Origin of the sequence: Peterkaempfera bronchialis, from assembly GCF_003258605.2 — a bacterium.
Classification (GTDB): Bacteria; Actinomycetota; Actinomycetes; order Streptomycetales; family Streptomycetaceae; genus Peterkaempfera; species Peterkaempfera bronchialis.
Genome location: NZ_CP031264.1, coordinates 3126743 through 3181644 on the forward strand (window position 1 = coordinate 3126743; position 54902 = coordinate 3181644).

Sequence of the window (54902 nt, forward strand, 5' to 3'; positions counted from 1 at the left end):
AGTCCGGCGGAGTCCATGAAGGGGACGCCGCGCATGTCCACCCGGATCCGGCCGGGCGGGTCGGGGAGGCGGGTGAGCAGGCCGTCCAGCAGCGGGCGGGTGTCGTGGTCGATGTCACCGACCAGGGTCAGGACGGTGAGGCCGCCGCGCTGGTCGAGGGTGACGGCGAGGGTCTGCTCCATGCGGTGGCCGCCCGCCTTCGAGGGTCGGGAGCCCTGCGGTGGGCACCGTACGACAGCGCCGACCGGCCGGACTCGTGTCCCTCCACCGTGCCACCGCCGCCCCGGCCCGCGCCAGCCGGATGCCCGCCGACGGCGTGAACGCCGGGGCGGCGCGTGGGCCGGTAGCCGCTACCGTACGGGGATGGACGCGCTGGCTCTCGCTCTCACCCCGCACACCCGTACCGACGATCTGCTGGAGTGGTGCGCCGCCCAGGGCCGCGAGGTGGCGGAGCGGCCACTGCGCACCGTACTCACCCTGCTGGAGCTGTCCGGTACACCGGTGCACGACGGCTTCCCCGAGCCGACCGCCGCCGACCTCGACCAGCTGCTCCACGAGCAGCTGCCGATGACCGCCGACACCGAGCCGGACGGGGACCAGGCGTACCTGGACGCGGTGGCCGCGATCATCGACCACCAGCGGGCGGCCAAGCGCCTCAACGCCAAGCGGCAGGCCCGGCTCCACGAGGAGCTGGCCGGGTTCGGCGACGGCTTCCGGCTGGCGATGCGGATGCCGGGTCGGCTGACCTGGCCCCGGCTGTACGCGATGCTGCTCCGCCGGGACGGCGTCGACGGCTCCGACCAGGCCGCTGTGCGGGCCTGGCTGGACGCCTTCCGGCAGCGCGACGCGGACCAGCGGGCGGCGGCCTGGGCGGACCTCCCGCAGCTGATCACGCCGGAGGAGGAGCACGGCCGCCCGGAGGCGTGGGGCCACACCCGGCTGCTCACCCTCGGCATGGCGACGGAGAACGCCCGGCTCTTCCTCGGCAACCGCCTGCTGGAGCGGGTCTACCGTTCGCTCACCGCCATGGTCGCCGAGGGCCGGGGGCTGCCTCCGGAGCTCGGCCGCGATGTGGAGGGCTATGGGCGCCTGGTCGCCGAGGAGGCCGCGCGGCTGCTGGGCGAATGGACCGTCCCGGGCCTGCCCGCCCTGCTGCGCGCCGACTACCCGGACCTGGCACCCGAGCCGGACCCCGCCGAGATCCCGCGCTGAACGCGGTCTGCTGACTGGGCATCAGGCGGAGTGGCGGGGCGGTCCCCGTGTGCGCACAGAATCGGGCCGCTTCGCGGAGGATGCGCGGCCGGATGGACCTGTGTGCGCGCAGTGCCCGGCCGTGTCGCGGAGGATGTGTGGCGGGGTGGGTCCGCGTACGCGCGGTGCCGGGCCGCTTCGCGGAGGATGCGCGGCGGGATGTGAACACAGGGGTCACCCCCGTACCCACAGCGCCCAACCGCGTTCCGGAGGATGCGCCGCCGGATGGGCCCGTGTGCACGAAGTGCCGGGCAGCGTCGCGGAGGATGCGCCGCAGGGTGGGTCACCGTGCCCGCAGTGCCGGGCCGCTTCGCGGAGGATGCGCGGCGGGATGTGAACACAGGGGTCACCCCCGTACCCACAGCGCCCAACCGCGTTCCGGAGGATGCGCCGCTGGATGGGTCCGCGTGCACGAAGTGCCCGGCCGCATCGCCGAGGATGCGCCGCCGGATGGGTCTGCGTGCGCGCAGTGCCAGGCCGCGTCGCGGAGGATGCGTGGCGGGATGGGTCTGAGCGCGCGGTGCACGGCGGGGTCGCGGAGGATGCGCCGCCGGATGGGTCCGCGTGCGCGCAGTGCCCGGCCGCGTTGCGGAGGGTGTGCGGCGGGGTGGGTCCGTATTGCACCGGAACCCGGGGGAATGCGCGGCCGTTTGCAGAGTCGGAGAAGCAGCAGTGCCGAGATGGAGGAGGAGCGCGATGGCGAAGGTTCCGACGGCCGTGGTGGCGGCGGGCGGGCTGGTCGGCGGGTATGGCGTGGCCCGGTGGACCAGGAAGCGGCCGCTGGGCGGGGTCGCGCTGGCCGCGGCCGGTGCGGTGGCGGCCCGGCAGTGGCAGCGGCAGGCGGGTACGGCCGGTGCGGTGGCGCTGACCGGGCTCTATGCGGCGGCGTTCGCCGGCTCGCATCCGCTGGCGAAGCGGCTCGGCGCGTGGCCCTCGGTCTTCGCCGTCTCCGGTGCGGTGGCGCTGGCCTCGTATGTCGTGGCGGACCGCCGCGCCTGAGCCGGTCCTGATCCGGTGCGATCCGGGCAGGCCGACGGCCCCGGTGTCGGGGGGATGATCACCGGGGCCGTCGGAGTCGGGAGGGGCAGCGCGGACGCGCGGGTCTCAGACGTCCAGGCCGTGCGACTGGAGCCACGGCCGGGGGTCGATCGGCGCACCGCCGCCGGGCCGGACCTCCAGGTGCAGGTGCGGGCCGGTGACATTGCCGGTGGCGCCGGAGCGGGCGATGACGTCGCCGGGCTTCACGCCGCCGGAGCCCTGGACGATCGACGACAGGTGGCAGTACCAGATCTCGGTGCCGTCCGGCAGGGTCTCGATGATGCGGTAGCCGTACGCCCCCGACCAGCCGGCCGAGGTGATCTCACCCATGCCCAGCGCCTTGACGGGGGTTCCGGTGGGGACGGCGAAGTCCAGGCCGGTGTGCAGGTGCGACCAGTAGGAGCCGGCCTGCCCGAACCCGGCCGTGAGGGTGTAGCCGGAGACCGGGATCGCAAAGGTGCCGAGCAGCTTGCGCTCCGCCTCGCGGGCGGCGCGCTCCTCGGCCTCCTTCTTCTCCCGGGCCTCCTGGGCCCGCTTGGCGACCAGGTCCTTGGCGGCGGCCTCGGCGGCGGCCTGCTCCTGGACGGCGCGCTTGGCCTCGGCCTCCCGGGCGGCCTGGAGGCGGGCCGACTCGTCGGCGGCGGTGCGCTGGCTGTCGGCCTGCGCCTGGATGCGGGCGGCGAGGGCCAGGCCCGGGTCGGTGGCCTCGGCGAAGGCGGTCTCATGGGCCTCGTCGGCGTGCTCGGCCGAGGTGGTGGCGGCGTAGCTGGTGAAGCCCGTGGTGCCCAGGGTGGCGGCCATCGCGGCGACGCCTATCACCGCCGAGGAGCCCATGTTCCCGCTGCGCTGCTTGGGCAGCCGGTGGCGGCCACGGTCCGGGTCGCCGCCGAAGGCGGGGACGGGCTCGTGGACGGCGCCCCAGGGCTGCTCGGCGGGCGCGGACAGGGTCGAGGGCATGCCCTCGGTACGGTACGACGACGCCACGGTAGGCGTACTCCTTTCCTTCCCTCTCGCCTACCGGGTTAGCTGACGGGTTCGGAGCAGGAAGGTCTCCTACGGCCTTCGGGGCCTGGAGTCGTGCCCGGGCGGAAGCGCGCATGGTCACGCTCCGTCAGGGCGCGGGCAGGTCCGTTCGGCCGATTCACCCCAAGGAACGGTGGTTCCCCGGCTCCCGGGCGCCGCGAGGACGACGCCCTGAGGATTAGGCGATGGCGCACGGTGCCGTCCTGGTACGGCGTTTGCAACCGCGCTGCGTTATCAAACGTTAATCCCAGGACGCCGCGATTCCAAGCCACTTGGAAGATGCGAAAGGAGACGACAGCGGCACGAGGGGTGATTTGTCGTAGATGAAAGGACCTGCGGCTTCCCTCCCCTTCCGCCCCGTCAGGAGTCGGTCACCGAGCGTCAGGTGTGCCGCCGGGCGTGTCGTCAGGCCGGTGCCGTACCCGACACCTCCGGCTCCTCTGCGGTCAGCGGCATGGCGATCGACTCCAGACCGCGCCGCTCCGCCTTCACCCCGAGGAAGAGCTCCACCACCCCCGCCGCGATCATCAGCGCCGCGCCGAGCGAGAACGCCAGCGCCGTGTCGGCGGTCTTCCCGGTGGAGACCAGGTCGGCGAAGATCAGCGGGCCGGAGATGCCGCCGACGGCCGTACCCACCGCGTAGAAGAAGGCAATCGCCAGCGCCCGGGTCTCCATCGGGAAGACCTCGCTCACCGTGAGGTACGCCGAGCTGGCGCCCGCCGAGGCGAAGAAGAGCACCACGGTCCAGCAGAGCGTCAGCGTGACCGCCGACAGCGCGCCGCTGCGGAAGAGCGCCGCCGTCCCCAGCAGCAGCACCCCGGAGAGGAGGTAGGTGCCGGAGATCATCGGCTTGCGGCCGACCGAGTCGAAGAGCGGGCCGAGGAGGAGCGGGCCCATGAAGTTGCCGACGCAGATCACCGCGAAGTAGTAGCCGGTGAAGCCGTTGGGCACGGCGAAGAAGGTGGTGAGGATGGTCGCGTACCCGAAGGTCACCGCGTTGTAGAGGAACGCCTGGCCGATGAAGAGCGAGAGGCCCAGCACCGTGCGGCCCGGGTAGAGCCGCACCATGGTGCGGGCGATGGTGACAAAGCCGATGGAGCGCCGCTGCCGGATGGTGATCGACTGGTCGGGTTCGTCCAGCACCACCTGCTTCTCGTCCTGGACGATCCGCTCGGCCTCCGCCACGACCTCCTCCGCCTCGCGGTTGCGCCCGTGGATGAAGAGCCACCGCGGGCTCTCCGGTACATGGCGGCGGACCAGCAGGATCACCAGCCCCAGCACCACGCCCAGGCCGAAGGCGAGCCGCCAGCCGACGTTCACGGGCAGCAGGGAGGTGTTCAGCAGCGGCACCGAGACCAGCGCCCCGGCGCCGGCCCCGATCCAGAAGGAGCCGTTGATGATGATGTCGATCCGGCCACGGTGGCGGCTCGGGATCAGTTCGTCGATGGCCGAGTTGATCGCCGCGTACTCACCGCCGATGCCGAAGCCGGTGAAGAAGCGGCAGAGGAAGAAGAACCAGGCCGTCCAGGAGACGGCGGTCAGCGCGGTCGCCGCCAGGTAGACGCAGAGAGTGAGCATGAAGAGCTTCTTGCGGCCGTGCCGGTCGGTGAGCCAGCCGAAGAAGAGCGCCCCGGTGCAGGCGCCCGCCACATAGAGGGCGGCGGCCAGGCCGGAGACCTGCGCGGCGGAGATCGCCAGGCCGCTGCCCTTCTGGGAGAGCCGGCCGGCGATATTGCCGACGATGGTGACCTCAAGGCCGTCCAGGATCCAGACCGTGCCCAGGCCGATGACGATCCGCCAGTGCCACCCCGACCAGGGCAGCCGGTCCAGCCGGGCGGGGACCTTGGTGCTGATGGTGCCGGTCTGCACCCCGCCCCGGCTCACCGTCTCCCCCGGCGCGTGATCGTCCCCGGTGCCACCCGGTCCCGTCCCCTGCCCTGCCGTGGAACTCATGCGCGGTCCTCCACAGTCGCCAGCCGGACCGCCGGTCCGGCCGGCGGCAGCGCTCTGGCGTGCGTCTGCCCAGCGCCGCGGGGGCTAACGCACCAGGCAGAACTCGTTGCCCTCGGGGTCTTGCATCACCTGGAAAGCCCCCTGGTCGTCCATCCGCACCCCGCCGACCGCCCGGGCGCCGCGCGCCAGCAGCTCGTCCCGGGCCTGCTCGATGTCCTCGACGCAGATGTCCAGATGGAGGCGGTTCTTACCGGTGGGCCTGGGCTCCGGCACCCGCTGGAAGGCCAGTCTGGGCTGCCCGTCCGGCGGGTCCACATACGACCAGTCGGGCTCCCGGTCCACCGGCCGGCCGCCGAGCACCGCAGCCCAGAAGCGCACCAGTGCGGCCGGCTCGGCGCAGTCGATGACGAGTTCGTCGATTCGTCCCACCACAGGGCCAACCTAGCCCGGAAATGAGTAGCCGTACTCATGTGGCACGCACCACCCCCGGCCAGGATGCAGCCATGAGTGCATCGATGCAGCCGCGCACCACTGCCGCCTACTACCTGCAGGCGGTCATCTCCTTCGCGCTCTCCGGCACCGCGCTGGCCGTGGGGATCGCCTATCTGCCGGTGGACGCCTGGATGCGGGCCTTCCTCGCCGTCGGCCTGCTCTATGTGATCACCTCGGCGTTCACCCTGGCCAAGTGCGTACGGGACCGGCAGGAGAGCGCGGACATGGTCAGCCGGGTCGACCAGGCGCGGCTGGAGAAGCTGCTTGCCGAGCACGACCCGTTCAAGACCGACCTCTGAGGGTCAGGCGGTGCGGTCGGCAATCGGGGTGCCGCCGGTGGCCCAGTTCTCCGCCGGGATCTCGTCGATGGTCACCCAGATGTTCTCCGGCTTGACGCCGGTGGCCCGTACATAGGCTTCGGTGAGCTCGCGGACGATCTCGCGCTTCTGCTCGGCGGTACGGCCGGCGATCTGCTTGACCTGGATCAGGGGCACGGCTGGCTCCTCGTCGGTTGCGGTGGGGCTGCTGCGCCCTCTGTCGCGGGCCACTCCATCACCGGGCGCCGCCATGCGACAAGCGGCACCTCAGGCGGTGGCGGTTCGACGGTGATCGCGGTGGACCGGCCGGAGGCGGCCGGGGCGGCGGACTCCGGCGACCGGGCCCGACAGATTCGCCGTCCGGGTGATACTTCAGAAGGGGCCCGGGCACCGGCCCGGCCCACGAGATGCAGAAAGGGGTGAGACGACCGTGTGGTTGAGGAATGGACTGGAACCGTGGCACCTGATCCTGGTGCTGGTCGTGGTCGTCCTGCTGTTCGGCTCCAAGAAGCTTCCGGAGATCGCGCGCGGGCTGGGCAAATCGATGCGCATCCTCAAGGCCGAGACCAAGGCCATGCGCGACGAAGCCCCGACGGTGGAGCGCGTGACCGCCTCCGAGCAGCCGTCGGCCATGCCCACGGCCGCCACCCCTGCGGCCGAGGCCGAGGCTGAGGAGCAGCCGCAGCGCAAGGCGTCCTGACCCCGGGCCCCGGCCGCACGGGCATCCGTCCCGTACGGCCGGGAACCCGGTGCGTCAGGTGGGTCCGGTCGGCCCGGCGGGTCAGGCCGGGCCGCTCCAGTCCAGGGTGGGCGCCAGTACCCCCTCCAGGGTCAGCAGCCAGCGTTTGACCTCCACCCCGCCGTAGCCGCCGCCGTAGCCGCCCAGCCCGTCCGAGGCGACCACCCGGTGGCACGGCACGATCAGCGCGACCGGGTTGGACCCCATGATCTGGCCCACCTCGCGGGCCGCCGCCCACCGCTCCCCGGTCGGCACGGCGTCGTACACCCCGCTGCCCGCCGCCAGTTCCCCGTAGGTCACCGTGCGGCCGTAGCCGACGGCGCGGTGCAGCGCCTGGAGCACCGTGCGCTGCGGGCCCGAGGTGAGGCTCCAGTCGACCGGGAAGTCGAAGACCCGCCGCCGCCCCGCCAGATACTCGCCGACCTGGCGTGCCACCAGCGCGGTCCGCTGGGCATCGGCGGGCGGCGCCGTCGCCAGCCGGGCCGGTACCTCGTCCGGCGGCTGCGCCGAGAACGCCACCGCGGCGGCCCCGGCGGCGGTCACGGCCACGCTCACCCCGCCCAGCGGCTCCGGCGCTGCCACGCTCGCCCAGCTGACGGCCATCTCCCGCGCTCCCCTTCCGTCGGCTCCGTCGGCCCGTACCGAACCAGTGTCCCGCCCGCCGACGTCTGCCCGGGCGGCCGGGGAACGGTGAGGTCCGAAATCCGCCGGACCCGGGCGGCGGAACCTGCTGGAGTGGTGCCATGACCAGCTCACTCCACGACAGTGCCGTGCTCCTCCGCTCCCTCCATGTCCCCGGTCGGCCGCTGATCCTGCCCAACGCCTGGGATGTGGCCACCGCCCGCCTGGCCGAGGACGCCGGGGCGTCCGCCATCGCCACCACCAGCGCCGGTGCCGCCTGGGCGCTGGGCGCCGCCGACGGCGACCGGCTGGACCGCGACCGCGCCCTGGACCTGGTCGCCCGGATCGCCGCCGCCGTCGAGGTACCCGTCACGGCCGACATCGAGAGCGGCTATGCCGACGAGCCGGACGGCGTCGGGGAGACCGTACGTGGGGTGCTCGCCGCCGGGGCCGTGGGCATCAATCTGGAGGACGCCCGCTACGACGACGACGCACCGCTGCGGGCCCCGGCGAAGCAGGCCGAGCGGATCGCCGCCGCCCGCGCCGCCGCCGACGCGGCCGGAGTCCCGCTCTACCTCAACGCCCGGATCGACACCTATCTGCGGCAGGTCGGCGACCCCGCCACCCGGCTGCGGGACACCCTGGACCGGGCCGCCGTCTATCTGGCGGCGGGCGCCGACGGGGTGTTCGTCCCCGGCGTCCTCGACCCGGAGGTCCTCTCCGCCCTGGTGGCCGGGGTGGACGCCCCGCTCAATGTGCTGGTCGGGCCGGGCGCCCCAGCCGTTCCCGCGCTGGCCGCCCTCGGCGTGGCCCGGGTCAGCGCCGGGTCCTCCATCGCGGTGGCCGCCTATGCGCTGGCCGCCCGCAGCGCCCGTGAACTCCTCACGGACGGCACCACCACCTCCCTCACCGGCGACCTCGGCTACGCCGACCTCAACGCCCTGCTCGCCCGCCCCTGACCACTGCGGTCGGGCGGAGGGCCAGCGGCCCGGCCCTGGCGCCGCCGCCCACGCCGGGGCAGCCGTGCCACCCGTACGGGTGAACTCCCCGGGGCGGGGCCGTGCGGCTGCGGCGGACGGCCGACGGCCGCGCGGACAGGGCGGTCACGGGGTGCCACGATGGCCGCACTGTGACGACCTGGCCGCTGCCCCGTGCCGTGCGCGCCACCGTGTTCGGAGCCGTCTGCACGGCGCTGGCCGGGGCCGCGCACCTCGGCATGTCGCCGACGGCGGAACTGCCGGTGCGGGCGCTGCTGGTCGGCTTCGCGGGGACGGCCCTGCTGAGCGGGCTGTTGAGCGGGCTGCTGGGGAGGGTGCGGGGCGGCCACTGCGGGGGTCCGACGGCCGCCGGTGCCTGGACGGTCACCGTGCAGGCCGCGCTGCATCTGCTGCTGGAGCACGCCGGGTCGGCCCAGTCCACCGGCCCGGGGTGCGCGCACGCCATGGCGGATATGCCCGCCGCCTCCCCGCACGGCGGGCCGCCCGCCGAAATGGCCGCCGGGATGCCCGTCGGTATGCCCGTCGGTATGGCCGCCGCCCATCTGCTGGCGGCCGTCGGCTGCGCGCTAGTGATGCGGCGCGGTGAAGCGGCCCTGGGCCGCGTCTTCGAGGCCCTGTGCGCGCTGGCGTTCGCCCCGTTGCTGCTGCTGCGGTCGGTACGGCCCGCCACGGCGGGCCCGGTCCGCCGCCGGACACCCCGGCGGGCGCGCTCGCCCCGGCTGCTGCTGCTCTCGTACGCGCTGGTCACTCGCGGTCCGCCGCAGGCCGCCCGGCCGATCTGACCCACTCGTCGCCCGCGCGGCGGGTGCTCCGCCCGGAGCACCCGCCGCGCCGGGCCCGCATGCCTGGCGACCGCGTACGCCCCACCGCACCTCCGGAGCCCCACCCATGACCACGTTCCGCCCCCGTATCCGCCCGCGTCTCGGCCCCCGTCTGGGCCCGCTCGCCTTCGGCCTGCTGCTGGCGGTGCTCTTCATCTGCGCCTTCGCGGCGGGCCGCGCCGCCGCCCCGGCCGCGCCCGGCCTCCGCCCCTCCCCCGACGGCCCGCACGGCAGCGGCATGCCCGGAATGGGGGCGATGCGATGAGCGACCTCACGGCCGAGGCCGGGTCGGTCGCCACCGGCCTGCTGGTCACCGATCTGGCGGTCGGCGGGATGACCTGCGCCGCCTGCGCCTCCCGGGTGGAGCGGCGGCTGGGCCGCCTGGAGGGCGTCACCGCCGGGGTCAATCTGGCCACCGGCCGGGCCAGGGTGGTGCATCCGGCGGGGGTGCCGGTGGCGGAGCTGCTGGCCGCCGTGGAGCGGGCCGGGTACACCGCCGAGCCCGTGGCCGCCGGGGCGCCCCCGACCGCGTCCGCGGACGGGCCCGACGGCGATGGCGACGGCGGGGCGGGCGAGTTGCGGCGGCTGTCGGTGCTCGCGGCGTTCGCGCTGCCGGTGATCGCGCTGTCGATGGTGCCCGCGCTGCAATTCCGGTACTGGCAGTGGGTCTGCTTCCTGCTGGCCGGGCCGGTGGTGTGCTGGGGCGCCGCCGGAATCCACCGGCGGGCGCTGCGCGGGCTGCGGCACTCCACCGCCACCATGGACACCCTGGTCAGCCTGGGGGTGCTGGCCTCATACGGCTGGTCGGCGTATGCGCTGCTGCTCGGCGGCGCGGGCCGGCCCGGGATGCGGATGCCGTTCTCGCTGACCGCCGGGGCCGCCGGCGGGGCGCACCTCTATCTGGAGGCGGCGGTCGGGGTGCCGCTCTTTGTGCTCTGCGGGCGCTTTCTGGAGGGGCGGGTGCGGCGACGCACCGGTTCGGCGCTGCGGGCGCTGGCCGGGCTGGCCGCCAAGGACGTCTGGGTGCGCGAGAACGGCGAGGAGCGCCGGATCCCCGTCGCCGAGCTGCTGCCGGGCCGGGAGTTCGTGGTGCGGCCGGGCGAGAAGGTGGCCACCGACGGGGTGGTCGTGGACGGCCGGTCGGCGCTGGACCTGAGCCTGCTCACCGGGGAGAGCACACCGGTGGAGGCCGGGCCCGGCGACCCGGTCGCGGGCGCCACCCTCAATGTCGGCGGCACGCTGGTGGTACGGGCCACGGCGGTGGGCGCGGACACCCGGCTGGCCCGGATCACGGCGCTGGTCACCGAGGCGCAGGCGGGCAAGGCCCGGGCGCAGCGGCTGGCCGACCGGGTGGCGGGGGTGCTGGTGCCGGGGGTGCTGGCGGTCGCGGTAGGTGTGCTGGGGTTCTGGCTGGGGGCGGGGGTCCGGCCGCAGGCGGCGGTCACGGCGGCGGTGGCGGTGCTGGTGGTGGCGTGCCCGTGTGCGCTGGGGCTGGCGACGCCCACCGCGCTGCTGGCCGCCACCGGGCGCGGCGCCGAACTGGGCATCCTGGTACGCGGCCCGGAGGTGCTGGAGTCGCTGCGCCGGATCGACACGGTGGTGCTGGACAAGACCGGCACCCTGACCAGCGGCCGGATGCAGCTGGCGGAGACCACCGCCGCCCCCGGGCAGGACGCCGCACAGGTGCTGCGGCTGGCGGGCGCGGTGGAGCACCACTCCGAACATCCCGTCGGCCGCGCCCTGGCCGCCGCCGCCCGGCAGTCCACCGGCGGGGAGCTGCCGCCCGCCACCGGCTTCGCCGCGACGCCCGGCCTCGGGGTGGCGGGCGAGGTCGAGGGGCGGCGGGTACGGGTGGTGCGGCCCGGGGAGGCGGGCGGTGCGCTGCCCGGGGTGCTGCGGGAGGCCCTGGCGCGGGCGGAGGCGGACGGCCGTACGGCGGTGCTGGCGGAGCTGGACGGCCGCCCGGCGGCGGTCTTCGCGGTCGGCGACACCCTGCGGCCGGGCAGCTACCGCGCCGTGCACCGGCTGCGCGGCCTGGGGCTGGAGACGGTGCTGCTCACCGGCGACCGGCAGGGGGCGGCCCGCGCGGTCGCCGAGCAGCTGGGCATCAGCGAGGTCCACTCCGGCGCCTCACCCGAGCGCAAGGCCGAGCTGGTGGCCGAGTTGCGGGCGGCGGGCCGCCGTACCGCCGTGGTCGGCGATGGGGTGAATGACGCGGTCGCGCTGGCCGCCGCCGATCTGGGCATCGCGATGGGGTCCGGCACCGACGCGGCGATCGGCGCGGCCGGGTTGACCCTGGTGCGCAGCGACCCCGAGGCCGTGGTGGACGCCGTACTGCTGGCCCGGCGCACCCTGGGCACCGTACGGGCCAACCTGGCCTGGGCGTTCGGCTACAATGCGGTGCTCGTCCCACCGGCCGCGCTGGGGCTGCTCAACCCGATGCTCGCCGCCGCCGCGATGTCGGCCAGCTCGGTGCTGGTGGTCGGCAACAGCCTGCGGCTGCGGGCCTGGCGTCCGCCGGGGCGGGGGCCGGGGCGCGGGCGCGGTGCGGGGCGCGGGCGCGGGCGCGGTGCGGGTCAGCAGGGGGCGGCGTCGACCACGGCGTAGCCCGCCTCGGCGAGGGCCGCGCGGATCTGCTGCCCCTCGACGTCGCTCCCTCGGACGGTGACCGTGCGGGCTCCCGGGTCGACGGTGACCTCATGCACCCCGTCCACCCGGGCGAGGGACCGGCGGATGCCGCCGGCCCCGCCCGCCCGGTCGCCGCCCTGCACGGTGTAGCGGATCTCGTCCATGGTGTCGGCCTCCCGGTCGTGCAGCAGCGCTGCTCACCAGCAGTACGTGCGGGCGGCCCCGGGGGTTCGGTCGGCGGCCGTCACCTACCCGGACGGCCCAGCGCCGCCCGCCGTCGGGGGCAAGGCTGCCGAGCTGCGCGGGTGGTCCGACCGCAGGGAAGGCGCCCGTCTCGGCTGGGAGGATGAGCCCATGCATCTGGTCCCTGCGGAACGCGCCGCCCACCGCACCATCGACGGACACCGGGTGTGCGAGGCGATCGAGGCGATCGGCGACCCGGGCGAGGTACGGGCCTGGGCCGACCGGTTCGCGCTGCTGGCCGATCCGGGGCGGCTGGCCCTGCTGCTGGCGCTGCACCGCGTCGGGCCCGTCGCCGTCTCCGACCTGGCCGTGGCCACCGGGATGAAGGACACCGCCGTCTCCCAGGCGCTGCGGCTGCTGCGGGCGGCGGGGGTGGCCGCCGGTGAGAAGGACGGCCGGGTGGTGCGCTACCGGCTGGTCGACCCGCAGGTGGCCGCGCTGCTGGAGCATGCCGCCCGGGGGTGACGCCCGGGGTTCATGGGAGGCGGGGCCGGCCAGGGGCCCGGCGGGCGCCGGGTGGGAAGACGATCACCTGTCGGAAGGCCCGCGCCCGGAGCAGGGAGCGGTCACCCGAAAGCTGACGGGCCGACCCCGCCTGTCCTCATGCTGATGCAGAGAAGTGGTTATTGCAAGTAAGTCGCAATAGGGTTGGTCCCGGCTCGACCACGATCAACGAGAGGGGCTGTGCCTGATGGGCACGTACTCGCTTCCCGACCTGCCCTACGACTACGCCGCGCTGGAGCCGGCGATCACCGGGCAGATCCTGGAGCTGCACCACGCCAAGCACCACGCCGCCTACGTCAAGGGCGCCAACGACACCCTGGAGCAGATCGCCGAGGCCCGGGACAAGGACCAGCTCACCCCCACCGGGCTGGTGGGCCTGGAGAAGACCTACGCCTTCAACCTCTCCGGCCACGTCCTGCACTCCATCTTCTGGGAGAACCTCTCCCCGGACGGCGGGGACCGCCCCGACGGCGCACTCGCCGACGCCATCGACGAGCACCTGGGCGGCTTCGAGGCGTTCAAGAAGCAGCTCAGCGTCGCCACCGCCTCCGTGCAGGGCTCCGGCTGGGGCGTCCTGGCCTGGGAGCCGCTGGGCAAGCGGCTGATCGTGGAGCAGGTCTACGACCACCACGGCAACGTCGGCCAGGGCACCACCCCGCTGCTGGTCTTCGACGCCTGGGAGCACGCCTACTACCTCCAGTACAAGAACGTCCGCCCCGACTACGTCAGCAAGCTCTGGGACCTCGTCAACTGGAATGACGTCAAGGCCCGCTTCGCCGCCGCCACCGGCGCCTGAGCGCCTGAGTGCCTCCGCGCGGCCCGGGTGCACCGAGCCGGTCCCGGGCCGCGCCACTCACCGGTACGGGGGGATGTCCACCTCGGCGGTCACCGTGTCCTCGTCGATGTCGGAGGTCCGCACCACCGCCGTCACGGTCCAGCGGCCCGCCATCGGCACCCGCAGGTCGTCGGCCTGCCATGCGGCGCCACGGCGCTGGAGCCGCACCTCCAGCGGCCCCACCCCCCGCTCGGGCAGCGCCATCCGGATCCGCAGCTCGGGCACCACCGCGATGGCCCCGCCACGGGTGAGCACCACCGCCTGTACGGAGTTGTCGCCGACCCGGCCCGGGTCCATCACCACGGAGACGCTGCCCCGGCCGCGACCGCCGGCCGCCCCGGTGTCAAAGGGCAGCTCCAGGTAGACGGTGGGCGCCGGAACAGCCACCGCCACCGTGCCGAACTCCTCCTGTGTACGGCCAGGCTCCGTGGTCGTCAGCAGCGCGGTGAGCGCCAGCACCACGGCGCCGATCCCCACCTCGGCCGCCACCGACCGCCGCAGCCGCCGCCGCTCCGGGCCCTCCTCCCGCTGTGCCCCGGCCACCGGTACCGCAGGCCCGTCCACCGGCGCCGAGGCCGCCCGCAGCCGCGCCGTCCAGCGCCGCGAGTACCCGGCGGCGGCCAGCAGCACCGCCACCCCGCCCAGCTTGGCCAGCAGCAGCCGGCCGTACCCGGTGCCGCCCAGGGCGTGCCATGACCCCACCTGCCGCCAGGACTGGTACGCCCCCGTCAGCGCCAGCACCACGACCGCGCCCTGCGCCAGCCGCGAGAAGCGGGCCGCCGCCGACGCCAGCTCCGGCAGCGGGTCCGCCACCCGGTACAGGGTGACCAGCAGCGCCGCCAGCCCGCCCAGCCAGACCGCCATCGCCAGCAGGTGCAGCAGATCCAGCGGCACGGCCAGCGGGACCTGGAGACCCGCCGAGGCATGCTCGGCCGCCGCCCAGGTGGCCGCCGTGCCGCAGGCCGCCGCCCCCGGCAGCAGACTCCCGGACCAGCCCCTCCGGCTCGTCCGCGTACCGACCCGCCGGGCCGCCGCCCGCCGCAGCGCCACGCCCAGCAGCACCACCAGTACCAGCCGCAGCAGCAGCGCCACGGCGGGCCGCCCACCCGCCGTCTCCCGCACCGAGGCCAGGTCGAACACCGCGCCCAGGCCGCCCCCCGACTCGTACGGGGCGCGCAGCACCAGCAGCGCGGCCGTCGCGGAGAGCAGCATCAGCCACCCGGCCAGCACCAGCCGTCTCAGCGGCCCCGGCACCGCCGCCCTCCGGCACCACCCCGCGAAGGCCGCACCCCCGACCAGCAGGCAGAACCCCGTGTACGCCAGATACCGGCCGAGGTCGTAGAGGACACCCACCGCCCCGCCGCCCGCGTCCTCGACCGGGACCGCCGGGGCGCCCGAGGACGCGCGGCCGAAGGAGAAGGTGAAACCACCCGAGACGGGGTGGCTGTCGGCGGAGACCACCCGCCAGGAGACGACATAGGTGCCCTCGGCCAGGGGGCCGGGCAGCGCCACCCGGGCGGTGCGGCCGTCGCCGCCCGCATGCCCGGGCCGCCGGTCGTCCACCCGCAGCCCGTCCGGGCCCAGCACCCGCACCGCCTCCGAGGGCACCGACACATCCTCGCTGAAGCTGAGGACGACCTCCTTGGGGGCGGACGCGGTGACCGCGTCCTGCGCCGGGGAGGTGGACACCAGGGCGGCGTGCGCGGCGGCCCGCCCCGCGCCGACCAGCAGCAGGGCGGGCACCGTGCACAGCAGCACCAGTACGGCCGCGAACGCCCGCGACAGCCGCAACCGCAACCGCAACCGCAACCGGAGCCGGAGCCGGAGCCGGAGTCCGCCGACCGCCATGGACCACTCCCCGGAACCGAGGGGCCGCCCGTCGGCCCCCCTCGGCAGCGGCTACGCACACCGGCCGCGCCCGGTTCAGCCGTGCGCCTCGGTCAGGGCTTCCGGGCGACCCCGGACCAGTAGTAGGCAGCGGCGGGGTCGGCCGGCGCCTCCCCGTCCGGGCGCCACCCCATCACCGGCACCACGCCCGGCTCCACCAGCTCCCAGTCGCCGAAGAACCGCGCCACCTGCTCCCGGGTACGCGGCACCAGCGTCATCCCGCCCTGCCCGGCCGCCTCCGCGATCCGGGCCATCGCCGCCGGGTCGAAGTCGGCCCCCGGGTGGGTCACGGCCACGCAACTCCCCGACGGCAGGGCGTCCATCAACTCCCCGGCCAGCGACCAGGGGTCGTCCGCGTCGGCGATCAGCATCAGCACCGCGACCAGGGTGAGGCCCACCGGCTGGTCCAGGTCCAGGGTGGCGGCCAGCACCGGGTCGGCGAGGATCTTCCCCGGCTCGCACAGGTCCGCGTGGATGTACGCGGTGCGGCCGTGCTCGCCGCCCGCCATCAGCGCACGGGCATGGGCAAGCACGATCGGGTCGTTGTCCACATAGACGACCCGGCTCTCCGGGGCGACGGCCTGCGCCACCTCATGGGTGTTCCCCTCGGTGGGGATGCCGGTGCCGATGTCCAGGAACTGCCGGATGCCGACCTCCCCGGCCAGGTACCGCACCGCCCGGCCCAGGAAGCGGCGGTTCTCCCGCGCCATGGTGCGGATGGACGGGATCTGCTGCTCGAACATCTCCCCCAGCGTCCGGTCGGGGGCGAAGTTGGTCTTGCCGCCCAACCAGTAGTCGTACATCCGGGCCGAGTGCGGCAGATCGGTGCGCAGATCGACCGGCTCCGCCTCCGGCCCCCGCGCGTCCAACCGCATCCAGTCCGTCGTGTCCGCCATCGTTCCCCACCCCTGCCTTCGGCTCCCCGACTGTCCGTCAGTTCGCCATGCTAGACCGGTACAGCAACACCCCACACTCCACTTCACCCATCCCATCCACCACCTGCCACCACTGGCCACCACCGGCCACCGGTCAGACCACGACCACCGATCGATCAGGTCCAGGTCGATGTACGCGCAGGTGTCGAGCAACCCGGCCCAGTAGCGGTCAGCCACGGTCGCGCGGCCAGGGGTCCTCGTCGCCGACGCCGGGTCTACAGTGTCCACTCTTACGGTCCCGGGGATCGTCCATCGGCGCCCTCAGCCCTGCAACGGCCACCCCTGGGAGCCGAGCCGGGCCCGCAGGGGCGGACGCCCAGGAGGCACTGTGCACATCGAGGCCGAGACCATCCACACCACCCGACTCACCCTGCTCCCACTCCACGCGGACCACGCCGAAGAGATGGCCGCCGTACTCTCCGACCCGGCCCTGCACACCTTCATCGGCGGTGCGCCCGCCACCCCGCAGGCCCTGCGCTCCCGCTATGAACGCCTGGCCGCCGGTTCACCCGACCCCGCCGTCTCCTGGTGCAACTGGGTGGTCCGACTCCGCGACCAGGCATGCCTGACCGGCACGGTCCAGGCGACCATCGACGGAGGCATCGCCGAAATCGCCTGGGTGGTGGGAACCCCCTGGCAGGGACGCGGCATCGCCACCGAAGCAGCCCAAGCCCTCGTCGCCTGGCTCGCCAACCAACCCGTCCACACCGTGATCGCCCACATCCACCCCGACCACCAAGCATCCGCCGCCGTCGCCACCGCCGCCGGCCTCACCCCCACCACCCACCGCCACGAAGGCGAAATCAGGTGGCAACTCACCATGCGGCAGCCACCCCTCCACACCCCCTGACGACACCCCTCGGCCACCAGCCCCAAAACAGAGGCCGCGGCACCCAAGCGACCCGCCCCGAGGCTCAGCGAAGGTAGGTCCGCTGCCACTCCGCGATGGGCATGGACTGCGCGGCCTCGGCCAAGGCGAGAGCGGAGGCCGTCTTCAGCTTGGCCCGGGTGGAGTCCACCCACTCCTGGGCTGCGGCGTAGCCCTGCTGCAAGTACTCCAATCCCTGGATCACGCATTCCAGCTTGTCCGCGTCATGAGCGACCAGGACCTCCAAGGAGTCGCCGTTCTCGTACTCGTGGACAACAGCCTTGACCCCGTCCGCGACGGCCGGGTGCGCGTCGGCGACCTGGTCTGCGGTGACCTCCTCGTTGGAGGAGGCCACCAGATAGCGGCGTCCGATCCACGGGATGTCGCCGATGCGGCTCTCCTGGGAGTCGTGAAAGGTGCACAGCAACGCAACCTTGGCCGGATCTGCCCCTTCCATCATCGCCAGGACCGCGCCGATCACCGCAGTCCGCCAGGAATGCTCAGCGATGGTCTCGGGGTCCTTGACGCCTGCGATCCACCACCCGGACCGCTTCGCGCGCTTGAGCGCACCCAGCTCCATGAAGTACCCAACGGTGCCGGCATCGGCCTCTGCGTCGCGCTGGTCGGTCATGTGGTGTCCTCTCCAAGGGGGTCACACGCGGTGCAGTCTCAGACCGTAGTGGACAGACTCCAGGTCGGCCCGGGATCGACGGGAGACAACGTCACTGTCGAGCAGGTCGCAGACACGTTGGCCCAGAGCGGTGTTGAGAGCAGGGTCAGCCGCGAGCAAGCCCGGCCGGGAACCGATCAGCGACCACACCGAGCGCACGTTGAGGTCGATACAGCCCAGGTGGGGTTGAAGGCGATCGGTGAGGCGGCGGAGCAGCGCGAGACGATCCCAGGAGTTGGAGCGGGCAACCATGAAAGAGTCGTCGGCTCGCGGCAAGGGGTCCAGCCCGAGCCAGTAGGCCCAGTAGTTCAGGTTCGCGGTCTCACCGATGTCATCCATGCCGTAAGAGAGGAACGCGTGGATACCGTCGAGGTTGCCGTGCCGAGTCATGCCTGCCGCCACAGAGCGGTAGTCAGCCCAATGCGGCGTCCACCGACCTCGCGTAGGCGCGGCGAGGTGGCGGCGCATGTCCGCGAGCCATGAGGCAGTGTCTGGGGCTTCGTCGTACGAGCACAGGTACAGCGCTTGGCGCCGCAACAGCGCCCCCGCGTCGCCCGCCCGGTGCCCGAGTTCTGCGGCCCAACGCAGATGGGCGAACAACGCGATGCGTTCGTCCGCCCCGAGCAGAGGGGCGTCCGCGACAGGGCCTCGGCGACGCGTTTTGGTACTGGTAGAGGGAGGAAACGCAGCAGGTGCCTTACCCGTGAGTGACCAAGCGATCATGTGCGTGGTGTCCCGGTTGACGACCCAGCCCGCCAGCGGGTGTTCGTGCAAGTCTGAGCCCGAACGCCCTGACAAGGCATAGGAGATCAAGGTATCGGCGTCAGTGGCTTCGCCGAGGAGGACGAGCAGGCCCGGATCAGCCCCCATACGCAGCAGGGTGCGGCGCACTTCACGAAGCTTGCCGACCGAGATCGCGGTCAGAGGCCGACGTCCTGATTCCCAGCCCTGCACGCTGGTGGTGTCCATCCGCAGAGCTTCGGCGAACTGCTGTTGCGTGTGGCCCGTGCGCTCACGGGTGATCTTGAGCAAGTGCCCGGCGATACGGCCTTCATTGGGCTGCGACCGCGCAGCACTATCAGTCAGTGTTGTGCGGCGCCCCACAGAGGGCTGAGCAGCCATGACGTCTCCCCGCTGACTGACCTGCTGCTCGACTACTCGTACCCGCAGTCAGTCCACTCTCCATCTGACAAACCGTAGCTTGTTCGTGACCAAGCGTACGCGGCTGAGAGCGACCCGGACCAACCTGCGTGCGGCTGTTTCAGATCTTCTCGGCATATTCCCCTCCGAGTGCTCGACTCCTCGGGACCGCGGCGGGGACAGCTGCTCTCAACACAGGGGAAGTGACGCAGGTGAGAACGACGGGGGCCGAACCCCTATCCCAACAGTGGGTGCCCAGCGGGCCATGCTTGACCGACCGCTTGATCGGAAGTGCATCTCAGCCTGCTTCACCATGCGGATGGGGGCAGCTATGACCTCAGCCATCCAGCCGAAGCCGCCAGAGCAGTTGGCATGGGGCACGTGGGTGTCCTCGAACAGCAAAGGTGTGCGGCTCGCCCGCTGGCACATGGCCTCGCAGTTGGCAGACGCCGGCTTCGATCGCGACGTGGTACGGGACATAGAGCAGATTGCGGGCGAGCTGATTGCCAATGCCGTGCTGCATGGCTGCCGAGGAGTGGGCCTGGCGCGCCTGAGGGTCACGGCTCAGGACGACGGGCTGCTGGTGGAGGTGTTCGACCCGAGCCCAGCACGGCCGAGTGCGGTCGTGTCACGGCCGGACGCCGAGTCAGGCCGGGGGCTGCTGATGGTTGAGGCTCTTGCCGACGAGTGGGGCGTGGTGGAGCACGGCGGGTCCGGCAAGACGGTGTGGGCGCGGTGCACCATGCGTCGCGAAGTCGGTGAACGGGACGCCGGGGGACAGCCGTGCTGATCCCCGTGCACCCTCGGGCGCAACCGGCCAAGGGCTCTGTCGTTGCCTCCCCCATGGCAACGGCACCGCCCACCCGGACCTCGACGACCACCTCCGCCTGGCCACCTGGGAGCTGGCCAACGCCTGAGGACCCACCGGTCCAGCGGCCCCACGCTCCCCGCTGGGGCGGGTCGCTCACGTGGCCGCGCCACCTGCTGAAGCCGCCCCGCCCCACCAGGGGCCGTCCGCCGTCCTGGGTACCGCGAACCGTTCAACGTGTCCGGGTCGGCGTGCACTGGGACGCGGTACGGCTGCCGAAATCGGCGGCCCATGACCTCGTCGCCCACTGGACGGGACCGGTGATCGCCGGGCCCGCCGGCGAGTGGTTCTTCCTACTGAAGCCGGGCAGCACAAACGGCTGGTCGCTCCCCGGAAGCCGCCGCCAACCCCCAGGCAGCCTGATCGAAGTACCGCCCGCCCACACCCGAACCCGCAACGACACCAGTTGGGCAGTCCCACCGACCGCTCCTCTCCCCACCGGGCCCGAACTGCGCCAAGCCCTCACCACCACCGTCCGCCCCGGAGATCATCCGTGACCGCCCCACCCACACCAGCCCTGATATCCCGCCTCAGAGCGTGGAACTGGATCGACGCCGACCCCTACGGACGCCCGCTGCCGATGCTGCTGGTCGCGCACCCGCCCACCGGCCACCCCGGCGAGAGCGCCCGCTCCATCGACGCCGCCATGCGCGGTCTGTCCCGCACCCTCGGGCTCGCCCCGCCGCACACACCGCTGCCCGCCATCGGCCCCGTCCTACGCCCCCGCCACGGCTCCCAGGTCCGCCTCAACGTCGCCGCCATCGGCTATGGCCTGCTGGCAACGGTCGAACCCCGCTGGCTGACCGCCGCCACCCGGCGCGGCCACGCCGTCGTCGCCGCCGCCCTCACCCCCGTACCCCCCTGGGTGATGACGGGCGCCCTCGACCGAAAGCTCCGCCCGGCCCTTACCTCCGGCCGCATCCACTTCGGCATCGCCGAACTCACCAGCAGCCGTAAGCACTTCCCTCCGCTGCCCCGTGAACACCCGCCACCCCACGACCGCTGACGCCGCGCCCCACACACACCCCTGGAGGTGATCGACCTCGGCTGGCTTTGCATGGCTTCGGATAGTGCGGGCCCCTGCCAAGCTGGCAGGGGCCCGCAGGGTAGAGAGCCGACTTACCGTCTGGAGGCGCCCTGACGGCCCGGCCTCACTTCAGGTGCCGGTCGAAGAACCGGCTCCCGTCCTCCACCTCGAACCACGGGGTGCCGACGTGCCCGCCCAGATTGGCGTGCAGCGTCTTCTCCTTGGTGCCGAAGGCGTCGAACAGGTCCAGGGCCCGCTGCCGGGGGTTCCCCTCGTCGTCCCACTGCATCAGGAACAGCAGCGGAATGGTGACCTGCGGGGCCTCCTCGCGCTGGGCGCGGGGCACGTACCCCCCGGCGAAGAAGCCGGCGGCCGCGATGCGCGGCTCGACCACCGCCAGCCGAACGCCGACAGCGGTCCACCCCGAGTACCCGACCGGCCCGCCGATCTCGGGCAGCGAGAGGAGGGCGTCCAGGGTGGTCCGCCATTCCGGGACCGCTTTTTCGACCAGGGGGCCGATGAAGGACTCGAAGATCTCATCGACCGGCTCGCCGGCCTGCATCGCCCGGCGGAGGTCGGCGCGGGCCTGCTCGTCGGCGGCGGAACGGGGCCGGTCACCGCACCCGGGGGCGTCGATGGCGGCCACCGCGTAGCCGAACGACGCGTAGTGCCGGGCCCGGGCCACCAGCCGGGATTCCCTCTTGGGCAGGCCGTTGTTGGGGGCCATCAGGATCAGCGGAGCCGGTGCGGCTCCAGGCGTCCACAGGGTGCCGGGGATCTCACCGAGGGTGAATTCGCGTTCGAGGACGCCGTCGTCGAGGCGCTGCTCGGAAGTGAACTGCATGGTCGTGCCTTTCGGGAGTGCTCTTGAACGGCGCTCCCGGACGACCTACCGCCCGACCGTGACCCCGGAGGGGAGCACCCATGTCGATACTGCGTTCACGGGTACCACCTCCTCGTTCTCTCGCACGGCCTCCGGCAACGTAGCAGTGGTCGCCGTGGTCCGCCAAACGGTTTCCTGGAGCTGATGATCCAGGACAGAATCAGACCTCTTTCGTCCCTATTCTCGCCGTCGATAGGCATCATCAGCGAGAGGAACACCATGCCGGAGCAGACCAACGCCGCGCCCGAGGGCTACACCACGGTTGCGCCCTGGGTCGTGACCGACGACACGGGGGCTTTCCTCGACTTCGTCGCCCAGGCGTTCGACGGGGAGGAGCTCGGGCGGGTGGCGACCGAGGACGGCTTGATCGGTCACGGTGAGATCCGCGTGGGCGACACCGTCGTGTTGGCCTTCGACCGGCGCGCGGACTGGCCCACCATGCCGAGCCTGCTCCGCGTGTTCGTCACCGACGCGGACCAGGCGTTCGCACGGGCCGTCGCGGCCGGCGGGCAGGTCGTCACCGCGCTGGCGGACAACGCCTTCGGACAGCGCGGCGGGCGCATCAAGGACCCCTTCGGCAACATCTGGTGGGTGGTCAGCCACGTGGAGGACGTCGCTGAGGACGAGATGTGGAAGCGGCTGCAGAACCCCGTCTACGCCGAGGCCATGCGCGTGGCCCAGGAGACGCTCGACGCTGAGCTCAGCGGTCATCACGGGCGCAGCAGCGCGCCCGTCAGGACGACCAGCTGATCAATGCCGGTCCGGGCTCCCCCGTGTCAGACCCGAGGCCGACCTGACCTGCTTCGCCGACAAGGGCTACCTTCCGGGTGGGCGGGACTGGGCGGCCGGCGGGTGGGTAGGCGCACACGCTGAGCGAGGTGGTGAGGCGATGCGTGGTTCGAAGCGGCGGGCCCGGGGGTCGGTGGTGTACGGGCCGTATCGGCCGCCGGAGCGGCCCCAGCGGTGGCGGCATGAGCGGACCGGGACCGAGCCCGTCACCGCTCGCAGTGACCTCAAGCTGCGGCGGACGCTGTCGCTGATCTTCGCCCCGCTGTTCCTCATCGGCACGGCCGGGTTCGCCCTGCTCGCCTCGCAGGCGGTCTCCGGCGGCCCGGTGCCCAACCGGGGCACCTATGTCCTCTTCGCCGCGATCTGCGCCGCCCTGGCCGTAATCGCGGTGATCGACCTGGTGGTCATCGCCCGCCGGATGTCCACGGGCAGGTAGCAGACCACCCCCCACGGGCGGAGGGTGGCGGACGGGTAGGGGTGGGGGGTCCCGGACCGGCCGACACCCGCACCAGCCCACACAACCCCCACCACCCACGCTCTAGACGGCCCAGCGCAACACCGCTCCCAGCCCGCCCACGGGCCCGGCCACGTCGTCGGGAACGGCCAGTACCTCGGCGTCGGCCGCCGCCGCACACCGCAGCAGCGCATCGTCGGCCCGCGCCGCCACCGGCTCGGGCACGCCCATGGCCCGTACCTGGCCCCGCTGCACCGCGACCTGCTCCGGCTCGGGCCCGACCCAGACCGACCGCGCCGGATCGGCCCCGGCCCGTCCCAGCAGCAGCGCCGCCACCTGACGGCCCCGCGCCGCGTCCACCACGGCCGGCATGCCCTCGGCAGCCCCGCCTGGCCCGGTGTCGACGCCGAGTGCGCCGTGTTCCCCGGGCCGCCCGCGCCCCGCGCGGAAGCGGCTCAGGAACTCCTCCAGCCGCTCCCGCACATACCGCTCGCACAGCTCGGCGATCTGCCGGTCCAGCAGCCGCGTCGAAGCCCCGGCCGCCCGTCCCCCGCCGTCCACCTCCACGGTGACGCCGCGCAGCTGCTCCGGCAGCCGCCCGTACACCGCCCGCCGCTCCCGGGGGTCGCCCACCAGCACCAGCAGTTGCGCGCCGCTGCCCGGCCACCGCCGGGCCAGCTCGGCCGCGACCATCTCCGCCGTGCGGTTGCGCTGGTTCTCGACCCGGTTGCGGTAGTGCCACTCGGCGCGGTCGGACGGCACCGTACGGTGCCCCCGGCCCTGCCAGTCCCGGCCCTCCGCCTGGCCGACGGGCTCCCGCCCATGGGGGGCGCGCAGCTCCATGTCCACGCCGCCTCGGTCGACGTACGCGACCAGGCAGAGCGGTTCCTCGCCGAGCAGCCCCATCAGCGGCGCGACATGCGGCAGCGCCGACCACCAGGTGTCGACGGTCAGGGGCGAGGCGTCCAGCGGCAGGTCGAGCACCACCTCTCCGCCGGTGGCGAAGACCGCCCGCCCGGCCGGGGCGCGCGAGACGGGTTCGGCGGCGAGCCGTTCCAGGACGGCGGACCGGGTGGGGGTGTCCACACCCTGCTCCACCAGGCGGTCGGCCACCGAGCGTTCGCGCAGCTGCCGCAGCTTGGCGGCGTCGGCGGTGGCGCGTGAGGTGTCCAGATAGACGGAGGCCCAGGGGCCGGAGTGGTCGAGAAGCGGTTTGAGAAAGCCGATTTCCATGATCTCCCCCATGCTCGGGGACACTGATCATCACCAGGACGGACGCCTACCCCGCCCCGTCCCACGAATGCCGGGCACCGGGCACGCGTGCGGGCGCGGCCGAGGGGGCACGAGGCTCTGTACGACGGCGGAACGACCGGAGGATGCCTTGGCCAGAGTCCTGCTGCGGGTCCATGCCCAGGTGTCGGGCGAGGGCGATCCCCCGTACCTCTCCGACCTGCGGGTCCTCCTGGTCGCCGATGTGCTGCTGCGTACGGCCGGGCTCAGCGGCCGGCAGACCCTGGTGGGCCTGGGCCTGCCCGGCGACCTGCCCCCGGACCGGGTGAAGGCGCTGACCCGGGACGCCGAACTGCTGGGCACCCACCCGGCCGCCGCCGTCGCCCCCTCCCCCGACCTCGCCGCCGCCCTGGGCGGCCCCACCGACATCCACATCTCCACCACCCCCAACCCCACCGACGCCGAAACCGACACCCCTCACATCGACGTCGGCCCAGCCCAGGGCCCCGCAGCCCTCCCCGCCGACCCCCTCGCCCTGCGCCTGGCCCTGCTCGACCTCGCCCCCGCCGAACCGGCCGACCTCACCCCGGACACCCTGGCCGACGCCGCCCGCACCCTCGCCCACTGGCGCCGCCGGGTGGCCGACTGGGCCCGCGAACCGTCCCACGCCGCGCATGCCGAGAGCGTCCGCACCGCCCGCGCCCGCTACGCCGCCGGCCTGGACACCCCCGCCGTCCTGGACCTGCTGCGCCGACTCGACCAGACCGACGAGGCCGACGCGGTGCCCGCCGGCTCCAAGTTCGAGACCTTCGTCCACCTGGACCGGGTCCTCGGCCTGGAACTGGCCCGCGACATCGGCTACTGAGCCGCGTACGGAACCGCGCGCCCCTCAGCCCATCGCCCGCCCGGCCGCGATGCGCTGCCGGGCCGCCTCGTAGAGCACCGCCGTCGCCGCATTGGCCGCGTTGAGCGAGCTGGCCGAACCGGTCATGGGGATGCTCACGGTGTGGTCGCACAACTCGCGCCACGCCGCGCTCAGCCCGGAGGTCTCATTGCCGACGAGCAGCAGCACGGGGCGGGTCAGGTCGAAGTCGAAGACGTCCGCCTCGCCGTGCTCGTCCATGCCGACCACCGCCACCGGGTGCCCCTGGGCGCGCTTGCCGTCCAGCCAGGCGACGACCTCCCGCTGCGAGGGCACCCGGACCGTCGGCAGCGCGAAGAGCGACCCCGTACCCGCCCGGACGCACTTGGGGTCGTACACATCGGCGGCGTGCCCGGTGACGATCAGCCCGTCGGCCCCGAAGGCGTCGGCCGAGCGGATGATCGAGCCGAGGTTCCCGGGGCTGGTCGGCCGGTCGAAGAGGACCCCGAGGAAGCCGTGGTCGACCGTGATCCGGTCCAGGTCGTCCTCTGGCATCTCCACCACCGCGACGACCTCGGGCGCGGCCTGCTCCTTCTCCCCCAGCTCGGCCAGCAGCTCCGGGGCCATGGCGATGCACTCGGCCCGGGTGCTGCCGAGCAGGTCCCGGGCCCAGCGGGAGAGGACGCGCCCGGAGTCGTAGAGCACCGCGCGCAGCGGCCAGCCGTGCTCCACCGCGAGGGTGATCGGCCGGACTCCCTGGACCAGGAACTCCCCGGCCCGCTGCCGCTTGTTCCGGTTGGTGAGCAGCGACTGCCACTGCTGGAAGCGGGCGTTGCGGGTCGTGATCCGTTGTACCGCCGCCACCAAAGCACCCCACTGCGTCCGCACCGCGCCAAACGCCGCACCGCCCGGCCCAGCGGCCCGAGATGCGACAGAACCAGCAGGCTACCGCGCGCGCCCGAGGCGGCCCCCGGGGGAGACTGGGAGGGAGAGGCGAGACAGGAGAGCCGCATGACCACCGAGACGATCCACCTCGCCGCCGGCGGTTCGGAGCTGACCGGCGACCTCGTCCTGCCGCCGCAGCCGCGCGGCGTGGTGCTCTTCGCGCACGGCAGCGGCAGTTCGCGGCACAGCCCCCGCAACCGGGCCGTGGCCGGGGCACTCCAGGAGGTGGGCCTGGGGACGCTGCTGCTGGACCTGCTCACCGAGGAGGAGGAGCGGGTGGACGCGGTGACCGCCGAGCACCGCTTCGACATCCCGCTGCTGGGCCGCCGCCTGGTCGCGGCGGTCGACCTGCTCGCCGCCCGGCCGGACACGGCGGCCCTGCCGCTGGGCCTGTTCGGTGCGTCCACCGGCGCGGCGGCGGCGCTGCTGGCGGCGGCCGAGCGGCCCGCGCAGGTGCGGGCGGTGGTCTCCCGGGGCGGCAGGCCGGACCTGGCCGGGGAGGCGCTGAGCGGCGTACGGGCCCCGGTGCTGCTGCTGGTCGGCGGCGCCGACCGCGAGGTGCTGCGGCTGAACCGGGAGGCCGCCGCGCTCCTGACGGCGCCGCATGAGGTGACCGTGGTCCCGGGGGCGACGCATCTCTTCGAGGAGCCGGGCGCGCTGGGCCGGGTCGCCGCCGCGGCGGCCGACTGGTTCCTACGGATGGACCCCGCCTGACCACCGCCTGACCGCCCCCGCTCCGCCCGGCCGCCCCCGCTCCGCCCCGCCGATGGACGGCTGCCATGATGCGGGAGCCGGTGACCCCCGCCGGTCCCTCCCCGCACCCCCGAGGAGCGAGCGTGGCCGCGCAGCCGACCGTTCTCCATGTCACCGACCTCGCCTATCCGGCCGCCGGCCGGCGCTACTGCGACGAGGACATCCAGCTCTCCACCCGGCTCCGCGAGGACTTCACGGTGGCCCTCTGCCATCCGCTGGACGCGGTCCGCCTGATGGACGGGTTCGATGTGGTGCTGGTCCGCAACAGCGGGCCGGTGCTGCACTACCGCGACGAGTACGAGGAGTTCCGCGCCCAGGCCGCCGCCCGTGGCACCCGGGTCCTCAACCCGCTGACCGGCCGGGGCGACATGGCGGGCAAGCGCTATCTGCTGGACCTCACCGCCGCCGGGTACCCGGTCATCCCCACCGTGGACCGCCGCGAGCACCTGGACCGGCTGCCGCAGTCCCCGGCCTATGTCGTCAAGCCCGAGCTGGGCGCCGACTCCATAGGTCTGCGGGTGGTCGGTCCGGATGAGCTGGGCGGCCTCGCCCTGGACGGCTGCCTGGTCCAGCCGCGCATCGACTTCCGCTACGAGGTGTCCTTCTACTTCGTGGACCGGGTCTTCCAGTACGCGCTGAACGCCCCGCGCCCCGACCGCCGTTGGGAGCTGGCCCCGTACCGGCCGGACGCCGCCGACGTGGAGTTCGCCCAGCGGTTCGTGGACTGGAACACCCTGGACCACGGCATCCAGCGGGTGGACGCCTGCCGCACCCAGGACGGGCGGCTGCTCCTGGTGGAGCTGGAGGACCTCAACCCGTACCTCTCGCTGGACCTGCTGGACGGCACCACCCGCGACGCCTTCGTCACCGCCGTCAAGCGGTCCGTGCGGTCCCTGCTCGACGCCGGCTAACGCCCAGGCGGCCAACCCACCGGCTGACTATGCTCCGCCCGCAACAAGGAGAGGGACCCCTGTGATCGAGTACGAGAAGGACGGCGCGGAGATCTACCGCCGGTCGTTCGCGACCATCCGCGCCGAGGCGGACCTGGCCGGGCTGCCGCCGGAGGTGTCGCAGGTCGCGGTGCGGATGATCCATGCCTGCGGCATGGTGGACCTGGTCCGCGACCTGGCCTTCAGCCCGCAGTCGGTGGCCCGGGGCCGGGCGGCGCTGCGCGCCGGGGCGCCGGTGCTCTGCGATGTGGCCATGGTGGCCAGCGGCATCACCCGCAAGCGCCTGCCCGCCGCCAACGAGGTGGTCTGCACGCTCTCCGACCCGGCCGTCCCGGACCTGGCCCGCGAGCTGGGCACCACCCGCAGCGCGGCGGCGCTGGAACTGTGGGGTGACCGGCTGGACGGCGCCGTGGTCGCGGTCGGCAACGCGCCCACCGCCCTCTTCCGGCTGCTGGAGCTGATCGAGGCGGGCGCCCCGCGCCCGGCCCTGGTGATCGGGGTGCCGGTCGGCTTTGTGGGCGCCGCCGAGTCCAAGCAGGCGCTGGCCGACCACCCGTCCGCCCTGGACCACCTGGTGGTGCACGGCCGACGCGGCGGCAGCGCAATGGCGGCGGCAGCGGTCAACGCCCTCGCCTCCGACCAGGAGTAGAACCCCAACCCCCGCCCCGTACCGCCGCAGACCCCTACCGCCGCAGACCCCTACCGCCCCAGACCCCCCAGCCACGCGACCGCGTCCGCGACCTCCGCCACCACCGGTACGCCGCCCGGCAGCGCGGGCCGCCGCACCAGCAGCACCGGAATCCCCAGCTCACGCGCGGCGGTGAGCTTGGCGGCCGTCGCCGTGCCCCCGCTGTCCTTGGTCACCACCACGTCGATGCGGTGGTCGCGCAGCAGCGCCCGCTCGCCCTCCACGGTGAACGGCCCCCGGTCCAGCAGCACCCGGGTGCGCGGCGGCAGCGGCGGCTCGGGGGCGTCGACCGACCGGGCGAGGAACCACAGGTCGGCCAGGTCCGCGAAGGACGCCGCCTCCAGCCGCCCGGTGGTGAGGAAGACCCGGCGGCCGAGGGTCGGCAGCACTTCCGCCGCCTCGGCGAACGACCCGGCCCAGTGCCAGCGGTCCCCGGGACCGGCGACCCACCCGGGGCGGCGCAGCACCAGCAGGGGAACATGGACGGCGGCGGCTGCCTCGGCCGCGTTGGCGGTGATGGTCCGGGCGAAGGGATGGGTGGCGTCGATGAGCGCGTCGGTCCGCTCTGCGCGCAGCCAGTGGGCCAGCCCGGCGGGGCCGCCGAAGCCGCCGATGCGTATCCGGCCGGTGGGCAGCCGGGGTGCGGCGACCCGTCCGGCCAGCGAGCTGGTGACCTGCTGCGCGGGGTCGGCGGACAGTTCGGCCGCCAGCCGCCGTGCCTCGGCCGTGCCGCCCAGGATGAGTACTCTCACGGTGCGCCGCCGACGCGAGGGGCCGGGGAATGTCGGAGGGCCGGGGGATGGCGGGGGGCCGGGGGATGGCTGAGCAGCAGGCGGCGGGCGGCCGGGCGGCCCAGCTGGAGCGCAGCGGGCTGCGGCCCGGCTGGACCACGGGTGCCTGTGCGACCGCTGCCACCACCGCCGCGTACACCGCGCTGCTGACCGGCGCTTTCCCGGACCCGGTGGCCGTCACGCTGCCCGGTGGCCGGCAGCCGTACTTTGCGCTCGCCGCCGAGGAGTTGACGCCTGGTCAGGCGATGGCGGGGGTGGTGAAGGACGCCGGGGACGACCCGGATGTGACCCATGGCGCCCTGGTCCGCGCCACCGTACGCCTCGGCCCGCCCGGTTCCGGGGTGGTCTTCCGGGCCGGTCCCGGGGTGGGGACGGTGACCAAGCCGGGTCTGCCGCTGCCGGTCGGCGAACCGGCCGTCAACCCGGTGCCCCGGCAGCTGATCCGGGACGCGGTGGCCGCCGTGGCCGCCCGCCACGGGGGCGGCGGGGATGTCACCGTGGTTCTCTCCGTCGACCACGGCGAGGAGATCGCCCGTTCCACGTGGAACCCTCGGCTGGGCATCCTCGGCGGTCTCTCCATCCTGGGCACCACCGGGGTGGTGGTCCCGTACTCCTGCTCCGCCTGGATCGACTCCATCCGGCGCGGGATCGACGTGGCCCGCGCGGCCGGTCACGCGCATGTCGCCGGGTGCACCGGCGCCACCTCGGAGAAGGTCGCGGTGGCGGAGTACGGCCTGCCGGAGGACGCCCTGCTGGACATGGGCGACTTCGCGGGCGCCGTGCTGAAGTACCTGCGCCGCCACCCCGTCCCCCGGCTCACGATCGCGGGCGGCTTCGCCAAGCTGTCCAAGCTGGCCGCCGGCCATCTCGACCTGCACTCCGGCCGCTCCCAGGTCGACAAGGGCTTTCTGGCCGAGCTGGCCCGCGCGGGCGGCGGTGACGAGGCGCTGGTGGGGGCGGTGGCGCGGGCCAACACCGCGCTGGAGGCGGTGCGGCTCTGCGCCGCAGCCGGGGTGCCGCTCGGCGATCTGGTCGCCCGGACCGCCCGGCAGCAGGCGCTGGGCGTGCTGCGCGGCTCGCCGGTCGCGGTGGATGTGATCTGTATCGACCGCGCCGGGTCGGTCGTGGGCCGCGCCGCGCCCGCCGGGCCGCGCTGAGGTCCGGTGGGCGGCGCGGTCCGGTCTCAGTTGCGGGAGCTGCGGGAGTTGCCGAAGAGGATGCGGTAGGCGACCAGCAGCACCAGCGACCCGGCGATGGCCGCTCCCCAGGTGGGCAGGTCGAAGAAGTGCTTGCTGATCGGCCGGTCGAAGAACTTGGCGGACAGCCAGCCGCCGACGAACGCCCCGGCCACGCCGATCAGCGTGGTGCCGATCAGGCCGCCGGGGTCGCGCCCCGGCAGGATGGCCTTGGCAATCGCTCCGGCGACCAGGCCGAGGATGATCCAGGCGATGATTCCCATGGTGCGGTCCTGTCTCTCGGGTGGAACCTCGGGTGGAACACGGGTACGGACGAACGGTTGCCCAGGAAGACGCTTCCCGGGCCGCATGCGGTTTCACCGGCGGAAACCCCGGTCGGGGTCGCGCGGCTCGGCGTCGGCGAAGGCGGTGAACCAGGCGGGCGGGCGCAGGTCGCCGAGGCCCAGTTCGCGGTTGGCCTCGGAGTCGGGGTCCTCGATGCCGTCCGCGCCGGGTTCACCCAGCAGCAGGATGTCGTGGTCGCGGGGGAAGAACGCCCGGCAGGCGGTCCAGTCGTAGTCGAAGGGGTGCGCCGGGAGGCCGTCCATCAGCTCGGCGATGTGGTCGGGCTCGTCCTCCAGGGCCGCTGCGGCGTCGGCGAGCGCCAGGTGGAGGGCCATCTCCTCGGCCGGGCAGCGGGGCTGCGGCCAGCGGCCGTCGGCGAGGTCGCCGGCCAGGTCGTCGAAGGCGCGGGCCATCCGGCGCCGCCAGGCCGCGTCCTGCTTCCAGGTGAGCCGGGGCAGGCGGCCCAGGACCGCCCACTCGTGCTCCTCGCCCGGTGCGACCGGCGCCCCGCCGTACTCCTCCACGTCGTCGTAGCCGGCGTCGGCGAGCGCGGAGAGCTGCTCGTACAGCAGGCAGGCGGTGCGCGGGGTGAGCAGCCACCCCTCGCCCGGGGCGGCGGCCGGTGGCAGGTCGAGCGGGAACAGCTCGGCGAAGTCCGGCTCGAAGGCGTCGGCGGGCCGGGTGGTGAGGGCACCGCCGAGCAGTTCCACGCCGGGGATGCCCTCCAGGAGCTGTTCGGGGTCGAGCAGCACATTGAGGGCGCCCTGCGGGCCCTCGTCCACCTCGGCGGCCATCGCGGCGCGCTGGCGTTCCGGGTCGGCGCCCTCGAAGCGGAGTCCGCTTACCGCCCGGTGTCCGGCCGCCCGCAGGGCGGGCCAGTCGGTGACCCGGATCTCCAGGGTGACGACCGCCTCGATCTCCGGCGCCCGGTCGCCCGGGCCGCCTCTGCCGTCCTGGCCGTCCCCGCAGGTCTGTTCGTCGTGATCGCCCATGGGGGCAACAGTAGGGAGTCGGTGGCGCTCCGGGGGTCAGGTGGGGGTCAGCGGCAGCCGCGTCCGCGCGGGCGGCAGCGCGAGACGCAGGCGTCGGTGAGGAAGCCCAGGCCGATGCCGAGCATCCAGAAGTCCTTGGCCAGCGGCAGCCCCTGCTCGGTGGGGGCGAGGCTGCCGGGCTTCCGCATGCCGGGCGTGCGCAGGTACAGGCCCACCAGGCCGCCGGAGAAGGCCGTCAGCCCGGCTCCGGCGAGCGCGGAGGGCACCACGGGCAGCAGCAGCGCCGCGCCGAGGGCGATCTCGGCGGCGCTGAGCAGCTTGAGGAAGGCCCGGGGCTCGATCCGTTCGAGGAACGGGTAGCTTCCGCAGGCCATGCCGTGCAGGGCCCGGGCGGTCTGCTCGTCGTCCAGGCTGCGGCGCTTGGTCAGTCCCGAGTTGAGGATGAAGGCGCCGGTCGCCAGGCGGGGCGCGAGGTCGCCGGGCTTGAGGGGAAGTCGCACGGTGGGCTCCTGGAGGGGGCGACGGGTGGCCCGCGATCGGTTCCCCGATCGGCGCGGCCCATGCCTGCGACCGCTGCGGACCACCCGTGGGGACCATCCGGCGGAGCCTTCCGGCAGCCCCGGCCCGGTCAGCCCCGGCCCGGTCAGCCCCGGCCCGGTCAGCCCCGTCACCGCCCCCAGGCCCGGTCAGCCCCCGGCGCGGGAGGCGTCGGCCAGTTCGGGCGCGGAGGACCCGGGTGGGGGCGGCGGGGTGCCGCGCAGCCCGCGCAGCCGGCGGGCGACCGGTTCGGTCCAGCGGGCGGCCAGCGGGCCGACGATGACCAGCACCAGGACGTATGCGGTGGCCAGCGGGCCGATCCGGGGTTCGGTGCCGACGGCGAGGCCCGCGATGACGATGGAGAACTCGCCGCGCGCCACCAGGGTGCCGCCCGCGCGCCAGCGGCCGGCCGGTTTGACCCCGGCGCGGCGGGCCGCGTACCAGCCGGTGGCGATCTTGGTTCCGGTGGTGACCACGGCGAGCAGGACGGCGGTGAGCAGGACGGGCGGGATCGCGGCGGGGGCGGTGCTCAGGCCGAAGAAGACGAAGAAGACGGCGGCGAAGAGGTCCCGGAGCGGGGTGAGCAGGTTGCGGGCTCCCTCGGCGACCTCGCCGGAGAGGGCGATGCCGACCAGGAAGGCGCCGACGGCGGCGGAGACCTGGAGTTCCTGGGCGAAGCCGGCGACGACCAGGGTGAGGCCGAGGACCACCAGCAGCAGCATCTCGGGGTTGTCGGAGGAGACCGCGCGGCTGATCAGCCGTCCGTGGCGGAGCGCGATGTAGAGCACCGCGCCGACCGTGCCGAGGGAGATCACCAGCGTGAGGGAGCCGCCGGCCAGGCTCATCCCGGCCAGCAGGGCGGTGAGCAGCGGCAGGTAGACGGCCATGGCGAGGTCCTCGATGACGAGGACGCCGAGGATCACGGGTGTTTCCCGATTGCCTAGTCGGCCGAGGTCGCCGAGGACTTTGGCGATGACTCCGGAGGAGGAGATCCAGGTGACTCCGCCGAGTGCCACGGCGGCGACCGGTCCCCAGCCGAGCAGCAGGGCGGCGGCGGCTCCGGGGAGGGCGTTGAGGAGGAAGTCGACGGCGCCGGAGGGGTACTGGGTCTTGAGGCTGGTGACCAGTTCGGGGGCGCTGTACTCCAGGCCGAGCAGCAGGAGCAGCAGGATCACGCCGAGTTCGGCGCCGGTGGCGGTGAACTCCTCGCTGGCGTCGAGGGGGAGGATGCCGCCGTGGCCGAAGGCGAGTCCGGCCAGCAGGTACAGGGGTATGGGCGAGAAGCCGAAGCGCCCGGCGATCCGGCCGAGGATGCCGAGGGCGAGGATGACCGCGCCGAGTTCGATGAGCAGGGCGGTGGGGTCGTGCACTGGCGGTCAGCCTCCTGTGATCAGGTCTGCGACGGCTTCCACTCCCTCGCGGGTACCGACAACGACCAGGATGTCGCCGGCTGCGAAGCGGAAGTCGGGCGTGGGCGAGGGGGTGGCGGAGGTGCGGCGGAGCACGGCGACGATGGAGGCGCCGGTGCGGGTGCGGGCCTGGGTGGCGCCCAGGGTCCGGCCGCTGTACGGGGACCGCGCGGTGACCGGGATGTGCTCGGTGACCAGGTCGATCTCGATGTCCCCGGGGAGCTGCACGACGGGGTCCGGGGCCAGCAGTTTGGCCAGGGTGGCGGCTTCGTGCGGGGCCAGCGGCACGGTGTCCTTGCAGGCGTCGTCGTCCTCGGGGTCGTGGAAGGCGAGGAACCGCCGGCCGTCCTGGTGCGCGACCACGGAGACATGCTGGTTGTCCTCGGTGACCAGGTCGTAGCGGACTCCGACACCGGGGAGAAGGGTCTGGCGGGCGTGGGCTGCGTGGTCCATGCGGGGCTCCGGGGTAGATGGGGGCAGCGGTTCTCGGTCGGATTTTACCATTCCATTACCATCAGCCTGAAGATGCTGGGCGACGCTGCCGAATCCGGGTAGGCGAGTGGGGGAGGCAGGACCGAGCGAGCGGAGGCCGGCTGTGGACAGCGCACTCCCGTCCACGGGTGCCCGGGGCACCGTGGCGCAGCGGATCATCGAGGACCACCTGCTGGAGGGGAGGACCGTCCCCGGCGAGGAGATCGCCCTGCGGGTGGACCAGACCCTCACCCAGGACGCCACCGGGACGCTGGTGATGCAGGAGCTGGAGGCGCTGGGCCTGGACCGGGTCCATACCCAGGTGAGCGTCCAGTACGTCGACCACAACCTGCTCCAGGCGGACGAGCGCAACGCCGAGGACCATGTCTTCCTGCGGTCGGCGGCCCGCCGCTTCGGGATCTGGTTCTCCAAGCCGGGAAACGGCGTCTCGCACCCGACCCATATGCAGCGGTTCGGAATCCCCGGCCGGACCCTGATCGGGTCGGACTCCCACACCTGCGCCGCCGGGTCGCTGGGCATGCTGGCGATCGGCGTCGGCGGTCTGGAGGTCGCCCTCGCCATGGCCGGCCGACCGCTCCATGTGCGGATGCCGCGCATCTGGGGCATCCGGCTGACCGGGACGCTGCCGGAGTGGGTGAGCGCCAAGGACGTCGTGCTGGAGATGCTGCGCCGGCACGGGGTGAAGGGCGGCGTCGACCGCATCCTGGAGTACCACGGGCCCGGGCTGCGCGGCCTGACCGCCATGGACCGGCATGTGATCGCCAACATGGGCGCCGAGCTGGGCGCCACCGCCACCGTCTTCCCCGCCGACGACGCGGTCCGCGACTTCCTGCGCGCCGAGGGGCGGGAGCAGGACTTCACCGAGCTCACCGCCGCGCCCGACGCCCGCTACGACCTGGACGAGGAGATCGACCTCTCCGCCCTGGAGCCACTGATCGCCGCACCCACCTCGCCGGGCAATGTGACTCCGGTACGGGAGGTCGCCGGGCGGCCGATCGGGCAGGCCGTCGTCGGCTCCTCGGCCAACCCCGGCCTGCGCGACTTCGCGATGGCCGCCGCCATCGTCAAGGGCCGCCAGACCGCCGGCGAGGTCAGCTTCGACATCAACCCGACCTCCCGGGAGATCCTCCAGGACCTCACCCTGGGCGGCCACACCTTCGACCTGATCGCCGCCGGCGGCCGCATCCACCAGGCGGGCTGCCTCGGCTGCATCGGCATGGGCCAGGCCCCGGCAGCCGGGCGCAACTCGCTGCGTACCTTCCCCCGCAACTTCCCCGGCCGCTCCGGCACCGACGACGACGCGGTGTGGCTCTGCTCACCGGAGACGGCGGCGGTCTCCGCGCTCACCGGGCGGATCACCGACCCCCGCGACTGGGCGGCCGAGCACGGGGTGGGCTACCCGGAGCTGGACCTGCCCGAGCGGGCCACCGTCAACACCGCCATGCTGGAGCCGCCGCTGCCCGCCGAGCAGGCCGCCACCGTGCAGTTGGAGCGCGGTCCCAACATCTCGGCGCTGCCCGACTTCCCGCCGCCGCCGGACACCGTCGAGGGGCCGGTGCTGCTCAAGGCCGGGGACGACGTCTCCACCGACGAGATCTCCCCCGCCGGGGCGAAGGCCCTGCCGTACCGGTCGAACATCCCCAAGCTGGCCGCGTTCACCCTCACCCGCATCGACCCGGACTACCCGGAGCGGGCCGCCGAGGTCAGGGCGGCCGGCGGCCATCTGATCGTCGCCGGGGAGAACTACGGCCAGGGGTCCTCCCGCGAGCATGCCGCGATCACCCCCCGCCATCTCGGGCTGAACGCCGTCATCGCCAAGTCCTACGCCCGCATCCACTGGCAGAACCTCGCCAACTTCGGCATCCTCGCCCTCGAATTCGACGACCCCGCCGACTACGACCGGATCAGCGTCGGCGACCGGCTGCGGATCGACGGCGTCCACCGGGCGCTGGCCGCCGACGCGCCGCCGACGCTGCTGGTGCGGAACACCACCACCGGCGACGACTACCGCGTGCACCACCGGCTCTCCCCGCGCCAGCGCGCCGATGTGCTGGCCGGCGGCGCCGTCCCCGCCCTGGCGGCACAGGCTCAGCGGCGGGGGAAGGAGTAGGTGTAGCCCTCGCTGTCCAGGCGGTCCAGCAGGCGGCGCAGGGCCGCCACGGTCTGCGCACGGTCGCCGCCGCCGTCGTGCATCAGCACGATCCGGCCGGGCTTCAGCTGGGAGAGCACCGTGCCGAGGATCGCGTCCGAGCCGGGGCGCCGCCAGTCCTCGGAGTCGACCTGCCAGCCCAGCGGGCGCAGTCCGTGGTCGGCGGCCACCGCGCGGATCGCCGGGGTGAAGTCCCCTCCCGGGGCGCGGTAGTACCAGAGCTTCGCCCCCGGCCCGGCGGCTGCGGCGATGTCCCGCTGGGCGTCCAGGACCTCGTGCCGGTTGTAGGCGTCCGACCGGCTGCTCTGCCGCTCGTTGTGGTGCACCGAGTGGTCGCAGAGCCGGTGGCCCTCGGCGACCACCTGCCGGACCAGGTCCGGGTGGGCCGCCGCATTGGGCCCGATCATGCAGAAGACCGCCTTGGCGTGGTGCTGCTTCAGCAGGGCCAGCACCTGGGGCGTCCAGTTGGGGTCCGGGCCGTCGTCGAAGGTGAGGCCGACGCTGCGGCCGCCGTCCTCCAGGGTGTGCTGGATCTCCCTGCCGACCGTCGTCGCCGGCGTCGGCTTCGACGTAGGCGACAGCGGTGGCGGCGGCACCCGGTCGTGCTGCTGGGTGGCCCGGCCCGCCGGGATCCTCCCTCCGGCGGCCTCCGCGGACCCGTCCCCCGATGTTCCGCATGCGGCCAGCGACAGCGCCAGCCCTGCGGCGGCCAGTACGGCCGCCACCCCCCTGCCTATCCGCACCTGCGCCGCCCCGCTCTCTCCACCTCTGACGCCGTCCCCTGGCGCTTTCCAGCCTGACAACCGCAGTTCACAGCCGGATGTGCGCGATGTCCGGTTACTGCAACGGTCCCGGCGCGGGCGCGGATCCGGCCTCAGCGCCGGGTGCCGCAGCCGGGGCAGAAGGCCGCTCCGTCGGGCAGCGCGGCGGAGCAGGACGGGCACTGCGGCTGCTGGGCGAGGTGGTGGCCGCAGCCGGGGCAGAACGGCGTGCCATGGGTCTCGGTGCGGCACTGCGGGCAGACCAACTGCCGGGCGCGGTCGACGTCATAGCTCTGCCCGTCCCGCTGCCCGGCGGCGTACGCCCGCTCCGCGGCCATGTCGTTGAGCCCGCGCTGCTGGGCAGCCGTCGCCTCGGCCGCCGTGTCGGGCGCGCAGTTGAGGCAGAGGCCCTGGGCGCCGTTCCAGCAGCGCCCGCAGACGTAGTGGGTGCAGCGCGCGCAGCGGTTGAAGTGGCCCTCGGCGTTGCCGATCGCCCGCTGGAAGGCCGAGTCCCTGGCCGATCCCCATCCCGCTCCGGCGAGCCCGTCGGCGGCGGCGCCGATGGTGCTGCCGGTACGGCCGAGCAGCCCCCAGGCCGCGTTCACCGCCTTGCCCACCCAGTCGGCCGCCCGGCCGCCGGTGTAGGGCTCGAAGGGGGAGCGCCAGGTGTCGTAGCAGCGCGCACAGGAGAACTCGAACTGGAAGCCGGCGCCCGTGCCGTGCTGCTGGCACAGGTCGCGGTAGTTGTTGCTGAAGTAGATCTCCGTACTCACTTCAAGGCCCCCACAGGTCGGGATCGGCAGCGTCGCCCCTCATGGGGACGTGTCGGCAGAGCCGGCCGGTTCTACGCGGAGCACAGTGTGCCGTATGGCGTCCCCGGCCCGTCAGGGGGCTGCGGTCGTCATTCCGCCCCGGGGGCGTCATCGAGCCCGGTGACCCGGATGGTGATGTTGAGCCGGCCCCGGCTGAGCCCGGTGGCCGGGTCGGCGGTGCCGGGGAGGACCCGGGGCACGCCGTGGTAGGCGAAGCGGGAGGGGCCGCCGAAGACGAACAGGTCGCCGGAGGCCAGCTCGACATCGGTCCAGGGCCGGTTGCGGTGCTCGGTGTTGCCGAACCGGAAGACGCAGCTGTCGCCGATGGAGAGCGAGACCACCGGCGCGTCGGACCGCTCGTCCCGGTCCTGGTGCATACCGAGGGTGGCCTGCTCGTCATAGAAGTTGATCAGTGCGGTGTCCGGGGTGTAGCCGTCGCCGGCCGCCGGGTCCCGGTAGGCGTCGACCAGGGCGCGGCGGCCCAGGTCCGCCATCCAGCCGGGGAACTCCGCGACCCGGCCGCCGCCCGCGTCGACCGCCGTACGGGTGTAGCGGTAGGGGCTCCAGTGCCAGCCGAGGCAGACCGTCCGTACCGACATCACGCCGCCCCGGGGCAGCCGGGTGTGCCGGATCGGCACCGGGCCGACGGCCCAGCGGCGGCATGCCTCGACCAGGCTGCGCTGCTGCTCCGGCGTGAGCCACCCCGGGAGGTGCACCGCGCCCGGCGCGATCTCCCTCGGGGTGCGGGCGGCGGGCCCGAACAGCGGCAGGGTCACCGGTCGGCCTCCGTCCGCTCGGGCGACGATCGTGCCATGGACCGCCCTGGGCGGTCGATCACCGCTCCCGGGACGGCTCCGGGGACGGAAGCGGCTGCTCCGCCCAGATCGCCTTGCCGCTCGCGGTGTAGCGGGTGCCCCAGCGCTGGGCGAGCTGGGCGACCAGGAAGAGGCCGCGACCGCCCTCGTCGGTGGCGGCGGCCCGGCGCAGGCGCGGCGAGGTGCTGGTGCAGTCGGAGACCTCGCAGATCAGCACGCGGTCGCGGATGAGCCGCACCTGGGCGGGCGGCGTCGCATAGCGGATGGCGTTGGTGGCCAGTTCGCTGATGATCAGTTCGGTGGTGAAGGACAGCTCTTCCAGCCCCCAGTCGGCCAACTGCCGGATGACCGCCGTACGCAGCCGGGAGACGGCGGAGGGGTCGTCGGACAGCTCCCAGTGCGCGACCTGCCGGGCGTCCAGGGCCCGGGTGCGGGCGACCAGCAGGGCGACATCGTCGCTGCGCCGGGCGGGGAGCAGCGCTTCCAGCAGCGCCCGGCAGGTCTCCTCGGGCGAACCGCCGCAGCGGAGCAGGGTGTTGCGCATCCGTTCGAGTCCGATGTCGATGCTGCGGTGGCGGCCCTGGACGAGGCCGTCGGTGTAGAAGACCAGCAGGCTGCCCTCGGGCACATCGAGGTCCAGGGTCTCGAAGGGCAGGCCGCCCAGGCCCAGGGGTGGTCCGGCGGGCACGTCGGGGAAGTCGACCGTGCCGTCCGGGAGGACCAGGGCCGGTGCCAGATGGCCGGCGCGGGCCAGGGCGCAGCGCCGGGTGGTGGGGTCGTACACCCCGTACAGGCAGGTGGCGCCGATGATCCCGGCCTCGCCCCCCGGGGTGTCCTCTTCGAGGTCGAGGCGGCCGACCAGGTCGTCCAGGTGGGTGAGCAGCTCGTCGACGGGCAGGTCCAGCTCGGAGAAGTTGCGGACGGCGGTGCGCAGGCGGCCCATGGTGGCGGAGGCGTGGAGGCCGTGGCCGGTCACATCGCCGACGGCCAGGGCCACCCGGGCGCCGGAGAGCGGGATGACGTCGAACCAGTCGCCGCCCACGGCGGCCTGTGCGGGCAGGTAGCGGTAGGCGACCTCCACGGCGTTCTGCTCGGGCAGGGCGCGGGGGAGCAGGCTGCGCTGGAGGGCCAGCGCCGTGGTGTGCTCCAGGGTGTAGCGGCGGGCGTTGTCGATGCAGACCGCCGCGCGGCTGACGAGTTCCTCGGCGAGGGACAGGTCGTCCTCCTGGAAGGCGCCGGGGAAGCGGGAGCGGTAGAAGCTGGCCACGCCCAGGACGACGCCTCGGGCGCAGACCGGGACGGTGATCAGCGAGTGGATCCCGGCCTCGCGGATCATCTCGCCACGGGCGGGGTCCTGGTCCATCCAGCCCGGGGCGGTCTCCAGCCGGGGTTCGAGCACCGACTGCCCGCTCGCCAGGCAGCGCGCCTGGGGGGCGGTCGGGATGTACTCGACCAGGGCCCCCCGCTGGTAGAGGTGGGAGTCCTGGTCGATGGCGCCGAAGGCGACCCGGCGCAGCGTTCCGCTCGGGCCGATCGGCTCCTCTCCCTCCAGTACGGCGTCCGGCAGGTCGACCGCGGCGAAGTCCGCGAAGCGCGGGACCGAGACCTCGGCCAGCTCCTCGGCGGTGCGGGTCACATCGAGGGTGGTGCCGATGCGGACGCCGGCGTCGCAGAGCAGCCCCAGGCGCCGCCGTGCCAGCAGGGCGAGCCGGCCGACGCCGGGCTCGCCGACGGCGAGCAGCCATCCGTCCGTGGCGTTCGGCTGCTCGCCGCCGAGGCACGGCGCGGGGCCCGGGCGGGCGGCGGGGGGTGGGCCGGGGCGGGCGGCGGGCGGCAGCCAGAGGGCGGCCGGGTCGGCTGCGGTGTCCCCTTCTTGCTGCACGGACGTCCCGTTCTGCTGTACGGGCGTCGAACCGGGGGTGGTGTCGAGGCTCTGCAGCCTGCCGTCGGGCAGCAGGGCCTCGACGGCGATGCCGGTCACCCCGGTGGGGCTCACGACCGGTCGGCTCAGCAGGGGGACGAGCTGGCCGCAGGAGAGGGTCACCTCGACGATGGCGGACCGCCCGGAGGAGATCAGCTCCGCCGCCTTCTCCTGGAGGAAGAGCCAGTCGTGCTGGTCCAGCAGCTCGTCGGCCGCCACGCCGGTGCCGGTCCGGCCGCCTGCCCGCTTGGCCTGGAGGAAGGTCCGCAGCAGGACGCGTTCCCGTTCCCCGATCTGGTCGAGCAGGAGTTTCTCGATGTCGGCGACCGCCTCCCGGACCAGGGTCAGCATCATCGGGTCGGCGTCCTCGCGCAGCGAGGTGAGGTCCACCAGCCCCTGGACGCTCCCGCTCAGCGGGTCGCGGATGGGCGCCGCCGCGCAGGCGAAGAACCGGATGGTGTCGGCGAAGTGCTCACGGCCCCGGATGAAGGCGGGGCGGCGGTCCTCCAGTGCGGTGCCGATGCCGTTGGTACCGGCGATCTGCTCGGTCCAGCCGAACCCGGGGAGGAGCTGGACGGCGTCCAGCCGCCGGGTCAGCGACGCTTCACCCGCGCGGCGCTGGAGCACCTGCGCATGCTCGTCGCAGAGGACCGCGACCGCGTGCATGCCCGAGAGCGTGGACGCCAGCCGGTCGAGCACCGGACCGGCGACGCGGACCAGGCTGCTCTCCAGGTCCAGGTCCTGCCGGTAGGGCAGGTCGATCTGGTCGACCGCGGTCCCCTGGAGTCGGCAGCGCTGCCAGGAGGTGAGGATCGACCTGCGCACCTGCTCGCCCACGGGCCGACCCGAGAGGAAGCGCTCATGGGCGTCGTCAAGAAGGTGGACGTCGTCCCAGATCACCGCCATCCGGTCCCATCTCCTCATCCGGAGGCGTCTCGGCGGCCGCGCACCGCCTCAGGAGATCAATCCCCGGATTTCACCTCATCAGGGCATATTCCTACTGTCGACTCTACTGCGCTGTCGCGCCACTGTTCGGGCAAGGGGGCAGCCGGAGGCGGCATCGGCTGCTAGGATCGGCAGGAGCACTCGTGTACGCCGCCTTCTTGCGGCGCCGGTGCCTGTTTGCTCCACCGGCTCCCCACCGCCCGTCCTTCCATGACCGGCAGCGGGTGCAGCCTCTCTCTCCCGCCGAGACCGGTCGCTCCCTGCGGCCCGTCCCGTGCCTTGCCGTGCGATGCCGTGCGCGCCCCGGCCGCCACCGCCGCCCGGCCGTTCACCCGCCCGCCGGGCGACCGCCCGCCGGGCCATCCGTTCGCGAAAGGACTTCGCGTGACCGACATCCTCGAACGCCCCGTCTCCCCCGCTCCCCCTGCCTCCCCTGCCTTCCCCGCTTGCCCCGTCTCCCCGGCCCTCCGGTCGGAGGACCCGCCCGTGCGGGTCTCCGGCGTCCTGGACCTGGCCGGTGGCCGGGCCCATCTGCGGACCGCCGGCCTTCTGCCCTCCCCGGAGGACCCGCTGGTGCCCCAGGACCTGGTGCGCCGCCTGGACCTGCGCCGGGGCGACCTGGTCCAGGCCACCACCGCCCGGCCGCCGCAGGGCACCGGCCGCCGGAGCGGCCCCGCCGCCCGTACGGTGGCCCGGGTCGAGCTGGTCAACGGCCACCGCGCGGACGCGCTGCCGCACCGCCCGCACTTCGCCGACCTCACCCCGCTGCACCCCGTCCGGCGGCTCCGGCTGGAGACCGCCCCCCACCGGCTCGCCACCCGGGTCATCGACCTGCTGGCGCCGGTCGGCAAGGGCCAGCGCGGGCTGATCGTCGCCCCGCCGAAGACCGGCAAGACGATGATCCTCCAGGCCGTCGCCGACGCCGTCGCCCGCAACCACCCCGAGTGCCATCTGATGGTGGTGCTGCTGGACGAGCGTCCCGAGGAGGTGACCGAGATGCGGCGCTCGGTACGGGGCGAGGTGCTCTCCTCCACCTTCGACCGGCCGGCCCGGGACCACACCGCCCTCGCCGACCTGGCGGTGGAGCGCGCCAAGCGGCTGGCCGAACTCGGCGGGGACGTGGTCGTACTGCTCGACTCCCTGACCCGGCTCTGCCGGGCCCACAACACCACCGCCCCGGGCAACGGCCGCACCCTCTCGGGCGGCGTCGACGCCTCGGCGCTGCTGGGGCCCAAGCGGTTCTTCGGCGCCGCCCGCGCTCTGGAGGAGGGCGGTTCGCTGACCATCCTGGCCACCGCGCTGGTGGAGACCGGCTCCCGGGCCGACGACTACTTCTTCGAGGAGCTCAAGAGCACCGGCAACATGGAGCTCCGGCTGGACCGCGCGCTCGCCGACCGGCGGATCTTCCCCGCCGTCGACCCCGGCTCCTCCGGCACCCGCAGGGAGGAACTGCTCGCCTCCCCGGCCGAGCTGGCCGCCACCGGCAGGCTGCGGCGGCTGCTGGGGGCCCAGACCGCGCAGCAGGGCATGGAGACGGTCCTGGCCAGGATGCGGGAGTCGGCCGGCAATGCGGACTTCCTGCAAAGGGTCCTGAGCACCACCCCGGCCCGCCCCTGACGCGGGCTCCCCCGGGGACCGCTGCGGGCCGCTGCCACGCCCACCCCGAACTGCCCGTTAGAACAACATGATTATACTCAGAGCCACTTGACGGCACCTCAGGCCGAATATCGCGGCCGTCGCCTCCCTGTCCGCACCTTGCGCCGCCGCGCAGCAGGAGACCCTCACACCGTGCGACCGTCCTGCCGCCGCACCAGTCCCGCCCACGAGGACCCCGTCTGATGCCACCCTCCACAGCCCTCCGCCCGCAGCTACGGCGGACGCTGCCCGCCCTGCCCCTCACGGCTGCCGTCACCGGCGGCGCCTGCCTCTGGGCGGCCCTCGCGGCCCCCGAGGCGGCCCGGACCTCCGTGATCGCCATCGGAGCGACTGCGGCGGTGCTGCTCACCGCCGCCGTGACGACCGCGGTGGTGGCGCTGCGCTCGGCCCGCCACTGGCGTGACCGCAGTGCGGCGCTGGAGCGGGAGACCACCCGGCTCGGCGCCGACCTGACCCAGCTGCACAGCGAGTCCGACCGGCTCCGCGACCGGCTCGCCCGGCTGGACTCCGAGACGGCCCGGCTGCGCAGCCACACCGCCGCGCTGGACACCCAGGCCGCCCTGCTGGCCGACGAGTTGCTGCCCGACCTGGTGAAGCGGCTGCGGGACGGCGCATCGGTCGACACCGCGCTGACCGAGATGCCCGCGCCCACCGACAGCGTGCACCAGCGCGTACTGGAGACGGTGGCGCGGGAGCTCTCCGCCGGGGAGCGGATGCGCGCGGCCGCCATGTCGGCCTGCGCCAACGCCGCGAGCCGGGTGCAGGCGCTCTCCACCAGCATGCTGGCCGACCTGCGGGTGATGGAGGAGCGGCACAGCGAGGAGGTCCTGGGCGACCTGCTGAAGCTCGACCACGCCACGGCGCAGGCGGGCAGGCTGGCCGACTCCATCGCGGTACTGACCGGGGCGCGCTCCGGACGGCGCTGGACCAAGCCGATCGTGATGGAGAGCGTGCTGCGCGGGGCCATGGGCCGGATCAGCGCCTACCAGCGGGTGCGCTACCACTCGACCTGCACCGCTGCGGTGGCCGGCCACGCCGCCGAGGGCGTCATGCACGCGCTGGCCGAGCTGATGGACAACGCCACCAGCTTCTCGCCGCCCACCGAAGAAGTGCATGTGTATGTGGAGGAGGTCGCCGCCGGGGTCGTCGTCACCATCGAGGACGGCGGCCTGGTGATGAACCCGGAGAAGCTGAGCCGGGCGCAGCGTGCGGTCTCCTCCGAGCCATTGGACTTCACCACCCTGTCCAGCACCCGACTGGGCCTGGCGGTGGTGGGCTGCCTGGCCCGCAAGCACCGGATGACGGTCTCCTTCCGGCCGTCCTCGCGGGGCGGTACGGGAGCTGTGGTGCTGATCCCCAGGGAGCTGATCACCCAGCCCCGGCAGGGCCAGCCGGTGACGCTCCCAACGGTGACGCCGACTCCGGCGGCCACCGCGCGGGCGGGCAAGCCCGCAGCGCAGGCCGCGCCCCAGACCGCACGACCGGCCGCCCGGCCGACCACACGGCGGGCCGCGCCCGCCGCACCCTCCGCCGCACCCTCCGCCGCGCCGGCTGCCGAGCCGGAGGCCGAACCGACGCACACCACGGAGGTGCACGGCCTGCCGAAGCGGCCCCGTGGGCAGACCCTCGCCGCGTCGGAGGCCCGGACCGAGGCGGTCCGCCGGCCCAAGCAGCAGCAGGCCCCCCGGACCGGCTCCGGCGCACGTTTCCGCGCCTTCCGCCAGGCCGTCAGGGGCGCCGGTACCGACAGCGGTACCGACAGCGGTACCGAGAGCGGCGCGGACACCAGCCAGTGACAACTCGTTCCTGAACGGAACCCGGGTGTCCGTGCCGCAGACCTCGCAACCGCCTGGCTGCCGTACGCGACGCCCATCAACGCCGACTGCTCCCGTCCGGTGCGGGAACCGGGGGACCTCCCCGGGCGGGGGCAGGGCACAAGAAGAGATTGGAGGCAGGGGACGGCTCCGCCCGGTGTGATCGCCGGGCCCGACCCCGTAGCAGCGATGCAGACCACAGACCGCAGCCTCGACTGGTTGCTGGAGAACCTCCTGGAGAAGACCCCCGGGGCCAGACACGCACTGGTGCTGTCGCGGGACGGCCTCAAGCTCTGCTGGTCGACCGAGATGTCGACCGACCAGGCCGACCAGCTGGCCGCCATCGCCTCCGGCATCCAGAGCCTCTCCCACGGCGCCTCCGTGGAGTTCGGCGACGGCACCGGAGGGGTCCGGCAGTCGATGACCGAGTTCCACGGCGGCCTGCTGTTCATCGTGGAGGCCGGCGAGGGCGCCCACCTCGCGGTGGTGGCCAAGGACGACGCCGACCCCGGGGTCATCGGCCACAACATGGACGAGCTGGTCGAGCAGATCGGTGAGCACCTGAGCGCGCCGCCCCGGGTCTCCGATACGGACAGCGGGTCGGCATGATCCGACGACCGGTCGACAGCGAGGACCCGGACCGGCTGTACACCGTCACCGGTGGCCGCAGCCGGGTGGACGACACCGTCTTCGACCTGGTCACGCTGATTCTGAGCGAATCCGAGCCGACTCCCGGCATGCAGTCCGAGCATGCCAGGATCCTGCGGATGTGCCGGCAGCCGACGGCGGTCGTGGAGATCTCCGCCGAGCTGAGACTGCCGGTGAGCATCGTGAAGATCCTGCTCAGCGATCTGCACGACACCGGCCGGATCACCGCCCGCCACCCGAGGTCGGCCGCCTCCCGGGCGCTGCCCGATCCCGAACTTCTGAAGCAGGTACTCGTTGGACTCCAGAACATCTGAGCCCGCCGCGCGTGTCCCCCTGCCGGACACCGCGGACAACGCTCTCAAGATCGTCATAGCCGGCGGGTTCGGTGCGGGCAAGACGACCATGGTCCGCTCGGTCAGCGAGATCCGCCCGCTGAACACCGAGGAGACCATGACGCAGGCGGGTCTCGGCATCGACGAGACCACCGGGGTGCAGGGCAAGAACACCACCACCGTCGCCTTCGACTTCGGCCGGATCAGCCTCAATGAGCAGATGGTGCTGTACCTCTTCGGCGCCCCCGGCCAGGAGCGGTTCTGGTTCCTCTGGGACCGCCTCTTCTCGGGGACGCTGGGCGCGGTCGTGCTGGTCGACACCCGTCGGCTGGCCGACTCCTGGTACGCCATCGACCGGCTGGAGCACCATGGCACGCCGTTCATCGTGGCCCGCAACAACTTCGGCGACCCCGAGCACACCCTGGAGCAGGTGCGGGACGCGCTGTCACTCCCCGAGGACATCCCGCTGGTCGACTGCGACGCACGCGACCGCGAATCCAGCAAGGCCGTGCTGATCAGCCTCGTGGACCACCTGTACTCCCTGTCGTCGGCCCAGGAGAAGACACGATGACCGACACCGACACGCCCTCCGAGGCCCCGGCCCCGCCGGGCTGCCCGGCCCACGCCGGCGCCGTGGCGCTGGACGGGCTGCAGTTCCAGCAGACCACCGCCGAGCTGTACCGGAAGCTGCGGCGGGAGCACGGGGCGGTCGCCCCGGTCGTGCTGGACGGCGGGGTGCCCGCCTGGCTGGTGCTCGGCTACCGCGAGGTGCACTACGTCACCAGCAACGACCAGCTCTTCGCCCGCGACTCCCGCCGCTGGCACGCCTGGGACTCCATCCCCGACGACTGGCCGCTGCTCCCCTACGTCGGCTACCAGCCGTCGGTGCTCTTCACCGAGGGCGCCGAGCACCGGCGCCGCTCCGGGGCGATCAGCGACGCGCTCGGCGGGGTCGACCAGTTCGAGTTGCAGTCGACCTGCGAGCGGATCGCCGACCAGCTGATCGACGCCTTCGCCGGCCGCGGCGCCGCCGACCTGATGGCCGACTACGCGCACCTGCTGCCGCTGCTGGCCGTCGTCAAGATGTGCGGCCTGCCCGACTCCGAGACCCCCGACCTGGTACGCGACCTCACCGCGTCGCTCGACGCCGGGGAGGACGACGACCCGGTCGCGGCATACGGGCGGGTCCAGGACCGGATCCAGCGGCTGGTGGAGAGCAGGCACCAGCGCCCGGGCCCGGATGTGCCCTCACGGCTGCTGGCGCATGAGGCGGGACTGACCGACGAGCAGATCGTGCAGGACCTGATCTCGGTGATCGCGGCGGCGCAGCAGCCGACCGCCAACTGGATCGGCAACACGCTGCGGCTGATGCTCACCGACGAGCGGTTCTCGGTCACCCTGTCCGGTGGCCGCCGCAGCATCGGCCAGGCGCTCAACGAGGTGCTGTGGGAGGACACGCCGACCCAGAACTTCATCGGCCGCTGGGCCGCCCGCGACACCCAGCTGGCCGGGCGGCGCATCCGCCAGGGCGACCTGCTGATCCTCGGTCTGGCCGCGGCCAACACCGATCCCCAGGTGCGCCCGGACGCGGCGGCGGGAGCCGCCGGGAACCAGGCCCACCTGTCCTTCAGCCACGGCGAGCACCAGTGCCCCTATCCGGCACCGGAGCTCGCCGAGGTGATCGCCAAGGCCGCGGTCGAGGTGCTGCTCGACCGGCTGCCGGACGTGGAGGTCGCGGTGGACGCGGCCACCCTGGTCTGGCGGCCGTCCATCTGGATGCGGGGGCTGGAGGCCCTACCGGTCGAGTTCAGTCCCGCGCCGGTCGCCCAGGGCCTGGGTTAGGCCCCGGGCGACACTCCTTGGCTGGGGCGGTTACTGCTCGGCCGGGGCGGCTACTGCGCGGCGCCCGCCGACCCACTGCGGTCGGCGGGCGTGAACCGCACCGGCACCGACTGCGGGCCCCGGGTGAAGACGCCCGTCTCGGCGGGGACGAAGCCGTCCTGGAGGGCGAGGTCGGGCATGGCGTCCAGCAGCTGGTTGACGCCGACCTCGACCTCCGCCTTGGCCAGCAGGGCGCCCACGCAGAAGTGCCGGCCGAGAGCGAAGGACAGGTGGTCGGCGGCGGCCGAGAAGGCGCTGGTCGAGGAGAGGTCGTCGCGGAAGATGTCGAAGGTGTCCGGCTCGGCGTACCGGCGGTCGTCCCGGTTGGCCGCGCCGATCAGGCAGGTGACGGTGGCGCCCGCCGGGATCAGCCCACCGCTGACCTCCACCTCCGACGAGGTCTGGCGCATGATCATGTGCACCGGCGGGGTGAAGCGCAGGGTCTCGGCGAACGCCCTCGGTATCAGGGTGCGGTCCTCGCGCACTGCGGCCAGCTGCTCCGGGTGCTGGAGCAGGTTGGCGAAGAGGGAGGCGATGGCCTTGTCGGTGGTCTCGCCGCCGGCGGCCAGCAGCAGGCTGCAGAACGCCTTGATGTCCTCGTCGCTCATCCGGGTGCCGTCGACCTCGGCGGCGCAGAGCGTGGAGAGCAGGTCGTCGCCGAGGTTGTCGCGGCGCTGCTGGATGATCGGGATCATGTACTCGGCGAACTCGGTGCGGGTCCGCAGCCCGGCCTCGGCCACCACCGGGTCCTGGCTGAGGTTGCCGAGGAAGGCGATGACCGAGGTGTACCAGCCGTGGAACTTCTCGTGGTCGCCCTTGTCCAGGCCCAGCATGTCGGCGATGACATTGACCGGGAAGCGGGTCGCGAACTGGGAGACCAGGTCGGCCTCGCCGTCGGCGCGGAAGGCGTCGATGAGCTCCCGGGAGTTGCGCTCGATCACCGGCAGGAACTGCTCCTCCAGCGCATTGCCCCGGAAGGCGGGGGCCACCAGCGCTCGGCGGACGGAGTGCTCCCGCCCGCTCAGCTGGAGGATGGTCCGGCCGTGCACCGGCTCGATCTGCCAGCTGTAGTTGTCGGTGGTGAAGGCGGAGTCCTTGTCCTTGAAGGCTCTCTCCACGTCCTCGTAGCGGGAGACGATATAGCTCTTCATGGGCTCGTGCCAGATGAGCGGGAACTCGTCCCGCATGACCCGGTAGGCGGAGTACGGGTCGGCTGCGAACTCGGCGGACAGGATGTCGGGCGTTTGCTGAGTCGACGTCATGACGCGTCTCCCATGGGGGTAGTGGGGCTGAATCCCCAGGTTAGGCGACCATGATCACGTGGGTCCAGGGTGCCTCCGGGGGCCCATGAGGCGGGAGGTCCGGCCGTCAGGCCGTCGGGCAGCGGGCAGTCAGGCGGTCAGGACCCGGCCGAGGAAAGCGCGCACATGGCCGACGATGGTGTCGAGGTGGGTCTCCAGCGCGAAATGCCCGGTGTTCAGCAGGTGGATCTCGGCGTCGGGCAGATCGCGGCCGAAGGCGGTGGCGCCGGGAGCGAAGAAGACCTGGTCATTGGCTCCCCAGACGGCCAGCAGCGGCACCTGACTGGTGCGGAAGTACTCCTGGAACTCCGGGTAGCGCGCGACATTGGCGGGGTAGTCCGCCAGCAGCGCGAGTTGGATGTCCTTGACGCCCGGACGCTCCAGCAGCGTCTGGTCGTACAGCCAGGTGTCGGGGCTGACCAGGCTGGGGTCCGGCACGCCCGTGAGGTACATCTGCCGGGTGAAGTCGAGCGTGAGGTTCTCGCGCAGCGACTCCTCGGTGCGCGGAGTGCTGTCGGAGACGTCCAGCAACTCGGGGTTGAGGCCGTCGACGTAGGCGTTGCCGTTCTGCGTGACGATCGCCGTGATCCGCTCCGGGTGGCGGGCGGCGATCCGGAACCCGACCGGAGCGCCGAAGTCCTGCACATACAGCGCGTACCGCTGGACCCCGAGCGCGTCCAGCAGTTCGTCGACGATGTCGGTGATCGAGTCGAAGGTGTAGGTGAACTCGCCGACCGGCGGGGTGTCCGAGGCACCGGAGCCCAGGTAGTCGGGGGCGATCACGTGGTAGCGGTCGGCGAGTGCCGGGATGAGATGCCGGTACATGTGGGAGCTCGACGGGAAGCCGTGCAGCAGCACAACGGTCTCGGCCCCGGCCGGACCGGCCTCGCGGTAGAAGATCCGGTGGCCCTGGATCACGGCATGGCGGTGGTGGACGTCGACCATGGTTCTGCCCCTCTTCTACACCTCAACTGCCCTAACGGATAACAATGTGAATATCCATGAGACGACCCAGGCATGTCAAGGCCCGGCCGACACCCCGCCCCCCGGGGGGCTCAGTCGGCGAAGCGGTGTACCCCTTCGGCGGCGGCCTGCTGCGCACGGTGGTGGCGGGCGGCGCGCACCCGGTCGCCGCAGGTCGTGGAGCACCAGCGGCGGCGGGCGTGCTCACGCAGGAAGATCCGTACGCAGCCATGCGCCTCGCACCGGCGCAGCATGGCGCCCTTCTCCCCGCAGACCACGTCGATCGCGTCCCAGGCGAGATCGGCCATCCCGGCCTCCAGGCCGCCCGGCCGCGCACTCCGCCACCGGCGGCTCGGCCGACCGACATCCGCCCAGTCCACCTGCGGCGCGGCCGGCTGCGCCGCGGCGGCGGCATTCACCGCCGCCACCGAGTCCGGCGCGGGCGTCCGGCAGTCGGCCTGGGCGGTGAACAGGTCCCTGATCGCCGCCCGCAGCTCGGCGAGGCGGACCACCTCAGGCTCGCCGATGCGCACCCCCGGTTCCGCCACAAGCCCATGCGACCGCAGCCACTCGGCAGCCTCCGGACCGGTCGCCAACCGGTCGACCACCCCATCGGGGCCGCGCTGCTTGGTGTTCACCATGGCCAGCGCCACGGACTTGTCCTCGCCGGGTGCCGGCGTCAGCACTGTCACCGAAACCTCGTTCCTGCCGCTCCTACTGCCACACCCCGCCGACCACAGCCCGCCCGCCAGGGACCCCCAGTATCCGCAACCCGAGCCCCGCCGCGACCTACGCCCTCTGACCAGGGCCGCTAATCATGGATAACTCTCCACTCATCCATGAGACAACACTACTCCGCCCCGCCTGCTGTCCGACCCGCGCGGTGGTCTCGGGTTCGTAGATTCCGTTCGACCAGGTGGTGATCCTGCCGTCGGCGGCCAGCTTGTCCAGCAAGGACCACGAGGCTCGGCTGCGGCGGCTGGAGGCGGCCCGCTGGCCCCTGCCGACGATCGGAGCGCTGTCCGGCGCGGCGGGCGTGGTCCTCGCACTCTGGCACCGCTGACCGCCGAGCACCGCCCCCGCCCACCCTACGAAGGGGGAGCGGGGGCGTTTCGTCATGCCTGGGGAGCGGCTCTCCGGCGCTCGGCCACGGCGTCCGTGTAGAGCTCGGTCGTGAGGTCGGCATCGGTAATGCCCAACTGCTGCACGACGGCCCGGACGTCCTTCAGCGCGGCGGCCAGATCGCCAGCGTCCGCCAGTGTCTCCACCTCCAGGAAGGTTCCGTCCAACTCAGGCACTCGCACCAACGTGGCCAGCATCCGACGCCCGGCCGACTCGAAGTCGTAGTTCCGGCACCGCTTCTCGAACCGGATGGTCGGCAGGTACCCGAGGCCCCGGAGCATGGCGTGCACGGCGTCCGGATCATCCACCACGGTCTCGTGCTCGGTCTTCGATGCGGATGCCGCATCAACCCGCGGGCCCTTGTACGTCAGCACGCTGCGGGTGTTCTCCTGCCCGTGGACCGTGCGCACCCTCAGCTCCTGATCGCCGCGGCCCAGGGAGCCGGAAGGGTTGTCGTAGTACGTGTCCTGGTAGACCTCGGGGCGTCCCTCGGAAAGGGCCTCCAGCCGCTGAAGGACACCCTCCGGGTCGTGCACCATCGCCTTCAGCTCGGCCTCGATCACCGACCGCCTCCTCTCGTTGTCAGACCACCCGGTCGCTGTCCTCGACCATCGCGTCGTACATTCGCCGGAAGCCCCGATACAGCGGGCCGTGCGGCGTCTCCATCACCTTGTAGATAGCAGACTCGTGCCCCTCCCACCCAGCGTGGAACACGCTGACGTAGAGGACGCTGTCGAGGCGGATGATGCGCCAGGTCGGCAGGTGCCGGTACCAGTGCACGCTGATGTCGCAGACGTCGGACAGCTCCCGCAGGCGCGCCTCGGTGTAGGCGATGCCGCCGGCGAGGGACTCGACGGACTCGCCGATCTCGGCGGCGCGGACGGCCACCGCAGGTGCCCTCGGGTCCAGGAGGAGCACGCGCACTGTCACTCGGGTGTCGTCTCGTGTCAGGCAGGTGCGCAGGAGCGAGTCGTTCAGGCCGATCAGGCCGAGGCCGCGCACGGCCAGGATGTCCACCGATGCGGCGCTCCGCGCCTGCCGCTGGATCTCGGTGGCGGTCGCGGCCTGGGAGGCGTAGACGCGGACGACCTCGGGGAAGGCGGCCAGGTCGAATGCCTGGCCGCCGCTGCGGTGGGTGCGGCTGGAGGCCAGGCCGAGGAGGTGCCTTGCGTGGTCGGACATTGTGAGGCCGTCAGCGATGCGCTCGAAGACATCCAGGCGGCTGACTTCTCGGCGGCCGTTGATGACTTCGTTGACTCTCCCCTGGGTCATGCCCACAGCAGCGGCCAAGCGGGCCTGGCTGGCACCGGAGTACTGCTGGGCGGCCCGGAAGATCGCGGCCACGTCGCGCCGGGTCAAGGCTGCGCGGACCTCGGGCCGCTGCCACGACCATTCGGGCAGTTCGACGGGTAGCAGCGCAGTCGACATGGGCCCCCCGGTGCAGCGCGCGCATTCATCTCACCGTGAGATTACCGCTCGGGTATCGCAATGACGACACTCCGTGACCGAGTTTTGAGGCATGGACCATGCAATGCTCGTACCGGCGCCGGTTCTCCAGTTGCCTGTCGACGCCCCCACTCTGGACCGCCTGCATGGCGACGCCTGCATTAACTGCGGCACCGAGGACGGCCCGCTGCTCCCGGCCGGGCACGCCTACACCACCGACGGCGAAGGGCAACTCGGCTGGCCCGTCGCCGCCTGCCCGGACCACCGGGAAGCACGGCCGTGATGACTATCGCGGTCCACCTGATCCGTCCCAGCACCGGCGAACGCGTCACCGTACGACCCACCCACGTCGTCCCGGCCACCCGCTGGGGACAGGACCGCAGAAGGGTGCGGTACCCGCCCTGCCAGTGCCCCCGCCACCGGACCACCCGGAAGGCGCGGTGACCGCCCCGGACCGGCCCGCAGCCGAGGTCCGGGAAGTCTGCCGGCAGGGCCTGTGCTTCGGCTGCCCCGGCAACTACGAGGTGTGGGTCCACGGTTGCCCCATCCCCGCAGTGATCGGCCGCTGCGGGCACCACTGCCACGACGGAGAGCCGGTCAAGGTCACCTGGCAGGTGGACACAGAGCGGTGACCGGCCATCGCCGTGTCACTCGCACCTGCGACCGCGGCCCTGTGGGGGGTGGTCCGCCCTGCCTGGCGCCTCGGTGAATACGAGGACGGCCTGCACGTCACGACGGCCCGGAAGTCCCGCTGACCGTGAAGACGTCCCTTGGCAGGGTGGGCATCCCGGGAGCCGGGTTCTCGTGGGCCTCGCATGCCACCCCCACGAGGCTGGCCGGGCGCCGGTGGTCACGGTGAACCTGGACTCGCCTGGTGCAGCTTCGATCCAGCCCCCGGATCCGGGTGCTGGCGCACGGACTGGTGGGCATACGGCTTTGTCGCAGTCACGGTTGAGCGGCCCAGGGGGACCCGCGAACCTAGATCATTTAGCCTCGGGCCCGCAGCGGGCCAGCAGAGCCCGGACATGACTGAGCGCCGCAGTGTCACGGAGATCACTCGGCGCTCGTCCGCTGGTCGGAGGTAGTGCGGTGGGGTGGGCCGCCAGGGGCTCGAACCCTGAACCTACGGATTAAAAGTCCGCAGCTCTGCCAATTGAGCTAGCGGCCCGGTGGCGGGCGGTCGCCGGGAGGCGGCTGCTGCCGAGTGAAGCGTACCCGGAGTTGGGGAGGGGTTCGCCACTGCATTGGGGGTGAGCCCGTGGCGGATCGGGGTGGGCGGGGGTGGGAGACGGGCTCGGGCCCGCTCCCGGGAGGGGAGCGGGCCCGAGGCCGTCAGAGAGCCGACGTGCGGTCAGCCGTTGCGCTTCCAGCGCGGCTTGCGGTCGCCGCCGAAGCTGCTGCCGCTGCCGCTGCCGTTGTTGTCGCGGCGCTCGAAGGGACGGCCGCTGCTGCTGCCACGGTCGCGGTCGCCGAAGGACGGGCGGGCGCCGCCGGTGCGGTGGTCGTCACGCCGGCCGAACGGGCGGCTGGTGCGGTCCCGGTCGCCGAAGGACGGGCGGGCGCTGCGCTCGCGGTCGCCGCCGTACGGGCGGTCGTAGGAGCGGGCCGGACGGTCGCCGCCACGGTCGCGGTCGCCGAAGGAGGGACGGCCGCCACGGTCGTCACGACGCTCGAAGGAACGGCCCCCACGGTCGTCACGGTCGCGGTTGAACGGACGGTCGCCGCCACGGTCGCGGTCGCCGAAGGAGGGACGGCCACCCCGGTCGTCACGACGCTCGAAGGAACGACCCCCACGCTCGTCACGGCCGCCACGGTCGCGGTCGCCGAAGGAAGGACGGCCACCCCGGTCGTCGCGACGCTCGAAGGAACGGCCCCCACGGTCGTCACGGTCACGGTCACGGTCACGGTCACGGTTGAACGGACGGTCGCTGCCACGGTCACGGTTGAAGCCGCCACGGTCGTCACGACGCTCGAAGGAACGGCCGCCACGGTCGTCACGGTCACGGTCGCGGTTGTACGGCGGGCGCTCGCTGCGCACCTCCCGGTACGACGACGAACGCTCGCGCTCCTTGGTCTCCACGACCTCCTCGGCGGCAGCGGCGGCGGGCGCCGCCTCGACCGCCGGGGCCTCGGCCTGGGCCGGGACCTCGGTGGTGGCCTCGGTCGGCTCGTCCTCGATGCCC

Annotated in this window: 59 protein-coding genes, 1 tRNA gene and 1 riboswitch (2 of these 61 running past the window's edge); of the genes, 29 read left to right on the forward strand and 31 right to left on the reverse strand. The window is 73.3% G+C overall.

The window, feature by feature from the left end:
• Positions 1–182: the 5' portion of an STAS domain-containing protein gene (locus C7M71_RS13835; RefSeq protein ID WP_111491778.1), read on the reverse strand. Its footprint begins 136 nt before the window's first position; only the first 182 of its 318 coding nucleotides appear in the window; it begins with the start codon at positions 180–182; the stop codon falls past the left edge of the window.
• Between the two features lie 181 nt (positions 183–363).
• Between C7M71_RS13835 and C7M71_RS13840 the strand changes: the two genes are divergently transcribed.
• Together C7M71_RS13840 and C7M71_RS13845 are read left to right on the forward strand one after the other, a co-directional pair.
• Positions 364–1212, forward strand: coding sequence for a hypothetical protein (locus C7M71_RS13840; RefSeq protein ID WP_111491777.1), 849 nt, complete (start codon positions 364–366; stop codon positions 1210–1212).
• Positions 1213–1947: 735 nt separating this feature from the next.
• Positions 1948–2250, forward strand: a complete 303-nt coding sequence (locus C7M71_RS13845; RefSeq protein WP_111491776.1) for a hypothetical protein — start codon at positions 1948–1950, stop codon at positions 2248–2250.
• Positions 2251–2355: 105 nt separating this feature from the next.
• Here the strand turns inward: C7M71_RS13845 and C7M71_RS13850 are convergent, their stop codons facing one another.
• From C7M71_RS13850 to C7M71_RS13860, 3 genes are all read right to left on the reverse strand, one after another.
• Entirely contained in the window at positions 2356–3273 is a 918-nt protein-coding gene (locus C7M71_RS13850; RefSeq protein ID WP_229758708.1) for a M23 family metallopeptidase, read from the reverse strand.
• 12 nt (positions 3274–3285) lie between these two features.
• A riboswitch (cyclic di-AMP (ydaO/yuaA leader) is annotated at positions 3286–3507 on the reverse strand.
• A gap of 210 nt (positions 3508–3717) precedes the next feature.
• Positions 3718–5265 carry an MFS transporter gene (locus tag C7M71_RS13855; RefSeq protein WP_111491775.1) on the reverse strand — a complete coding sequence of 516 codons (1548 nt, stop codon included), beginning with the start codon at positions 5263–5265 and terminating at the stop codon, positions 3718–3720.
• A gap of 84 nt (positions 5266–5349) precedes the next feature.
• On the reverse strand, positions 5350–5697 hold the full coding sequence (locus C7M71_RS13860; protein WP_111491774.1) for a VOC family protein: 348 nt from the start codon (positions 5695–5697) through the stop codon (positions 5350–5352).
• A gap of 71 nt (positions 5698–5768) precedes the next feature.
• Between C7M71_RS13860 and C7M71_RS13865 the strand changes: the two genes are divergently transcribed.
• A complete protein-coding gene (locus C7M71_RS13865) occupies positions 5769–6056 on the forward strand; it encodes a YiaA/YiaB family inner membrane protein (RefSeq protein WP_175607686.1) in 288 nt (95 codons plus the stop codon).
• A gap of 3 nt (positions 6057–6059) precedes the next feature.
• Here C7M71_RS13865 and C7M71_RS13870 read toward each other — a convergent pair whose 3' ends face one another.
• Positions 6060–6251: a 2-hydroxymuconate tautomerase gene (locus C7M71_RS13870; protein ID WP_111491772.1), complete on the reverse strand. Its 192-nt coding sequence runs from the start codon at positions 6249–6251 to the stop codon at positions 6060–6062.
• A gap of 259 nt (positions 6252–6510) precedes the next feature.
• Here C7M71_RS13870 and tatA point away from each other — a divergent pair, with 259 nt between their 5' ends.
• On the forward strand, positions 6511–6774 hold the full coding sequence (gene tatA / locus C7M71_RS13875) for a Sec-independent protein translocase subunit TatA (RefSeq protein ID WP_111491784.1): 264 nt from the start codon (positions 6511–6513) through the stop codon (positions 6772–6774).
• Between the two features lie 81 nt (positions 6775–6855).
• Here the strand turns inward: tatA and C7M71_RS13880 are convergent, their stop codons facing one another.
• Positions 6856–7416: a methylated-DNA--[protein]-cysteine S-methyltransferase gene (locus tag C7M71_RS13880; RefSeq protein ID WP_111491771.1), complete on the reverse strand. Its 561-nt coding sequence runs from the start codon at positions 7414–7416 to the stop codon at positions 6856–6858.
• Between the two features lie 140 nt (positions 7417–7556).
• On the opposite strand from C7M71_RS13880, the gene C7M71_RS13885 reads away from it, so the two are divergent.
• The 4 genes from C7M71_RS13885 to C7M71_RS13900 all read left to right on the forward strand — a co-directional run bounded on the left by C7M71_RS13885 (position 7557) and on the right by C7M71_RS13900 (position 11860).
• Entirely contained in the window at positions 7557–8393 is an 837-nt protein-coding gene (locus C7M71_RS13885) for an isocitrate lyase/PEP mutase family protein (RefSeq protein WP_111491770.1), read from the forward strand.
• A 170-nt stretch (positions 8394–8563) separates the two neighbouring features.
• Complete coding sequence (locus tag C7M71_RS13890) at positions 8564–9214, forward strand: hypothetical protein (RefSeq protein ID WP_111491769.1); 651 nt, start codon at positions 8564–8566, stop codon at positions 9212–9214.
• Between the two features lie 106 nt (positions 9215–9320).
• A complete protein-coding gene (locus C7M71_RS13895) occupies positions 9321–9518 on the forward strand; it encodes a hypothetical protein (protein WP_114914363.1) in 198 nt (65 codons plus the stop codon).
• The gene (locus tag C7M71_RS13900) at positions 9515–11860 is read left to right on the forward strand and encodes a heavy metal translocating P-type ATPase (RefSeq protein ID WP_114914364.1); all 2346 of its coding nucleotides are present in this window, start codon (positions 9515–9517) and stop codon (positions 11858–11860) included. The genes C7M71_RS13895 and C7M71_RS13900 overlap by 4 nt, the downstream gene beginning before the upstream one ends.
• On the opposite strand, the gene C7M71_RS13905 is transcribed toward C7M71_RS13900, so the two are convergent.
• On the reverse strand, positions 11830–12045 hold the full coding sequence (locus C7M71_RS13905) for a heavy-metal-associated domain-containing protein (RefSeq protein WP_111492216.1): 216 nt from the start codon (positions 12043–12045) through the stop codon (positions 11830–11832). The two genes, C7M71_RS13900 and C7M71_RS13905, sit on opposite strands and share 31 nt — an antisense overlap.
• A gap of 190 nt (positions 12046–12235) precedes the next feature.
• Here C7M71_RS13905 and C7M71_RS13910 point away from each other — a divergent pair, with 190 nt between their 5' ends.
• On the forward strand, positions 12236–12589 hold the full coding sequence (locus tag C7M71_RS13910; RefSeq protein WP_111492217.1) for an ArsR/SmtB family transcription factor: 354 nt from the start codon (positions 12236–12238) through the stop codon (positions 12587–12589).
• 226 nt (positions 12590–12815) lie between these two features.
• Positions 12816–13424: a superoxide dismutase gene (locus tag C7M71_RS13915; protein WP_111492218.1), complete on the forward strand. Its 609-nt coding sequence runs from the start codon at positions 12816–12818 to the stop codon at positions 13422–13424.
• Positions 13425–13481: 57 nt separating this feature from the next.
• Here C7M71_RS13915 and C7M71_RS13920 read toward each other — a convergent pair whose 3' ends face one another.
• The gene (locus C7M71_RS13920) at positions 13482–15311 is read right to left on the reverse strand and encodes a copper resistance CopC/CopD family protein (protein ID WP_111492219.1); all 1830 of its coding nucleotides are present in this window, start codon (positions 15309–15311) and stop codon (positions 13482–13484) included.
• 92 nt (positions 15312–15403) lie between these two features.
• The gene (locus C7M71_RS13925) at positions 15404–16246 is read right to left on the reverse strand and encodes an SAM-dependent methyltransferase (protein ID WP_229758709.1); all 843 of its coding nucleotides are present in this window, start codon (positions 16244–16246) and stop codon (positions 15404–15406) included.
• A 373-nt stretch (positions 16247–16619) separates the two neighbouring features.
• Between C7M71_RS13925 and C7M71_RS13930 the strand changes: the two genes are divergently transcribed.
• Positions 16620–17135, forward strand: a complete 516-nt coding sequence (locus tag C7M71_RS13930; protein ID WP_111492227.1) for a GNAT family N-acetyltransferase — start codon at positions 16620–16622, stop codon at positions 17133–17135.
• Between the two features lie 64 nt (positions 17136–17199).
• Here the strand turns inward: C7M71_RS13930 and C7M71_RS13935 are convergent, their stop codons facing one another.
• Positions 17200–17784: an HD domain-containing protein gene (locus C7M71_RS13935; RefSeq protein ID WP_111492220.1), complete on the reverse strand. Its 585-nt coding sequence runs from the start codon at positions 17782–17784 to the stop codon at positions 17200–17202.
• 21 nt (positions 17785–17805) lie between these two features.
• A complete protein-coding gene (locus C7M71_RS13940; RefSeq protein WP_162824240.1) occupies positions 17806–18855 on the reverse strand; it encodes a helix-turn-helix domain-containing protein in 1050 nt (349 codons plus the stop codon).
• Between the two features lie 439 nt (positions 18856–19294).
• Between C7M71_RS13940 and C7M71_RS13945 the strand changes: the two genes are divergently transcribed.
• Entirely contained in the window at positions 19295–19753 is a 459-nt protein-coding gene (locus tag C7M71_RS13945; RefSeq protein ID WP_162824241.1) for an ATP-binding protein, read from the forward strand.
• Between the two features lie 571 nt (positions 19754–20324).
• Complete coding sequence (locus tag C7M71_RS13950; RefSeq protein WP_162824242.1) at positions 20325–20837, forward strand: hypothetical protein; 513 nt, start codon at positions 20325–20327, stop codon at positions 20835–20837.
• A gap of 145 nt (positions 20838–20982) precedes the next feature.
• Here the strand turns inward: C7M71_RS13950 and C7M71_RS13955 are convergent, their stop codons facing one another.
• Positions 20983–21702 (reverse strand): dienelactone hydrolase family protein, encoded by a 720-nt coding sequence (locus C7M71_RS13955; RefSeq protein WP_111492223.1) that lies wholly within the window; start codon positions 21700–21702, stop codon positions 20983–20985.
• Positions 21703–21960: 258 nt separating this feature from the next.
• Here C7M71_RS13955 and C7M71_RS13960 point away from each other — a divergent pair, with 258 nt between their 5' ends.
• Both C7M71_RS13960 and C7M71_RS13965 read left to right on the forward strand, forming a co-directional pair.
• Positions 21961–22491 (forward strand): VOC family protein, encoded by a 531-nt coding sequence (locus tag C7M71_RS13960; RefSeq protein ID WP_111492229.1) that lies wholly within the window; start codon positions 21961–21963, stop codon positions 22489–22491.
• 139 nt (positions 22492–22630) lie between these two features.
• Positions 22631–22966 (forward strand): DUF6343 family protein, encoded by a 336-nt coding sequence (locus C7M71_RS13965; protein WP_229758710.1) that lies wholly within the window; start codon positions 22631–22633, stop codon positions 22964–22966.
• A gap of 102 nt (positions 22967–23068) precedes the next feature.
• Here C7M71_RS13965 and C7M71_RS13970 read toward each other — a convergent pair whose 3' ends face one another.
• Positions 23069–24217 (reverse strand): baeRF2 domain-containing protein, encoded by a 1149-nt coding sequence (locus tag C7M71_RS13970; RefSeq protein WP_111492231.1) that lies wholly within the window; start codon positions 24215–24217, stop codon positions 23069–23071.
• A 148-nt stretch (positions 24218–24365) separates the two neighbouring features.
• Here C7M71_RS13970 and C7M71_RS13975 point away from each other — a divergent pair, with 148 nt between their 5' ends.
• Complete coding sequence (locus tag C7M71_RS13975) at positions 24366–25079, forward strand: hypothetical protein (RefSeq protein WP_111492224.1); 714 nt, start codon at positions 24366–24368, stop codon at positions 25077–25079.
• Positions 25080–25103: 24 nt separating this feature from the next.
• Here C7M71_RS13975 and C7M71_RS13980 read toward each other — a convergent pair whose 3' ends face one another.
• Positions 25104–25940: a TrmH family RNA methyltransferase gene (locus C7M71_RS13980; RefSeq protein WP_111492225.1), complete on the reverse strand. Its 837-nt coding sequence runs from the start codon at positions 25938–25940 to the stop codon at positions 25104–25106.
• A gap of 147 nt (positions 25941–26087) precedes the next feature.
• Between C7M71_RS13980 and C7M71_RS13985 the strand changes: the two genes are divergently transcribed.
• The 3 genes from C7M71_RS13985 (at position 26088) to C7M71_RS13995 (ending at position 28373) form a co-directional block, all read left to right on the forward strand.
• Entirely contained in the window at positions 26088–26735 is a 648-nt protein-coding gene (locus C7M71_RS13985; protein ID WP_114914366.1) for a dienelactone hydrolase family protein, read from the forward strand.
• Between the two features lie 68 nt (positions 26736–26803).
• The gene (locus tag C7M71_RS13990; protein ID WP_111490960.1) at positions 26804–27685 is read left to right on the forward strand and encodes an ATP-grasp domain-containing protein; all 882 of its coding nucleotides are present in this window, start codon (positions 26804–26806) and stop codon (positions 27683–27685) included.
• 61 nt (positions 27686–27746) lie between these two features.
• Complete coding sequence (locus tag C7M71_RS13995; RefSeq protein WP_111490950.1) at positions 27747–28373, forward strand: precorrin-8X methylmutase; 627 nt, start codon at positions 27747–27749, stop codon at positions 28371–28373.
• Between the two features lie 50 nt (positions 28374–28423).
• Here C7M71_RS13995 and C7M71_RS14000 read toward each other — a convergent pair whose 3' ends face one another.
• Positions 28424–29164: a cobalt-precorrin-6A reductase gene (locus C7M71_RS14000; RefSeq protein WP_111490951.1), complete on the reverse strand. Its 741-nt coding sequence runs from the start codon at positions 29162–29164 to the stop codon at positions 28424–28426.
• 65 nt (positions 29165–29229) lie between these two features.
• Between C7M71_RS14000 and C7M71_RS14005 the strand changes: the two genes are divergently transcribed.
• Positions 29230–30360, forward strand: coding sequence for a cobalt-precorrin-5B (C(1))-methyltransferase (locus C7M71_RS14005; protein ID WP_111490952.1), 1131 nt, complete (start codon positions 29230–29232; stop codon positions 30358–30360).
• Between the two features lie 26 nt (positions 30361–30386).
• On the opposite strand, the gene C7M71_RS14010 is transcribed toward C7M71_RS14005, so the two are convergent.
• The 5 genes from C7M71_RS14010 to C7M71_RS14030 form a co-directional block, all read right to left on the reverse strand.
• Positions 30387–30662, reverse strand: a complete 276-nt coding sequence (locus tag C7M71_RS14010) for a GlsB/YeaQ/YmgE family stress response membrane protein (RefSeq protein ID WP_111490953.1) — start codon at positions 30660–30662, stop codon at positions 30387–30389.
• A gap of 93 nt (positions 30663–30755) precedes the next feature.
• Positions 30756–31715, reverse strand: a complete 960-nt coding sequence (locus tag C7M71_RS14015; protein ID WP_111490954.1) for a hypothetical protein — start codon at positions 31713–31715, stop codon at positions 30756–30758.
• 47 nt (positions 31716–31762) lie between these two features.
• Positions 31763–32215, reverse strand: a complete 453-nt coding sequence (locus C7M71_RS14020; RefSeq protein WP_111490955.1) for a hypothetical protein — start codon at positions 32213–32215, stop codon at positions 31763–31765.
• Positions 32216–32401: 186 nt separating this feature from the next.
• Positions 32402–33622, reverse strand: coding sequence for a cation:proton antiporter (locus C7M71_RS14025; protein ID WP_111490956.1), 1221 nt, complete (start codon positions 33620–33622; stop codon positions 32402–32404).
• A 6-nt stretch (positions 33623–33628) separates the two neighbouring features.
• On the reverse strand, positions 33629–34114 hold the full coding sequence (locus C7M71_RS14030; protein WP_111490957.1) for a cation:proton antiporter regulatory subunit: 486 nt from the start codon (positions 34112–34114) through the stop codon (positions 33629–33631).
• A gap of 142 nt (positions 34115–34256) precedes the next feature.
• Between C7M71_RS14030 and C7M71_RS14035 the strand changes: the two genes are divergently transcribed.
• Positions 34257–36263 (forward strand): aconitate hydratase, encoded by a 2007-nt coding sequence (locus C7M71_RS14035; protein WP_111490958.1) that lies wholly within the window; start codon positions 34257–34259, stop codon positions 36261–36263.
• Here C7M71_RS14035 and C7M71_RS14040 read toward each other — a convergent pair.
• The 4 genes from C7M71_RS14040 to C7M71_RS14055 form a co-directional block, all read right to left on the reverse strand.
• The gene (locus tag C7M71_RS14040) at positions 36242–37045 is read right to left on the reverse strand and encodes a polysaccharide deacetylase family protein (protein ID WP_229758712.1); all 804 of its coding nucleotides are present in this window, start codon (positions 37043–37045) and stop codon (positions 36242–36244) included. The two genes, C7M71_RS14035 and C7M71_RS14040, sit on opposite strands and share 22 nt — an antisense overlap.
• A gap of 131 nt (positions 37046–37176) precedes the next feature.
• Positions 37177–37836, reverse strand: coding sequence for a double zinc ribbon domain-containing protein (locus C7M71_RS14045; protein ID WP_111490959.1), 660 nt, complete (start codon positions 37834–37836; stop codon positions 37177–37179).
• A gap of 128 nt (positions 37837–37964) precedes the next feature.
• Positions 37965–38651, reverse strand: a complete 687-nt coding sequence (locus C7M71_RS14050) for an alpha-ketoglutarate-dependent dioxygenase AlkB family protein (protein ID WP_229758713.1) — start codon at positions 38649–38651, stop codon at positions 37965–37967.
• Positions 38652–38709: 58 nt separating this feature from the next.
• A complete protein-coding gene (locus C7M71_RS14055; RefSeq protein WP_114914367.1) occupies positions 38710–41517 on the reverse strand; it encodes a SpoIIE family protein phosphatase in 2808 nt (935 codons plus the stop codon).
• Positions 41518–41940: 423 nt separating this feature from the next.
• Here C7M71_RS14055 and rho point away from each other — a divergent pair, with 423 nt between their 5' ends.
• From rho to C7M71_RS14085, 6 genes are all read left to right on the forward strand, one after another.
• Positions 41941–43173, forward strand: a complete 1233-nt coding sequence (rho, locus tag C7M71_RS14060; protein ID WP_407675897.1) for a transcription termination factor Rho — start codon at positions 41941–41943, stop codon at positions 43171–43173.
• A 221-nt stretch (positions 43174–43394) separates the two neighbouring features.
• Positions 43395–45008, forward strand: a complete 1614-nt coding sequence (locus tag C7M71_RS14065; protein ID WP_111491932.1) for an ATP-binding protein — start codon at positions 43395–43397, stop codon at positions 45006–45008.
• Positions 45009–45215: 207 nt separating this feature from the next.
• Positions 45216–45635, forward strand: coding sequence for a roadblock/LC7 domain-containing protein (locus C7M71_RS14070; RefSeq protein WP_111491945.1), 420 nt, complete (start codon positions 45216–45218; stop codon positions 45633–45635).
• Positions 45632–45988 (forward strand): DUF742 domain-containing protein, encoded by a 357-nt coding sequence (locus C7M71_RS14075; RefSeq protein WP_111491933.1) that lies wholly within the window; start codon positions 45632–45634, stop codon positions 45986–45988. Before C7M71_RS14070 ends, C7M71_RS14075 begins: the two co-directional genes overlap by 4 nt.
• Positions 45969–46577 (forward strand): GTP-binding protein, encoded by a 609-nt coding sequence (locus tag C7M71_RS14080; RefSeq protein WP_111491934.1) that lies wholly within the window; start codon positions 45969–45971, stop codon positions 46575–46577. The genes C7M71_RS14075 and C7M71_RS14080 overlap by 20 nt, the downstream gene beginning before the upstream one ends.
• Positions 46574–47848, forward strand: coding sequence for a cytochrome P450 (locus C7M71_RS14085; protein WP_111491935.1), 1275 nt, complete (start codon positions 46574–46576; stop codon positions 47846–47848). The genes C7M71_RS14080 and C7M71_RS14085 overlap by 4 nt, the downstream gene beginning before the upstream one ends.
• A 50-nt stretch (positions 47849–47898) precedes the next feature.
• On the opposite strand, the gene C7M71_RS14090 is transcribed toward C7M71_RS14085, so the two are convergent.
• The 5 genes from C7M71_RS14090 to C7M71_RS14110 all read right to left on the reverse strand — a co-directional run bounded on the left by C7M71_RS14090 (position 47899) and on the right by C7M71_RS14110 (position 52701).
• Positions 47899–49149, reverse strand: a complete 1251-nt coding sequence (locus tag C7M71_RS14090) for a cytochrome P450 (RefSeq protein WP_111491936.1) — start codon at positions 49147–49149, stop codon at positions 47899–47901.
• 129 nt (positions 49150–49278) lie between these two features.
• Complete coding sequence (locus C7M71_RS14095; protein WP_111491937.1) at positions 49279–50133, reverse strand: alpha/beta fold hydrolase; 855 nt, start codon at positions 50131–50133, stop codon at positions 49279–49281.
• 110 nt (positions 50134–50243) lie between these two features.
• Positions 50244–50843, reverse strand: a complete 600-nt coding sequence (locus C7M71_RS14100) for a CGNR zinc finger domain-containing protein (protein WP_229758714.1) — start codon at positions 50841–50843, stop codon at positions 50244–50246.
• 423 nt (positions 50844–51266) lie between these two features.
• Positions 51267–51836, reverse strand: coding sequence for a class IV adenylate cyclase (gene cyaB, locus C7M71_RS14105; RefSeq protein WP_111491939.1), 570 nt, complete (start codon positions 51834–51836; stop codon positions 51267–51269).
• A 19-nt stretch (positions 51837–51855) separates the two neighbouring features.
• On the reverse strand, positions 51856–52701 hold the full coding sequence (locus C7M71_RS14110; protein ID WP_111491940.1) for a helix-turn-helix domain-containing protein: 846 nt from the start codon (positions 52699–52701) through the stop codon (positions 51856–51858).
• Positions 52702–52792: 91 nt separating this feature from the next.
• Between C7M71_RS14110 and C7M71_RS14115 the strand changes: the two genes are divergently transcribed.
• Together C7M71_RS14115 and C7M71_RS14120 are read left to right on the forward strand one after the other, a co-directional pair.
• A complete protein-coding gene (locus tag C7M71_RS14115) occupies positions 52793–53002 on the forward strand; it encodes a hypothetical protein (RefSeq protein WP_162824243.1) in 210 nt (69 codons plus the stop codon).
• A gap of 157 nt (positions 53003–53159) precedes the next feature.
• Positions 53160–53351 carry a hypothetical protein gene (locus C7M71_RS14120; protein ID WP_111491942.1) on the forward strand — a complete coding sequence of 64 codons (192 nt, stop codon included), beginning with the start codon at positions 53160–53162 and terminating at the stop codon, positions 53349–53351.
• 463 nt (positions 53352–53814) lie between these two features.
• Here the strand turns inward: C7M71_RS14120 and C7M71_RS14125 are convergent.
• Positions 53815–53887 (reverse strand) — tRNA-Lys (locus C7M71_RS14125).
• A 183-nt stretch (positions 53888–54070) separates the two neighbouring features.
• A protein-coding gene (locus C7M71_RS14130; protein ID WP_111491943.1) for a DEAD/DEAH box helicase crosses the window boundary here: on the reverse strand, positions 54071–54902 show its end. Its footprint extends 1526 nt past the window's final position; 832 of the gene's 2358 nt are visible here — the last part of the coding sequence; its start codon lies off the right edge, out of view; the stop codon is at positions 54071–54073.

Bases quoted from the DNA above. Each gene is read 5' to 3' on its own strand.
- C7M71_RS13840 (WP_111491777.1), top strand. From the start codon at position 364: ATGGACGCGCTGGCTCTCGCTCTCACCCCGCACACCCGTACCGACGAT.
- C7M71_RS13845 (WP_111491776.1), top strand. From the start codon at position 1,948: ATGGCGAAGGTTCCGACGGCCGTGGTGGCGGCGGGCGGGCTGGTCGGC.
- C7M71_RS13855 (WP_111491775.1), bottom strand. From the start codon at position 5,265: ATGAGTTCCACGGCAGGGCAGGGGACGGGACCGGGTGGCACCGGGGAC.
- C7M71_RS13865 (WP_175607686.1), top strand. From the start codon at position 5,769: ATGAGTGCATCGATGCAGCCGCGCACCACTGCCGCCTACTACCTGCAG.
- C7M71_RS13880 (WP_111491771.1), bottom strand. From the start codon at position 7,416: ATGGCCGTCAGCTGGGCGAGCGTGGCAGCGCCGGAGCCGCTGGGCGGG.
- C7M71_RS13885 (WP_111491770.1), top strand. From the start codon at position 7,557: ATGACCAGCTCACTCCACGACAGTGCCGTGCTCCTCCGCTCCCTCCAT.
- C7M71_RS13895 (WP_114914363.1), top strand. From the start codon at position 9,321: ATGACCACGTTCCGCCCCCGTATCCGCCCGCGTCTCGGCCCCCGTCTG.
- C7M71_RS13900 (WP_114914364.1), top strand. From the start codon at position 9,515: ATGAGCGACCTCACGGCCGAGGCCGGGTCGGTCGCCACCGGCCTGCTG.
- C7M71_RS13905 (WP_111492216.1), bottom strand. From the start codon at position 12,045: ATGGACGAGATCCGCTACACCGTGCAGGGCGGCGACCGGGCGGGCGGG.
- C7M71_RS13910 (WP_111492217.1), top strand. From the start codon at position 12,236: ATGCATCTGGTCCCTGCGGAACGCGCCGCCCACCGCACCATCGACGGA.
- C7M71_RS13915 (WP_111492218.1), top strand. From the start codon at position 12,816: ATGGGCACGTACTCGCTTCCCGACCTGCCCTACGACTACGCCGCGCTG.
- C7M71_RS13920 (WP_111492219.1), bottom strand. From the start codon at position 15,311: ATGGCGGTCGGCGGACTCCGGCTCCGGCTCCGGCTCCGGTTGCGGTTG.
- C7M71_RS13925 (WP_229758709.1), bottom strand. From the start codon at position 16,246: ATGGCGGACACGACGGACTGGATGCGGTTGGACGCGCGGGGGCCGGAG.
- C7M71_RS13935 (WP_111492220.1), bottom strand. From the start codon at position 17,784: ATGACCGACCAGCGCGACGCAGAGGCCGATGCCGGCACCGTTGGGTAC.
- C7M71_RS13945 (WP_162824241.1), top strand. From the start codon at position 19,295: ATGACCTCAGCCATCCAGCCGAAGCCGCCAGAGCAGTTGGCATGGGGC.
- C7M71_RS13955 (WP_111492223.1), bottom strand. From the start codon at position 21,702: ATGCAGTTCACTTCCGAGCAGCGCCTCGACGACGGCGTCCTCGAACGC.
- C7M71_RS13960 (WP_111492229.1), top strand. From the start codon at position 21,961: ATGCCGGAGCAGACCAACGCCGCGCCCGAGGGCTACACCACGGTTGCG.
- C7M71_RS13965 (WP_229758710.1), top strand. From the start codon at position 22,631: ATGCGTGGTTCGAAGCGGCGGGCCCGGGGGTCGGTGGTGTACGGGCCG.
- C7M71_RS13970 (WP_111492231.1), bottom strand. From the start codon at position 24,217: ATGGAAATCGGCTTTCTCAAACCGCTTCTCGACCACTCCGGCCCCTGG.
- C7M71_RS13985 (WP_114914366.1), top strand. From the start codon at position 26,088: ATGACCACCGAGACGATCCACCTCGCCGCCGGCGGTTCGGAGCTGACC.
- C7M71_RS13990 (WP_111490960.1), top strand. From the start codon at position 26,804: ATGCGGGAGCCGGTGACCCCCGCCGGTCCCTCCCCGCACCCCCGAGGA.
- C7M71_RS14005 (WP_111490952.1), top strand. From the start codon at position 29,230: ATGGCTGAGCAGCAGGCGGCGGGCGGCCGGGCGGCCCAGCTGGAGCGC.
- C7M71_RS14010 (WP_111490953.1), bottom strand. From the start codon at position 30,662: ATGGGAATCATCGCCTGGATCATCCTCGGCCTGGTCGCCGGAGCGATT.
- C7M71_RS14015 (WP_111490954.1), bottom strand. From the start codon at position 31,715: ATGGGCGATCACGACGAACAGACCTGCGGGGACGGCCAGGACGGCAGA.
- C7M71_RS14030 (WP_111490957.1), bottom strand. From the start codon at position 34,114: ATGGACCACGCAGCCCACGCCCGCCAGACCCTTCTCCCCGGTGTCGGA.
- C7M71_RS14055 (WP_114914367.1), bottom strand. From the start codon at position 41,517: ATGGCGGTGATCTGGGACGACGTCCACCTTCTTGACGACGCCCATGAG.
- C7M71_RS14065 (WP_111491932.1), top strand. From the start codon at position 43,395: ATGCCACCCTCCACAGCCCTCCGCCCGCAGCTACGGCGGACGCTGCCC.
- C7M71_RS14070 (WP_111491945.1), top strand. From the start codon at position 45,216: ATGCAGACCACAGACCGCAGCCTCGACTGGTTGCTGGAGAACCTCCTG.
- C7M71_RS14075 (WP_111491933.1), top strand. From the start codon at position 45,632: ATGATCCGACGACCGGTCGACAGCGAGGACCCGGACCGGCTGTACACC.
- C7M71_RS14085 (WP_111491935.1), top strand. From the start codon at position 46,574: ATGACCGACACCGACACGCCCTCCGAGGCCCCGGCCCCGCCGGGCTGC.
- C7M71_RS14090 (WP_111491936.1), bottom strand. From the start codon at position 49,149: ATGACGTCGACTCAGCAAACGCCCGACATCCTGTCCGCCGAGTTCGCA.
- C7M71_RS14095 (WP_111491937.1), bottom strand. From the start codon at position 50,133: ATGGTCGACGTCCACCACCGCCATGCCGTGATCCAGGGCCACCGGATC.
- C7M71_RS14110 (WP_111491940.1), bottom strand. From the start codon at position 52,701: ATGTCGACTGCGCTGCTACCCGTCGAACTGCCCGAATGGTCGTGGCAG.
- C7M71_RS14115 (WP_162824243.1), top strand. From the start codon at position 52,793: ATGGACCATGCAATGCTCGTACCGGCGCCGGTTCTCCAGTTGCCTGTC.